At 67.4% G+C, this 56,760-nt stretch carries 52 protein-coding genes (2 of these 52 cut by a window edge); 25 read left to right on the top strand and 27 right to left on the bottom strand.

The annotated features are described in order from the left end of the window. From cpaB to B3349_RS14625, 7 genes are all read right to left on the bottom strand, one after another. Nucleotides 1–205, bottom strand: partial view of a Flp pilus assembly protein CpaB gene (cpaB, locus tag B3349_RS14595; RefSeq protein ID WP_291589769.1) — the 5' portion only. Its footprint begins 737 nt before the window's first position; the window shows 205 of its 942 coding nt (coding positions 1–205); it begins with the start codon at nt 203–205; its stop codon lies beyond the left edge, outside the window. An 11-nt stretch (nt 206–216) separates the two neighbouring features. Continuing rightward, nucleotides 217–696 carry a TadE/TadG family type IV pilus assembly protein gene (locus tag B3349_RS14600; protein ID WP_291589770.1) on the bottom strand — a complete coding sequence of 160 codons (480 nt, stop codon included), beginning with the start codon at nt 694–696 and terminating at the stop codon, nt 217–219. Between the two features lie 31 nt (nt 697–727). Beyond that, nucleotides 728–1,207 carry a prepilin peptidase gene (locus B3349_RS14605; RefSeq protein WP_291589771.1) on the bottom strand — a complete coding sequence of 160 codons (480 nt, stop codon included), beginning with the start codon at nt 1,205–1,207 and terminating at the stop codon, nt 728–730. 8 nt (nt 1,208–1,215) lie between these two features. After that, the gene (locus B3349_RS14610; protein WP_291589773.1) at nt 1,216–1,404 is read right to left on the bottom strand and encodes a Flp family type IVb pilin; all 189 of its coding nucleotides are present in this window, start codon (nt 1,402–1,404) and stop codon (nt 1,216–1,218) included. Between the two features lie 384 nt (nt 1,405–1,788). Beyond that, a complete protein-coding gene (locus tag B3349_RS14615) occupies nt 1,789–3,264 on the bottom strand; it encodes a SulP family inorganic anion transporter (RefSeq protein ID WP_291589775.1) in 1,476 nt (491 codons plus the stop codon). A gap of 119 nt (nt 3,265–3,383) precedes the next feature. Beyond that, on the bottom strand, nt 3,384–4,571 hold the full coding sequence (locus tag B3349_RS14620) for an NAD-dependent epimerase/dehydratase family protein (protein ID WP_291589776.1): 1,188 nt from the start codon (nt 4,569–4,571) through the stop codon (nt 3,384–3,386). Nucleotides 4,572–4,843: 272 nt separating this feature from the next. Next, complete coding sequence (locus tag B3349_RS14625) at nt 4,844–5,668, bottom strand: UPF0149 family protein (RefSeq protein WP_291589779.1); 825 nt, start codon at nt 5,666–5,668, stop codon at nt 4,844–4,846. 162 nt (nt 5,669–5,830) lie between these two features. On the opposite strand from B3349_RS14625, the gene B3349_RS14630 reads away from it, so the two are divergent. The 7 genes from B3349_RS14630 (at nt 5,831) to fahA (ending at nt 13,726) form a co-directional block, all read left to right on the top strand. Next, entirely contained in the window at nt 5,831–7,543 is a 1,713-nt protein-coding gene (locus tag B3349_RS14630; protein ID WP_291589780.1) for an FMN-binding glutamate synthase family protein, read from the top strand. Nucleotides 7,544–7,669: 126 nt separating this feature from the next. Next, complete coding sequence (locus B3349_RS14635; RefSeq protein WP_291589781.1) at nt 7,670–8,485, top strand: hypothetical protein; 816 nt, start codon at nt 7,670–7,672, stop codon at nt 8,483–8,485. A gap of 73 nt (nt 8,486–8,558) precedes the next feature. Next, nucleotides 8,559–9,317 (top strand): YoaK family protein, encoded by a 759-nt coding sequence (locus tag B3349_RS14640; protein WP_291589783.1) that lies wholly within the window; start codon nt 8,559–8,561, stop codon nt 9,315–9,317. Between the two features lie 198 nt (nt 9,318–9,515). Next, nucleotides 9,516–10,268: a GntR family transcriptional regulator gene (locus tag B3349_RS14645; RefSeq protein WP_291589785.1), complete on the top strand. Its 753-nt coding sequence runs from the start codon at nt 9,516–9,518 to the stop codon at nt 10,266–10,268. A 41-nt stretch (nt 10,269–10,309) separates the two neighbouring features. Then, complete coding sequence (locus tag B3349_RS14650; protein WP_291589786.1) at nt 10,310–11,290, top strand: tripartite tricarboxylate transporter substrate binding protein; 981 nt, start codon at nt 10,310–10,312, stop codon at nt 11,288–11,290. 23 nt (nt 11,291–11,313) lie between these two features. Further along, nucleotides 11,314–12,339 carry a 3-hydroxyacyl-CoA dehydrogenase family protein gene (locus B3349_RS14655; protein WP_291589787.1) on the top strand — a complete coding sequence of 342 codons (1,026 nt, stop codon included), beginning with the start codon at nt 11,314–11,316 and terminating at the stop codon, nt 12,337–12,339. Nucleotides 12,340–12,454: 115 nt separating this feature from the next. Beyond that, the gene (gene fahA / locus B3349_RS14660; protein ID WP_291589788.1) at nt 12,455–13,726 is read left to right on the top strand and encodes a fumarylacetoacetase; all 1,272 of its coding nucleotides are present in this window, start codon (nt 12,455–12,457) and stop codon (nt 13,724–13,726) included. Nucleotides 13,727–13,927: 201 nt separating this feature from the next. Here fahA and B3349_RS14665 read toward each other — a convergent pair whose 3' ends face one another. Then, nucleotides 13,928–15,253, bottom strand: a complete 1,326-nt coding sequence (locus B3349_RS14665) for a dicarboxylate/amino acid:cation symporter (RefSeq protein WP_291589789.1) — start codon at nt 15,251–15,253, stop codon at nt 13,928–13,930. A gap of 315 nt (nt 15,254–15,568) precedes the next feature. On the opposite strand from B3349_RS14665, the gene B3349_RS14670 reads away from it, so the two are divergent. Both B3349_RS14670 and B3349_RS14675 read left to right on the top strand, forming a co-directional pair. Then, on the top strand, nt 15,569–18,184 hold the full coding sequence (locus B3349_RS14670; RefSeq protein ID WP_291589875.1) for a hybrid sensor histidine kinase/response regulator: 2,616 nt from the start codon (nt 15,569–15,571) through the stop codon (nt 18,182–18,184). 150 nt (nt 18,185–18,334) lie between these two features. Next, complete coding sequence (locus B3349_RS14675) at nt 18,335–19,138, top strand: PhzF family protein (RefSeq protein ID WP_291589791.1); 804 nt, start codon at nt 18,335–18,337, stop codon at nt 19,136–19,138. 73 nt (nt 19,139–19,211) lie between these two features. Here B3349_RS14675 and B3349_RS14680 read toward each other — a convergent pair whose 3' ends face one another. The 3 genes from B3349_RS14680 to B3349_RS14690 form a co-directional block, all read right to left on the bottom strand. Beyond that, a complete protein-coding gene (locus tag B3349_RS14680) occupies nt 19,212–20,456 on the bottom strand; it encodes a GGDEF domain-containing protein (protein ID WP_291589792.1) in 1,245 nt (414 codons plus the stop codon). 296 nt (nt 20,457–20,752) lie between these two features. Continuing rightward, nucleotides 20,753–21,139 (bottom strand): hypothetical protein, encoded by a 387-nt coding sequence (locus B3349_RS14685; protein WP_291589793.1) that lies wholly within the window; start codon nt 21,137–21,139, stop codon nt 20,753–20,755. Nucleotides 21,140–21,314: 175 nt separating this feature from the next. Next, a complete protein-coding gene (locus tag B3349_RS14690) occupies nt 21,315–21,953 on the bottom strand; it encodes a response regulator (protein ID WP_291589795.1) in 639 nt (212 codons plus the stop codon). 629 nt (nt 21,954–22,582) lie between these two features. Here B3349_RS14690 and B3349_RS14695 point away from each other — a divergent pair. Then, on the top strand, nt 22,583–23,542 hold the full coding sequence (locus B3349_RS14695) for a carbon-nitrogen hydrolase family protein (protein WP_066541460.1): 960 nt from the start codon (nt 22,583–22,585) through the stop codon (nt 23,540–23,542). 145 nt (nt 23,543–23,687) lie between these two features. Continuing rightward, nucleotides 23,688–24,008: a heavy metal-binding domain-containing protein gene (locus B3349_RS14700; protein ID WP_066541461.1), complete on the top strand. Its 321-nt coding sequence runs from the start codon at nt 23,688–23,690 to the stop codon at nt 24,006–24,008. Nucleotides 24,009–24,106: 98 nt separating this feature from the next. On the opposite strand, the gene B3349_RS14705 is transcribed toward B3349_RS14700, so the two are convergent. Both B3349_RS14705 and B3349_RS14710 read right to left on the bottom strand, forming a co-directional pair. Next, nucleotides 24,107–24,652, bottom strand: coding sequence for a nucleoside deaminase (locus tag B3349_RS14705; protein WP_291589799.1), 546 nt, complete (start codon nt 24,650–24,652; stop codon nt 24,107–24,109). Then, nucleotides 24,649–25,680 (bottom strand): ABC transporter substrate-binding protein, encoded by a 1,032-nt coding sequence (locus tag B3349_RS14710; protein WP_291589801.1) that lies wholly within the window; start codon nt 25,678–25,680, stop codon nt 24,649–24,651. Before B3349_RS14710 ends, B3349_RS14705 begins: the two co-directional genes overlap by 4 nt. Nucleotides 25,681–26,236: 556 nt before the next feature. On the opposite strand from B3349_RS14710, the gene B3349_RS14715 reads away from it, so the two are divergent. Then, nucleotides 26,237–27,235 carry an isopenicillin N synthase family dioxygenase gene (locus B3349_RS14715; protein WP_291589802.1) on the top strand — a complete coding sequence of 333 codons (999 nt, stop codon included), beginning with the start codon at nt 26,237–26,239 and terminating at the stop codon, nt 27,233–27,235. Between the two features lie 240 nt (nt 27,236–27,475). Beyond that, entirely contained in the window at nt 27,476–27,730 is a 255-nt protein-coding gene (locus B3349_RS14720) for a hypothetical protein (RefSeq protein WP_291589804.1), read from the top strand. Between the two features lie 77 nt (nt 27,731–27,807). On the opposite strand, the gene B3349_RS14725 is transcribed toward B3349_RS14720, so the two are convergent. Then, nucleotides 27,808–28,953 (bottom strand): 3-deoxy-7-phosphoheptulonate synthase, encoded by a 1,146-nt coding sequence (locus tag B3349_RS14725; RefSeq protein WP_291589805.1) that lies wholly within the window; start codon nt 28,951–28,953, stop codon nt 27,808–27,810. A gap of 231 nt (nt 28,954–29,184) precedes the next feature. Further along, a complete protein-coding gene (locus tag B3349_RS14730) occupies nt 29,185–29,502 on the bottom strand; it encodes a DMT family transporter (RefSeq protein ID WP_291589807.1) in 318 nt (105 codons plus the stop codon). Between the two features lie 258 nt (nt 29,503–29,760). Here B3349_RS14730 and fos point away from each other — a divergent pair, with 258 nt between their 5' ends. Next, complete coding sequence (gene fos / locus B3349_RS14735) at nt 29,761–30,174, top strand: fosfomycin resistance glutathione transferase (RefSeq protein ID WP_291589809.1); 414 nt, start codon at nt 29,761–29,763, stop codon at nt 30,172–30,174. Here fos and B3349_RS14740 read toward each other — a convergent pair whose 3' ends face one another. Beyond that, on the bottom strand, nt 30,175–30,675 hold the full coding sequence (locus B3349_RS14740; RefSeq protein ID WP_291589810.1) for a PIN domain-containing protein: 501 nt from the start codon (nt 30,673–30,675) through the stop codon (nt 30,175–30,177). Further along, complete coding sequence (locus B3349_RS14745; protein WP_291589811.1) at nt 30,672–31,976, bottom strand: THUMP domain-containing class I SAM-dependent RNA methyltransferase; 1,305 nt, start codon at nt 31,974–31,976, stop codon at nt 30,672–30,674. Before B3349_RS14745 ends, B3349_RS14740 begins: the two co-directional genes overlap by 4 nt. Before the next feature lie 134 nt (nt 31,977–32,110). Between B3349_RS14745 and B3349_RS14750 the strand changes: the two genes are divergently transcribed. Further along, nucleotides 32,111–32,482: a hypothetical protein gene (locus tag B3349_RS14750; RefSeq protein WP_291589813.1), complete on the top strand. Its 372-nt coding sequence runs from the start codon at nt 32,111–32,113 to the stop codon at nt 32,480–32,482. A 54-nt stretch (nt 32,483–32,536) separates the two neighbouring features. Here B3349_RS14750 and B3349_RS14755 read toward each other — a convergent pair whose 3' ends face one another. From B3349_RS14755 to argS, 7 genes are all read right to left on the bottom strand, one after another. Beyond that, nucleotides 32,537–33,550, bottom strand: a complete 1,014-nt coding sequence (locus tag B3349_RS14755; protein WP_291589815.1) for a ribokinase — start codon at nt 33,548–33,550, stop codon at nt 32,537–32,539. 169 nt (nt 33,551–33,719) lie between these two features. Then, a complete protein-coding gene (locus B3349_RS14760) occupies nt 33,720–35,285 on the bottom strand; it encodes an RNA polymerase factor sigma-54 (RefSeq protein WP_291589818.1) in 1,566 nt (521 codons plus the stop codon). A gap of 56 nt (nt 35,286–35,341) precedes the next feature. Continuing rightward, on the bottom strand, nt 35,342–36,121 hold the full coding sequence (gene lptB, locus B3349_RS14765; protein WP_098065964.1) for an LPS export ABC transporter ATP-binding protein: 780 nt from the start codon (nt 36,119–36,121) through the stop codon (nt 35,342–35,344). Continuing rightward, the gene (gene lptA, locus B3349_RS14770) at nt 36,118–36,759 is read right to left on the bottom strand and encodes a lipopolysaccharide transport periplasmic protein LptA (RefSeq protein ID WP_218334069.1); all 642 of its coding nucleotides are present in this window, start codon (nt 36,757–36,759) and stop codon (nt 36,118–36,120) included. Before lptA ends, lptB begins: the two co-directional genes overlap by 4 nt. 143 nt (nt 36,760–36,902) lie before the next feature. After that, the gene (locus B3349_RS14775; protein WP_066541485.1) at nt 36,903–37,553 is read right to left on the bottom strand and encodes a thiol:disulfide interchange protein DsbA/DsbL; all 651 of its coding nucleotides are present in this window, start codon (nt 37,551–37,553) and stop codon (nt 36,903–36,905) included. Nucleotides 37,554–37,622: 69 nt separating this feature from the next. Next, entirely contained in the window at nt 37,623–38,312 is a 690-nt protein-coding gene (locus B3349_RS14780) for an SPOR domain-containing protein (RefSeq protein WP_291589821.1), read from the bottom strand. Between the two features lie 18 nt (nt 38,313–38,330). Further along, nucleotides 38,331–40,040 (bottom strand): arginine--tRNA ligase, encoded by a 1,710-nt coding sequence (gene argS, locus B3349_RS14785; protein WP_291589823.1) that lies wholly within the window; start codon nt 40,038–40,040, stop codon nt 38,331–38,333. A gap of 295 nt (nt 40,041–40,335) precedes the next feature. Here argS and B3349_RS14790 point away from each other — a divergent pair, with 295 nt between their 5' ends. The 6 genes from B3349_RS14790 to B3349_RS14815 all read left to right on the top strand — a co-directional run bounded on the left by B3349_RS14790 (nt 40,336) and on the right by B3349_RS14815 (nt 48,793). Beyond that, nucleotides 40,336–40,887, top strand: coding sequence for a sigma-70 family RNA polymerase sigma factor (locus B3349_RS14790; RefSeq protein WP_291589825.1), 552 nt, complete (start codon nt 40,336–40,338; stop codon nt 40,885–40,887). Then, nucleotides 40,880–41,854 (top strand): FecR domain-containing protein, encoded by a 975-nt coding sequence (locus B3349_RS14795; protein ID WP_291589827.1) that lies wholly within the window; start codon nt 40,880–40,882, stop codon nt 41,852–41,854. The genes B3349_RS14790 and B3349_RS14795 overlap by 8 nt, the downstream gene beginning before the upstream one ends. Nucleotides 41,855–42,052: 198 nt before the next feature. After that, complete coding sequence (locus tag B3349_RS14800) at nt 42,053–44,518, top strand: TonB-dependent siderophore receptor (RefSeq protein WP_291589829.1); 2,466 nt, start codon at nt 42,053–42,055, stop codon at nt 44,516–44,518. Between the two features lie 166 nt (nt 44,519–44,684). Continuing rightward, nucleotides 44,685–45,191, top strand: coding sequence for a sigma-70 family RNA polymerase sigma factor (locus B3349_RS14805; RefSeq protein ID WP_291589831.1), 507 nt, complete (start codon nt 44,685–44,687; stop codon nt 45,189–45,191). Continuing rightward, the gene (locus tag B3349_RS14810; RefSeq protein WP_291589833.1) at nt 45,188–46,189 is read left to right on the top strand and encodes a FecR family protein; all 1,002 of its coding nucleotides are present in this window, start codon (nt 45,188–45,190) and stop codon (nt 46,187–46,189) included. Before B3349_RS14805 ends, B3349_RS14810 begins: the two co-directional genes overlap by 4 nt. 129 nt (nt 46,190–46,318) lie before the next feature. Further along, nucleotides 46,319–48,793 (top strand): TonB-dependent siderophore receptor, encoded by a 2,475-nt coding sequence (locus tag B3349_RS14815; protein ID WP_291589834.1) that lies wholly within the window; start codon nt 46,319–46,321, stop codon nt 48,791–48,793. 88 nt (nt 48,794–48,881) lie between these two features. Here the strand turns inward: B3349_RS14815 and B3349_RS14820 are convergent, their stop codons facing one another. After that, entirely contained in the window at nt 48,882–49,328 is a 447-nt protein-coding gene (locus B3349_RS14820; protein WP_291589836.1) for a DUF2214 family protein, read from the bottom strand. Next, nucleotides 49,325–50,257: a LysR family transcriptional regulator gene (locus B3349_RS14825; protein WP_291589837.1), complete on the bottom strand. Its 933-nt coding sequence runs from the start codon at nt 50,255–50,257 to the stop codon at nt 49,325–49,327. Before B3349_RS14825 ends, B3349_RS14820 begins: the two co-directional genes overlap by 4 nt. 324 nt (nt 50,258–50,581) lie before the next feature. Here B3349_RS14825 and B3349_RS14830 point away from each other — a divergent pair, with 324 nt between their 5' ends. Beyond that, nucleotides 50,582–52,774, top strand: a complete 2,193-nt coding sequence (locus B3349_RS14830; RefSeq protein ID WP_291589838.1) for a malate synthase G — start codon at nt 50,582–50,584, stop codon at nt 52,772–52,774. A 212-nt stretch (nt 52,775–52,986) separates the two neighbouring features. Here the strand turns inward: B3349_RS14830 and B3349_RS14835 are convergent, their stop codons facing one another. After that, nucleotides 52,987–53,883 (bottom strand): LysR family transcriptional regulator, encoded by an 897-nt coding sequence (locus tag B3349_RS14835; protein WP_291589876.1) that lies wholly within the window; start codon nt 53,881–53,883, stop codon nt 52,987–52,989. A gap of 80 nt (nt 53,884–53,963) precedes the next feature. On the opposite strand from B3349_RS14835, the gene B3349_RS14840 reads away from it, so the two are divergent. The 3 genes in view from B3349_RS14840 to B3349_RS14850 are tightly spaced (at most 54 nt apart) and all read left to right on the top strand, a layout consistent with a single transcriptional unit that may run on beyond the window. Beyond that, complete coding sequence (locus B3349_RS14840) at nt 53,964–55,361, top strand: acyclic terpene utilization AtuA family protein (protein ID WP_291589840.1); 1,398 nt, start codon at nt 53,964–53,966, stop codon at nt 55,359–55,361. Then, the gene (locus B3349_RS14845) at nt 55,354–55,737 is read left to right on the top strand and encodes an AtuA-related protein (RefSeq protein WP_291589842.1); all 384 of its coding nucleotides are present in this window, start codon (nt 55,354–55,356) and stop codon (nt 55,735–55,737) included. Before B3349_RS14840 ends, B3349_RS14845 begins: the two co-directional genes overlap by 8 nt. Before the next feature lie 54 nt (nt 55,738–55,791). Continuing rightward, nucleotides 55,792–56,760, top strand: the 5' portion of a protein-coding gene (locus B3349_RS14850) for a Bug family tripartite tricarboxylate transporter substrate binding protein (protein ID WP_291589845.1). Its footprint extends 30 nt past the window's final position; the window shows 969 of its 999 coding nt (coding positions 1–969); it begins with the start codon at nt 55,792–55,794; its stop codon lies off the right edge, out of view.

Genomic DNA, 56,760 nt, shown 5'->3' on the forward strand with positions numbered 1-56,760 from the left:
GCTGCAGACGCACATCCTCGGCCTGCAGCAGATGGCCGGCAGGCAGGGCCTTGCTGGCCACCACCATGCTGACCCGGGGGGCGAGCGTGCCCGTCGGCAGTGCAGCCGGTGCCTTGGCCGGGCCCGACACCAGAAAGGCCATCCAGGCCAGCCCGCCTCCCAGGACCACCAGGGCCAGCGCGACGAATTTGAAGCCTTTGTGCATGCGCCTCCCGTTCAGTAGCTGAGCGCAATCTGCGTCACCGCCATCCCGGTGAGGCGCTGGGGTGTGGGCAGCAACGGCAGGCGCGGCAGGATGGGGGTGGCGGCGTAGTCGTAGCTCAGCGACACCGCCAGACAGCGCACCCGGCTGGCCAGCGCCACCGGGATCTGGCACTGGACGGCGGTCACCAGCTGCGTCTGGCAGGCAATGGCACGCCCGCTGACCTGTTCCAGCCAGCGCACGCCCTGCTTGGCCATGGTGCAGGCCGCGGTCGTGCGGGAGGCTTCGGCATCGTTCAGGCTGTCAAAGCGCAAGGCCGCGCGCGCACCTTCCGCCGCGGACTGGGCCAGTGAATGCTGCGCCGCAAAGATCAGCCCATAGGACAGCAGGCCATACATCATCAAAAACAGCACGGGAAACACCAATGCCAGTTCCAGCGCCGCCACCCCGCGTTGCCTGTTCGGGTTCCGGTGGGTGGCTGGCAACTGGGGCATCGGGTATCGGCTCCTTGTGCGGTTCGGCGGCTCAGCGGCGCAGCCACCAGACGGCCACTGCGGCCAGGCTCAGCGCCATGCCATAGGGCACTTGCCGCAGGGGCGGCATGTGCGGCCCGGCACGGGGCACGGCCAGCTGTGCCGTGCCGGGCCGCGCCCACCGCAGGCCCAGGCCCCAGGCCACCGCCAGCAGCACGCTGATCACCCAGGCTTCGCCGGCGTGGACAGCGCCCAGCCACATGCCCATGGCCGCGGCCAGCTTCACATCCCCGGCCCCCATCCAGCGCAGCAGATAGAACGGCAGCAGCGCCAGCAGCGCCAGTGCCATGCCCAGCAGGGCCTGCCCCAGACTCAGTCCGAAGGGCGACGCCTCCAGCACGGCTGCCACGGCGCCCAGCGCCGCCAGCAGCAGCACATCGCGGTTGGCGATGCGGCGCCAGCGCATGTCGCACCACGCCACATGCACCAGCACGGCGGCCGCCAGCCCCTGCAGCGCGATGGCGCCGAGCATGGTCTGCCTCAGGGAGTAGCAGGCGTGGAGGCGGTCGTAATGGCCGTGCTGATGCTTTCAAACACGCCTCTGATGTCGGTGCCCAGGGCCGTCAGGGCAGCGACGATGACCACCGCAATCAGGCCGGCGATCAGGCCATATTCAATGGCGGTGGCACCTTCTTCATCGCGCCAGAAGCGCAGCAGAGCTTTTTGCATGGCAACTCTCCTCTCAGCAGGCCGACGTGCCCGCCATGAGGAAAGTCTACTGACGCCATGCGTGGAGAATCCCCGTCCGTCCGACCCACTGTCGGATCGCGGCGAGCGGTGAACGGCGAAACAAATCCGCCAAACTTTTCACAATGATTTACATAAGCCAAGTTTGAACCAACTTCAAGGATAGACCGAAGCGAACGCCCCGGTACATCGACGGCCACCCCCACACTGACGCCATCTATCTCCTGCAGCGCACGCCCCAGTCAGAGCGGTCCTACAAGCATGGCCGCCCTGTGCAAAGGGGTACCTCATCTTTTCCACGCTCTGCTGCGCCTTGGCCACTTGGCCCGCGCAGCGGTGGCTCCAGCCCCGCGTCGGGGGCTGTGTTCAGCCCTGCAGCCGGTCCATCAGGCGCTGGCTGGCGGCATCCAGCCCCTGTACCTGCACCGTGCACCCGTGCTGGCGCAGGCGCTCGACCACCTTGTCCAGCGCCCCCACGGCGGTGATGTCCCAGAAATGCGCCCCGCTGACGTCGATGCGCACCGCCCGGCCGGCGGCGGCGCGCACATCGAACGCTTCCACCAGCGCATCGGCCGAGGCAAAGAACACCTGGCCGCGCACCGTCCATTCCAGCACGCCATCGGCCGCATCGTGCAGCGTCACCTGCATCATGTGCGAGACCTTGAACGCAAAGAACACGCCCGACAGCAGCACCCCGGCCAGCACGCCGGCCGCCAGGTTGTGGGTGGCCACGGTGATGGCCACGGTGGCCACCATCACGCCGCTGGACAGGCGCGGGTAGCGCAGCAGATTGCGCAGCGAACCCCAGTCGAACGTCGACGCCGACACCATGACCATGATGGCCACCAGGGCCACCACCGGCACGCGCGACACCCAGTCCTTGAGGGCCACCATCAGGATCAGCAGAAACACCCCGGCAAACAGCGTGGACAGCCGGCCCCGGCCGCCATACTTCACATTGCCCACGGCCTGGCCGATCATGCCGCAGCCGGCAATGCCGCCGAACACGCTGGACGCCATATTGGCCAGCCCCAGGCCGGTGCATTCGCGGTTCTTGTCGCTGGGGGTGCCAGTCAGCTCGTCGACCACGGCCGCCGTCAGCACCGACTCCAGCAGACCCACCATGGCGATCGCCAGCGCCGGCAGGGCGATGATGCGCAGCGTTTCCAGATCGAACGGAACGGCGGGCAGGCCGAACGCCGGCAAGGCCTGCGGCAGCTGGCCCAGATCGGCCACGGTGTGCAGCGGCAACCCCATGGCGCTGGCGATCACGGTGGACAGCACCACGCACACCAGCGGCGGCGGAATGGCCACCAGCAGCTTCAGTCCGGTGCGCTGCGCGATCCACGGCAGGCCGTAGATCAGGGCCAGGCCCAAGCCCAGCATGGCCCAGGTGGGCAGGTTGGCCCCCTTCAGATGGGGCAGCTGGGCCGCAAAGATCATGATCGCCAGCGCATTCACAAAGCCGGTGCGCACCGAACTGCTGACAAAGCGCATCAGCATGCCCATGCGGCACAGGCCGAAAGCGACCTGCATCAGCCCCGCCAGCAGGCCGGCGGCCAGCAGGTACTGCAGGCCGTGCGACGCCACCAGCGGCGCCACCACCAGCGCCACCGAACCCGCTGCCGCCGACACCATGGCCGGCCGCCCGCCAAAGAAGGCGATGACGATGCTGATGACAAAGGACGCAAACAGCCCCACCGACGGGTCCACCCCCGCTACAAAGGAGAAGGCAATCACCTCCGGAATCAGGGCGAACGTGGCGACGGCGCCGGCCAGCAGCTCACGGGGAATGCTGGGGGCCCATTCGGCACGCCAGCGCATCAAGGTGGAAGGATTCATGGAGAGCGCAAAACACCCGGCATCTGCGGGCTCTGGTGCGCGATGGTACGCAGCCTGGGGCAAGTCTGCAGCCGCCGGGCTGTGCACCGTGTGCGCCGCCAGGGCGCATGCGGACTTTTCTACTCCGCATCCACCCGCTGCTGCGGGCGCGCGGCGGGCAACTCCAGCGGTGCCGGCGCCAGCATGGGTGGCGTAACCGGCGTGGGAAACAGCAGCTCCACCGTCTGTGCCACGCTCTGCTGCCAGTCGGTGCGCGGCTCCTGACCGATCAGCGCCAGCAGGCGGCGGTTGTCCAGGCGGTGCGGGGTACGCCAGACATATTCCATCGCGCCCAGGGCGCGGATGCGCGGGGAAAAGCAGCCCAGCAGCTTCCACAGCGGCCACGGCACATGGCCGGAACGCAGATCCGCGGCATCGGCCACCCAGCCCCGCTGCAGAGCGATCTGCCCCAGGGCCTGCCACCAGTCCTGGCCTTGGCGCTGCTGGCCGGCGAAGTGCAGCCGGACCCAGCTGCCCAGCCGGTGGCGCTGGCTGGCCACCCGCTCCAGGGTCTGGGCCAGGTCGTGCACATAGACCCAGGGCGTGGCCACGTCATACGGCCCCAGCCAGGCCATGCGCCCGCGCGGCAGCTGACCGGCCACCGCATCACGGATCCAGCCATCGCCCGCATGGCCGTAATAGGCCCCGGCACGCAGGGTGCAGACCGACAGGCCGGTTTCCGCCGCCATGCGCAGCTGCAGCTCGGTCTGGGCACGCCCCTCGGCCAGCGAGGAGCCCAGCATCGCGGCATGCGGCAGGGCATCGTCCTCGCGCAGCACCTCGGGCAGCTGGCGGCCATAGGCCAGGATGGACAGCGGCACCAGCAGCAGGGCGTTGCAGCGCCGGGCGACGGCAATGCTGGAACGGGTGAGCTGCTCCAGCTCACGGGCCCAGGCCCAGGAGGAAAACCCCGTGGCCATGGCATGCACCACCACATGCACCCCGCCATGGCTGGCCAGCAACTGGTCCCAGCCAGCCGTATCGGTCAGCGGGGTGTCGACCCAGCGCACCTCGCCGGCCACCGGCGGCGCTTCGCACGGGTGCTGCACCAACCCGCTGCCGGGGCACACATGGGCCAGCACGCGCCAGCCCGCCTGGGCAAATGCCTGGACACAGGCATAGCCCAGACGCCCCTGGGCGCCCAGCACCAGCACGGTACACAGGGTGCGGGAGGCCAACGGGGTGGGGGCAGCGCCATGGGGCTGTTCGGAGGGCAGCAGCCCTTGCCAGGGCAAGGTCGGCGCGGGCACGGAAGTCGCAACGGTCATCTCGGCAGGTAGGCAGATGGACCCGGACGGCGCAGTGGCGCGCCCGCAGATCATGCAGGCCGTCTCGATGCACCCCGGTGCGGGCGGCAAAGCGCGCGGCCCTGGGGACCGGACAGGAATCTGGCAATTATCTGGTGTGCCAAACTACGTAATAACACGTACACCACAGCCACCCGCCCCCGCACGCTGCCCAGAAAAAAAGGAACCCGCGTCCTGCGGGTTCCTTGTCCTGGTGCCTACGGCCTTGCGGCCGCCGCAGTGTCCGTGTCAGCTCAGGCGCCGCAGCACTTCTTGAACTTCTTGCCGCTGCCGCAGCTGCAAGGGTCGTTGCGGCCGGGCTCGTCGCCCTTGACCACGGCGGTCACGCGCGGACCCATGCTGCGCCACAGCTGGCGCAGGTCGTACACGGCCCAGACGGCTTCGCCGAAGGCGTCGACACGTTCCTGGCTGGTCGATGCAGGGCCGGTTTCCTCGTACAGATTCAGTTCCGGTTCGTCACTGTCGTCTTCGGTCAGGTTGACGATGAATTCCATGGCCGCATCCAGCCACTGGGCGGCTTCCTTGTCACGGGGAGCAGCCCATTCCTCGGCCCAGTTTTCCACCACGAACATGAAGCCCAGGGCCCACACCTGGGCGAAGGACGGCACTTCCTCGTCTTCGATCTCGGCGCGTTCGGCTTCGGGCAGCACCAGGATGGCACCGCGCGTGTCCAGCACTTCGGGCTGGAAGGCTTCGTCATCGGCCAGGGACTTCACTTCGGTGTCCAGCTGTACACGGATTTCGTCGATGCGGCGCTGGGCCAGTTCCAGGAAGCGGGCCTGCTGCTCGGCGCTGGCAAACACCTCCAGCTGGGGCAGGGGCTGGCCGTCAGGCACTTCCAGGTCTTCACCGTCGCCCAGCAGCATGGGCAGCCATTCGCCCACAGTGATGGGGCGGCGCGTGCAGACCACGGCGGTCAGGAAACCGTCGCAGAACTCCCACTGCGGCACTTCTTCCGAACGCTCGCGCAGGCTGTCCAGCAGCTCGTCCAGTTCCTGCAGGTCTTCGTTGCTCAGAGCGGGTTGTGCCGTAGCTTCGGCGGGTGTGGTGTTTTCCATGGTGCGATCCTGCGCGTCAAAGGCTTCTATGATGGCCCGGCAGCCAGTTGCCGCAGGGGTGCGGGGCTGCGCCGGGCGGGGCCGTTGGCGCATGCCGCGCCAGCCAATGGGCGGCAGTGTAGCCCGCCCCCCATGTCCGTGCACCGTACACAGGAGTTGCCCATGGTTGCTGCCGCCACCCGCCCCGGCGGGCTGTTTCCCATCCGTTACACCGCGCTGGTGCTGTGCACCCTGGGCGGCGCGCTGTGCCTGGCGGCTGCGCTGCTGTGGCCGCGCTGGTGGTGGTGGCTGGCCGCCGCCCTGCTGCTGGCCCTGGCCCTGGTGGGCTGGTTCGACCTGCGCCAGACCCGCCACGCCATCCTGCGCAACTACCCCATCATCGGCCACCTGCGCTTTCTGTTCGAATCGATCCGGCCGGAAATGCGGCAGTACTTCATCGAGTCGGACAACGAGAACCTGCCCTTCTCCCGCGCCCAGCGCTCCCTGGTCTACCAGCGCAGCAAGGGCCAGCCCGACAGCCGCCCCTTTGGCACCCAGCTGGATGTCAGCGCCAACGGCTACGAATGGGTGAACCATTCGCTGCAGCCCAGCACGCTGGCCTCGCACGACTTCCGCACCTGGATCGGCGGCCACCCCGGCCAGCCGCACCAAGGCGTGGCGCCCTGCACCCAGCCCTACCAGGCCAGCGTGTTCAACATCTCGGCCATGAGCTTTGGCGCGTTGTCGGCCAACGCCATCCTGGCGCTGAACCAGGGTGCCCGCACCGGCGGCTTTGCGCACGACACCGGCGAAGGCTCCATCAGCCAGCACCACCGGGTGCATGGCGGCGATCTGATCTGGGAAATCGGCTCCGGCTACTTCGGCTGCCGCAACGCCGACGGCAGCTTCAGCGCGGAGCGCTTTACCGCCAATGCGCTGGACCCGCAGGTCAAGATGATCGAACTCAAGCTCAGCCAGGGCGCCAAGCCCGGCCATGGCGGCATGCTGCTGGGCGCCAAGGTCACGGCGGAAATTGCGGCAGCACGTGGCGTGCCGGAGGGAGAAGACTGCATTTCGCCGTCCAGCCACAGCGCCTTCACCACCCCCCTGGAGATGCTGCAGTTCATCGCCCGACTGCGCCAGCTCTCCGGCGGCAAGCCCGTGGGCTTTAAGTTCTGCGTGGGCCATCCCTGGGAATGGTTTGCCATCGTCAAGGCCATGCTGCAGACCGACATCACGCCCGATTTCATCGTGGTGGACGGTGCCGAAGGGGGCACCGGCGCGGCGCCGGTCGAATTCACCGACCATGTGGGTGTACCGCTGCAGGAAGGCCTGCTGCTGGTGCACAACACCCTGGTCGGCGTGAACCTGCGCCACCGCATCCGGCTGGGCGCCGCCGGCAAGGTGATCACCGCCTTCGACATTGCGCGCATGATGTCGCTGGGTGCCGACTGGTGCAACTGCGGGCGCGGCTTCATGATGGCCCTGGGCTGCATCCAGGCCCAGACCTGCCATACCGGCCGCTGCCCTACCGGCGTGACCACCCAGGACGCCCGACGCCAACAGGCCCTGGTGGTGCCCGACAAGGCCGCGCGCGTGGCCAACTACCACCGCCAGACCCTGCATGCGCTGATGGAGCTGGTGCAGGCCGCCGGCCTGCAGCATCCACGCGATTTCACACCCCACCACATCGTGCGCCGCACCGGCGACAGCCAGGTGCACCTGTTGTCCAATGTGGTGCTGCATGTACAGCCCGGTGCCCTGCTGGGGCCGCTGGATGGGCAGCACAATGTGTTCCAGATGTACTGGCCGCGCGCCTGCGCCCAGAGCTTTCACATTGCCCCGCCGCCGATGACGCCTTCGGCCGAGCGCCCGCAGAACGCGCCCCAGACCTGAGCGCCGCCACGGCACCGGCCGGCGAGGGTGCCGTGGCGGCGGCGCAAAAACGGCACAATCCGCTGTCCGCACACCGGCCTGAGCCCGGCGTGCACCCCGCCCCTGCTTCCCTTTCGATCGCCGCCCGTGCCCGCTACCGACCTGCCCGTCCCCGCCCTGGATTACGCCGCCTTTCTGCAGGAGCATGTGCACCGCCAGCCGCACAGCGTGGTGCGCTATGTGCAGCCCACGGAAACGCTGTGGCTCAAGCGCGTGGGCCGCAGCAATGCCGCCTGGCGCTACCGTTTTCTGGGTGCCGTGGCACGTGGCCTGCGCGTGCCGGTGCTCACCCCCGTGCCCAACCCGGGCGGGCGCGTGGCGATTGCCACCGAGGTGGCCCGCCTGCGCGACCTGGCGGGCCGCGGCCTGCGTGTGCCCGAGGTGCTGGCCGCCTGCGACGACGGCTTTCTGATGCGCCACCTGGGCGCCCCCGGCGAGAACACACCCAGCCTGGGCAACGAGATGGAACAGGCCGTGCCGCGTGGCAGCGCTACCGTGCTGGCACTGTGGAAGCAGGGCCTGCAGTCGCTCACCAAGGTCCACCGGACCGGCACCTGCCTGAGCCAGGCGTTTGCCCGCAACCTGGTGCGCTGCCCGGACGGCGTGATCGGCTACATCGACTTTGAAGACGACCCCGCTGCCGCCCTGCCGCTGCCCCTGTGCCATGCGCGGGATGCGCTGTGCTTTGCCCATTCAACGGCCTGGATCCTGCGCACCGCCGACGCCCTGCCCGCCGCCCGCACCCAGTGGCAGGCCTGGGTGCAGACGCTGACCCCCGCCGCCCAGCAGGCCCTGCGCGATAGCGTGGCCCGCATGGCATGGGCCGGCCGCTTCCCCGACAGCCGCCAATGGGGCCGCGACGCGCAGCGCATCCGCATGGCCTGGGAACTGCTGCGGCCCTGAAGTCCGCGTTGCGCCCACCGCACAGAGGGGTACCGGTGCGCACGGGCTGCGCGATACTGGTTGCCAGAGCACCATGCGCAACCTGATCCACCTCACCAACCGCCACCGCACTGCCGGCACCAACCTCACGCTCGGACTGGTGCTGGCGTTCACGGCCGGCGCCATCAATGCAGGCGGTTTTCTGGTGCTGCACATGTACACCTCGCACATGACGGGCTTTGCCTCGCAGCTGGCCGATGCCCTGGTGCTGGACAACCACCGCCTGCTGCTGAACGCCCTGGGCGCCATCCTGGCCTTCATGGCCGGAGCGGCCACCTGCGCCGTGCTGGTCAACTGGAGCCGCCAGCGCCATCTGCACAGCGTCTACGCCCTGCCGCTGATGCTGGAGGCCCTGCTGCTGTTCCCCTTCGGCCTGATGGGCGCCGCCACCTTGCGCTGGAACACCCCGTTCGCCGTGCCGCTGACGGTGCTGCTGCTGTCCTTCATGATGGGCCTGCAGAACGCCGTCGGCTCCAAGACCTCCGGCGGCAGCATGCGCACCACGCACATGACCGGCAACATCACCGATCTGGGCATGGAGCTGGGCAAGCTGCTGCTGTGGCAGCGCAGTGCCAGCGCCGCCGCACAGCCCGTAGCCCACCACTGGCAACGGATGAAAGCCTCCGCAGGGCTGCTGGCGATGTTTGTGCTGGGCGGCATGGCCGGCGCGCTGGGCTTCCAGCACCTGGGCTTTGTCTGTGTGGTGCCGCTGGCAGCCCTGCTGCTGGCCCTGGCCGTGCCTCCGCTGCTGCGCGATCTGCCGCGCTCCCTACGACGGCACGGTCCACGCTAGCCACACGCGCAGCGGCAGCCATCGCAGGCTGGCGGTGTGGCCGCAGCGCGCCAAACTGCGGACTCCTGGGTTCGCTGCGGGGATGGGGTCAGCCTCCCCCCGCACCCAGGGCCCAGGGCCCCGGCCAGACACAGGGGCGTCTACGTACAAGGGTTAACCCCAGCTTATTCGGTCTTCAATAGTTCTAACAATAGAACTATGGAACCAATAAAGCCCACACCAGAGTGGTCGATCGGCAAGCAGCCGCTGTACCTGCAGCTGGCCACCATCTTCCGCCGCCGCGTCGAAACCGGACTGTGGCCGCGCGGCGAACAGACACCAACGCTGGAAATGCTGATGCGCGAGTTCGGCGTGGGCCGCGTCACGGTGCGCAGCGCGCTGGCGGAGCTGGAGGGTGAAGGCCTGTTGGTGCGTTCCCGCGGCAAGGGCACGTTCATCCGGGACCTGCCTGCCGATGCCCCGCAGAAATTCGTCGTGGGCACCACCTGGGAGGAGCTGGTGGCACGCGGCAATCTGAATGAGCTGACGGTGTCACTCAACAGCACCGGGGAAGAAGCTTTGCCGTTGCCGGCCTGGTGCGGCACGCAGGCCGGCCAGGGCCACACCTATTATTTTTTGGAACGCGTCTATTCCCGGCAAGGTATTCGCGTGTGTTACAGCCGGGTTTTTCTGGAGGCCAGTATTTATCTGCGCCTCCAGGCAGAAATCAGCCAGCAGGCCGTCCTCACCGTGCTGGGCAACGACCGGCAGACGCATATCCAGGCTGGCAAACAGAGCATCACCATCATTTCCGCCGGTGATGACACGGCCGCCTATCTGCAAATTCCCGTAGGTTCGCCACTGGCAGAAATCACCCGCAGCATTTACGACTCTGAAAATAAACTGATTTATTGGGCTTGCGTGCATTACGACAGCCGATATATACGGCTGGATTTTGATTTGGTGAAGTAAATCAACCTCCAGCATTTAATAAATACATAAAAGGAGACCTTATGCCATTCACGTTCACCATCCGCCTCCCTGTCCGCCTGGCGGCTGCCGCCACCCTGGGACTGGGTCTGGCCGCCAGCGCCACGGCCCAGACCGCAGCGCCCTACCCCAGCAAGCCGATCTCGCTGATCGTGCCCTACGGCGCCGGCGGCAGCACCGATGCCCTGGCCCGCGCGCTGACCGAGCGCATGGGCAAGAAGCTGGGCCAGCCCTTTATTGTGGAAAGCAAGCCGGGGGCTGCCGGCACGCTGGGCGTGACGCAGATGGTCCGCACCCGGCCCGACGGCTACAGCCTCACGCTGGTGCCACTGTCGGTCTTCCGCCAGCCCTATCTGACCAAGGTGCAGTACGACCCGCTCAAGGACCTGTCGTACATCGCCACGGTGATGAACTACACCTATGCCATTGCCGTGCCCTACAGCGCCCCGTGGAAGAGCATCCAGGAGCTGGTGGCCGACGCCAGGAAGTCGCCCGACAAATACTCCTATGCCGGATCGGCCCAGTACAGCTCCAACCACCTGGCCATGACCGAGCTGGCGCGTGCCGCCCAGCTGCAATGGACCTTTGTGCCCTACAAGGGCGATGCCGAGGCCATCAACGCCCTGCTGGGCGGGCATGTGGACATCATCAGCGCCACCAGCACCATCCTGCCGTTCGTCGAATCCAAAAAAGCGCGCGTGCTGGCCGTGGCCGGGGCCGAGCGCTCGCCGGATTTCCCCGGCGTTCCCACGCTCAAGGAGGCCGGCTATCCCGTGGAAATGGCCTCGCCGCTGGGCATCGCCGGCCCGGCCGGCCTGCCCAAAGACATCGTCGACAAACTCGACAGCACGGTGCGCGAGGTCCTGCAGGATCCCGACTTCATCCAGCAGGCCCGCATGCTGGGCGTAGAGCTGAACTACCGCGGCAGCAAGGCCTACACGGCCTGGGCCGCCGACACCTATGCCAAAGAAAAAACCATCATCACCCGCCTGGCGGGCCAATAACCCTGTGATCTGCTGACAACGCCATGACATCTCTCCCCCCTGTCATTCCCGCATCCTCTCCCCTGCAACTGGGCAGCCAGCCCTTCACCCCCGACACCAGCCGCGTCACCGTGCTGGGCGCCGGCGTCATGGGCCCGGGCATTGCCCTGGTGTTTGCCGAACACGGCTACCAAGTGGACCTGTGCGAAATCCACGAATCCGGCCTTGCCAAAGGCATGCAATCGCTGCGCGACGGCCTGGCCCTGAAAGTCAGCGAACAGCTGCTGGCGCAGGACGCCGCCGATGCGGCCCTGACCCGGGTGCAAGGCCATGTGGGCAGTGACGTAGCCATCGCCCGCGCGGACCTGGTGATCGAAGCCGTGTCCGAGAACAAGGACGTCAAGCGCCAGGTCTTCGACACCATCGCCCGCATTGGCAAGCCCACGGTCATCACCTGGAGCAACACCTCGTCGCTGGATGTGTTCGCCCTCAGCGACGCCAGCATGCGCGGCCGCCTGGTGGTGGCGCACTGGTTTGCGCCGGCCCAGATCATTCCGCTGGTCGAAGTGGTGGGTTCGGCCCCACACACCGACACGCTGATGCAGCAGACCTGCGAAGTGCTCCGCGCCGTGGGCAAGACACCGGTGCGCCTGAACAAGATGGTCAACGGCTTTGTGATCAACCGCCTGCAACGCCTGCTGGGCCGCGAGATCTTCCACCTGCTGGAAAGCGGCGTCATCAGCCCGGAAGACATGGACATCGCCGTGCGTGCCAGCATTGCCCCGCGCATGCAGGTGCTGGGCGTGGTGCAGCGCTACGACTTCACCGGTCTGGGCCTGAGCGTGCGCAATTTCCGCGACCCGGACTTCCAGGACCCTCCGTTCGAGGAAGTGCCCAAGCATTTGCTGGACCGCGTCAACGATGGTCACCTGGGCGTGGCCACCGGCCAGGGCTTCTTCGACTACGGCACGCAGACCATGCTGGAGCTGCAGAACGAACGCGACCGCCACCTCTACCGCGTGATGGAGCGTTTGAGCCATTACGTCGACGGACCCCGCCCGGTGCGCTGAGCTCCCCAGCAGGTGCTGCACCGCCGCCGCAGCACCCCGCCTCCCACTTTTCGCGCCGGACTGCGCGGTGTCCACCGCGCCCGTCCATTCCGCCTCCTCTTCTTTTGCACCCCCCATGCACACCATCGACTTTGCTTTGCGCGCCTTTGTGCCTGGCGCCCAGGATTCGGAATTTCCGCTGCAAAACCTGCCCTACGGCATCTTCAACACCGCCCGGGCGCCCCGGCCCCGCGTGGGCGTGGCCATTGGCGACCAGATCCTGGACCTGGCCGCTGCCGCCCAGGCAGGTCTGCTGGTCAGCGTGTCGGCAGATGCCCTGCTGCAGCCCACACTGAACGCGCTGGCCGCCCTGGGCCGCGCGCGCTGGACCGCCCTGCGGGCCGAGCTGGCCGCGCTGCTGCAGGAAGGCTCGCCGCTGGCCACCAGCCCACAGGCCGCGCAGCTGCTGGTGCCCCAGGCCGAAGCCCGGATGCACCTGCCGTTCGCCATCGGCGGCTTCACCGACTTCTATGCCTCGGAAAACCACGCCTACAACTGCGGCTGCCTGTTCCGCGACCCGGCCAACGCGCTGCCACCCAACTGGAAGCACATCCCCATCGGCTACAACGGCCGCGCCAGCAGCGTCATGCTGGGCGGCGTGCCGGTGGTGCGCCCCAACGGCCAGTTGCCCGGCAAGGAAGGGCCCAGCTGGGGACCCACGCAGTCCCTGGACTTCGAGCTGGAGATCGGCGTCTTCATTGGCCGTGACACGGCGCTGGGCCAGCCTCTGCCCGTTACCCAGGCGCAGGACGCCATCTTTGGCATCGTGCTGCTCAACGACTGGAGCGCGCGCGAGGTGCAGCGCTGGGAATATGCCCCGCTGGGCCCGTTCCAGGCCAAGGCCTTCCACACCTCGATCTCGCCCTGGGTGGTCCCGCTGGACGCCCTGCAGCCCTTCCGCGTGGCACTGCCGCCGCAGCAGCCCACCGTGCTGCCCTATCTGCAGCAAGACCAGCGCCATTCCTACGATGTGCAGCTGTCCGTGAGCCTCCAGCCTGGCACCGCCGACCGCGCCTCCCCCATTAGCTGCAGCAATCTGCAGCACCTGTACTGGAGCTTCGAGCAGTTGATCGCCCACCACACCGGCAGCGGCTGCAATCTGCGCGTGGGCGATCTGCTGGGCACCGGCACCATCAGCGGCACCGACCACGATGCCCTGGGCAGCATGCTGGAGATGACGCGCAACGGCCAGGAACCGCTGCACCTGCTCACCGGCGAAGCACGCGGTTTTCTGGAAGACGGCGACACGCTGCGCTTCAGCGCCCAGGCCCGCCAGGGCGGCATACGCATCGGCTTCGGGGAGCTGTGCAGCACCGTGGCACCGGCGGTGGCCTACCCGCAGGGGTGAGGCCCGGGTAGCCCGGGCTGCGGCCACAGCGCCCGGCGACACACCCAGCCCACTGCAGGATGGCTGGCATGCACCCGCCAGAGCCCCACGGAGGCATTGGCCCATAAAAAAACCGCCCCGGCTTCCCAGCCCGGGCGGTTTTTATGGATGGCACTGCAGCGCAGTGGCCGAGCGCAGCAGCCCGCAGGCTACCGACCCTGCTCAGGCATGGGCTCGGTGCTCGGGTTCCTCGATCTCCACCGGCTTGCCCGACAGGGCGGCGTCCAGCTTGTCGTGGTCCAGGGCATTTTCCCACTTGGACACCACCACGGTGGCCACGGCATTGCCGATGAAGTTGGTCAGCGAACGGCATTCCGACATGAAACGGTCCACGCCAAGGATCAGCGCCATGCCGGCCACCGGCACTTCAGGCACCACGGCCAGGGTGGCGGCCAGGGTGATGAAGCCGGCACCGGTCACGCCGGCCGCACCCTTGGACGACAGCATGGCCACCAGCAGCAGCGCGATCTGGTGACCCAGCGTCAGGTGGGTGTCGGTGGCCTGGGCAATGAACAGCGCCGCCAGCGTCATGTAGATGTTGGTGCCGTCCAGGTTGAACGAGTACCCAGTGGGCACCACCAGACCGACGACGGACTTGCTGCAGCCAGCTTTTTCCATCTTGTGCATCAGCGAGGGCAGGGCCGACTCGGAAGACGAGGTACCCAGCACCAGCAGCAGCTCGTCCTTCAGGTACTTGATCAGCTTGACCACGGAGAAGCCGCAGAAGCGGGCCACGGCACCCAGGATCACCAGCACGAACAGGGCGGAGGTGATGTAGAACGTCAGCACCAGCTCGGCCAGGTTGACCAGCGAGCCCAGACCGAACTTGCCGATGGTGAAGGCCATGGCGCCGAAGGCACCGATGGGGGCGGCCTTCATCACGATGTTCACCAGCTTGAAGATGGGCTTGGTCAGCGATTCCAGGAAGTTCAGCACCGGCTTGCCGCCTTCGCCCGCCAGGGCCAGGGACACGCCGAACAGCACCGCCACCAACAGCACCTGCAGGATGTTGTCACCGACGAAGGGGCTGACCAGGGTCTTGGGGATGATGTCCATCACAAAGCCGGTCACGGTCATGTCGTGGGTCTTGGCCACATAGCCCTTGACGGCGGTCTGGTCCAGATCGGCCGCATTGATGTGCATGCCGCCACCGGGCTGCATGACGTTGGCCACGATCAGGCCCACCACCAGCGCCAGCGTGGAGAAGGTCAGGAAATAGGCCATGGCCTTGCCGAACACGCGGCCCACGGCGCTCAGGTGCGTCATGCTGGCGATGCCGGTGACGATGGTCAAAAAGATCACCGGCGCGATGATCATCTTGATCAGCTTGATGAAGGCATCGCCAAACGGCTTCATGGCCTCGCCGTAGGCTGGCTCGAAATAGCCCAGCAGCACGCCGACGATGATGGCGAACACCACCTGGAAGTACAGTTGGCGGTAGAACGGCTTGCGCAGCGTCTGGATGGTTTCGGTGGGAATGGCGTGCATGACGCAGGCTCCTGAAAACGCAAAAAGTGCACCCCCTCGGTGCACCACTGCCCGCATTGGACTGCGGCCCGTTTTCCGTGCCGATAACCTATTGGTATTAGACGCAGAGGCTTCCCTAGGCAAAATACAGAAAACCAAGGGTAAACACCTAACACCCCATGTCACTCCCGGGCCACGCCGGGCCAGGGTCCGGCCTGCCGATCCGCCCATTTCGCGCCCCTAGGCGCTGCTGCCCCGCACCACACCGTGAGCTCCTTCAATCTGTTCTCGCCCCGCCGCCACCCGGCCTGGACCCTGCTGATCCTGCTGGGCGGCATGTGCCTGTGCATGACCCTGGCCTACCAGCTGGCCTGGCAGCATGCGCTGCGCGGCGAAAGTGAAAACGTGCAGCGCCAGCTGGGCCTGTACACCCAGGCACTGGCCCAGCGCATCGACCGCTACCGCACCCTGCCCGAAGTGCTGTCGCTGGACCCCGAGCTGCGCAGCGCTTTGCACCAGGCGCTGGACCAGCCGCTCAGCCCGGCCCAGGTGGACCACCTGAACCGCAAGCTGGAGCAGGCCAACGGTGCCAGCCAGGCGTCCACGCTGACCCTGATCGATCTGCACGGCAAGGCCCTGGCCGCCAGCAACTGGCGCGATGCACGCAGCAATGTGGGCGAGGACTACAGCTTCCGGCCGTATGTGCAGCAGGCCCTGGCCCAGGGCAGCGGGCGCTTTTACGGCATCGGCATGACCACCGGCCTGGCCGGCTATTTCCTGTCGCGCGCGATCGAAGACGAGCACGGCCGCATCACCGGCCTGGTGGCCATCAAGATCCTGCTGCACGAGCTGGAAAGCGAATGGCTGCAGGTGCCCGACACGGTGCTGGCATCGGACGCGCACGGCGTGGTCTTCCTGGCCAGCGGCGATGACTGGCGCTACCGTCTGCTGCAGCCGCTGACGGCCGCCGACGAGGCCGAGCTGGCCGCCACCCGCCAGTACGCCAACCAGCCGCTGCGCCCGCTGCGCTACCTGGTGGAGGAAGAGCTGGACCATGGCGGCACCCTGGCGCGGCTGCAGGAACCTGCGCTGCCCGGCCGCACCCTGTGGCACACCCAGCCCCTGCCCGGCAGCCGCTGGCAATTGCACTTGCTGCACAACACCGACGCCAGCCGCACCACCAGCCGCTGGGCCGCTGCCGCCGCCGGCGGCGCCTGGCTGGCGCTGTGCCTGCTGTGGCTGTTTGTGCGCCAGCGCCAGCGCATCACCCGCCTGCGCCTGCGCAGCCGCCAGGAACTGGAAACCGTGCTGCACCAGCATGCCCAGGAACTGCGCACCGCCCAGGACGGCATTCTGCAAGCCGCCCAGCAGGCCGCCCGCACCACCGACACCGGCCTCTCCCCCAGCCTGGAGCATCTGCCCCAGGGCGTGGTCATCATCGACGCCGACCTGAACCTGGTGGCCTGGAACTCCCGCTATGTGGAACTGTTCCGCTACCCGGCCGAGCTGATGCGCGTGGGCCATCCCATCGAAGACCTGCTGCGCCACAACGCCCGGCGCGGCCTGCTAGGCAGCGGCCCGGTGGAAGGCGCCATCCAGCGCCGCCTGCAGCATCTGCGCAGCGGCAAGCCCCACCTGCACGAAAGCGCCAAGGGGGACGGCACGGTGCTGGAAATCCGCGGCAACCCGCTGCCCGGCGGCGGCTTTGTCACCAGCTACGCCGACATCACCAGCTACAAGAATGCGGCGCGCGAACTGCGCTCCCTGGCGGACGCACTGGAAAAGCGCATTGCCGAGCGTACCCGCGATCTGGATGCCGCCAAGCAGGAGGCCGAACGGGCCAACCGCTACAAGACCCGTTTTGTGAATGCGGCCGTGCACGATCTGCTGCAGCCGCTGAATGCCGCGCGCATGTACACCAGCCTGCTGCCCGGCCACCTGCACGACGCGGCCGGCCGCCAGGTGGCGCACAGCATCGACCAGGCCCTGGCCTCGCAGGACGCCATCCTCACCAGTCTGCTGGACATTGCGCGCATGGAGTCCGGCCAACTGGAAGTCCATGTGCGTGACTTCGCGCTGAACGCCCTGCTGGAAGTGGTACAGAACAACTTCGGCATGCAGGCCGAAAGCGAAGGCCTGACCTTGCGCTGCCTGCCCACGCACTATGTGGTGCACAGCGACGAGGCGCTGCTGCGCCGCATCCTGCAGAACTTTGTCTCCAACGCCATCCGCTACACGCGCAAGGGCCGCATCGTGGTCGGCTGCCGCCGCGTCGGCCAGCAGCTGCGCATCGAGGTGCACGACCAGGGGCCCGGCATTCCCGAGAGCCTGCAGCAGGAGGTGTTCGAGGAATTCCGCCGCCTGGACGAAGGCCACGCCGACGACCGCGGCACCGGTCTGGGCCTGGCCATCGTTGAACGCCTGGGCCGCCTGCTGGGCCACGAGATCGGCCTGCGCTCCCAGCTGGGCAAAGGCAGCGTGTTCTGGGTCACCGTGCCGCTGGGCGACGCCACCGCGCTGGCGCCGCAGCCCGTGCCCAGCCATGTGCAGCAACCGGACACCGGCCCGCTGCACGGTGCCTGCGCCTGGTATGTGGAAGACGACCCGTCCACCCGCGCCGCCACCTGCGCCCTGCTGCAGCGCTGGGGCTGCCAGCTGCCCTTTGCCGGCGGCGCCCCCGAAGCGCTGGCCGAGGCCGCCCCCGGCAATGCCCCCCAGCTGGTGCTGCTGGATGTGCACCTGGGCACGTTCTATGGCCCGGATGTCTACACCCAGCTGTGCGAACGCTGGGGCAGCGCGCCCCCCGTCATCCTGCTCACCGCCGAGCGTGACGCCACCTTGCGCCGCCAGGCCGCCGAGCGCGGTTGGGGCTTTCTGGCCAAGCCGGTCCGGCCGCCGGCGCTGCGGGCCTTGATGAGCCAGACCCTGGTCCGGGGACGGGAAGGCGGATAAGGCCGCGGAGCGGAACGCACCGCGCCATGGGTGCAAAAAAGCTGCAGCGAAGGCTGCATCCTAGAATGCCGGACTGGATATCCGTCGTGCACGCCCCCGCGGCCTCCCCGCCGCAGCGCATACAAAAACACCCCATCCGGTCCTGTGTCCATGCAACTTCCCATCCACATCGTCGACGCCTTCACCACCGAGCGCTTCAAGGGCAACCAGGCGGCCGTCGTGCCTCTGGAGGCCTGGCTGCCTGCCACCACACTGCAGGCCATCGCCACCGAAAACAATCTGTCGGAAACCGCCTTTCTGGTCTGGAGCGCCGAACGCGCCGCCTTCGAGATCCGGTGGTTCTCTCCGCTCAAGGAAATCGACTTCTGCGGCCATGCCACGCTGGCCAGCGCATTCGTGCTGTTCGCGGCCGATGCCGCCCTGCGCAGCATCACGTTCTGGGCAGCGGCCGTCGGCAATGTCACGGCCACGCAGGAAGCCGGCGGACGCATCCAGATGACCTTCCCCCGCCGGGATGCCCGGCCTGTGGAGGCTCCGCCGCCCGCCCTGCTCGACGGCCTTACCCCGCACCCGCTGGCCTACCTGGTCAACCAGCAGGCCTATGTAGCGGTGTACGCCTCGGAAACGGAGGTGCGCCAGGTCCAGCCGGATCTGGAAAAGCTCACCACGCTGGGGCCGCTGGATGTGGTGGTGACCGCCCCGGCACCGGCCGGCGCGCCCTATGACTTTGTCAGCCGCTATTTCTGGCCGGCCAACGGCGGGGTCGAAGATCCCGTCACCGGCTCCATCCACGCAGCACTGGCCCCCTACTGGGCCGGCCAACTGGGCAAGAACAGCCTGGTAGGCCACCAGGTTTCGCAGCGCACGGGCACGCTGTTCTGCGAGGTGAGCGATGCCACGGTCCAGGTGTCGGGCCACTGCGCGCGCTATCTGAGCGGCACGATCACGGTCTGACCCGGGTCCCTCGGCCGCATGCGGCCGAGGGCGGCCGAGGGCGGGCAACGCAGCCGGTAGGCTACCGGCGCCCTCACTCCATCTTCGCTGCAGAAGAGGCCGTCTGCGTCGCGCCCCCTTCTGGTATGCCTGCCGGCGGCAAGCCCGCTGGGGCCAGCGCCGGTGCATCCTCCAGCACCATGCGGTTGCGCCCGGCGGCTTTGCCCGCATACATCGCCGCGTCGGCGCGGGAGATGACGGCTTCCGTCGGTTCGCCGGGGCGGTAGGCGCTCAGGCCCACGGTGCAGTGCACCTGCAGATCGGCATGCACCAGCTGGGCCCAGGGCAGCTCGGCAATGTGCTGGCGCACGCGCTCCAGCAGCACCTGGGCCTGGCTGGGGGTGGTGCCGGGAAGCACCAGCAGAAACTCTTCACCACCGTAGCGGCCCACGCAGTCGATGGCCCGCACCTGTGCGGCCAGCAACTGGCCGAAGGCACGCAGCACGGTGTCACCACCGTCGTGGCCGTAACGGTCGTTGATCTGCTTGAAGTGGTCGATGTCCAGCAGCGCCACGCACAGCGGCGTGCCCTGCCGATCCGCGGCGTGCTGCGCCTGCTGCAGCCGCTCCATCACGCCACGGCGGTTGGCTACGCCAGTAAGCTCGTCGCTGCGGGCCAGGCTTTCGATCCGGGCCAGTGCACCGGCCAACTGGTCATGGGCACCGCGCAGCCGGTACTGCATGCCGCGAAAGTAGGTGACCAGCAGGCTGCAGCGGAACACGCCGCCCACCATCACCGCCACGGCCAGCACCTGGCCGGCAGGGGTGTCAGTGGTCATGCGCATCTGCGGGCCCAGCACATAGACGATGGCGGCCACCGCCACCAGAGTGCAGCCCCAGGTCATCCAGAAGCTGGTGCGCCGCCGCGCCAGAAAGCCGTCGGCACTGAAGGCCAGCAGCATGACCATGGCCTGGAAAGCCACCTGCGGCGCGGCCATCCACAGGCCCAGGGTGCCGCAGATGGCAATCAGCTGGTGCGCCAGAAACATGCCGGGATCGCGCCGTGTCTGGCTCCAGCCGCTGGCATAGGCCCAGGTGATGAAGCCCATGCCGGCCACGATCCACAGCGCATACCAGCCCAGTGCCTGCCAGGGTGCATAGCCTGCCCAGGCATGGCCGACGAACAGCAGCAGCGCATAGAGGTGGCTGAGCACGACCGAGCCATGCAACTGCCAGGTCCGCCGCCGCCACCGCGCGGCATAGTCGGTGTCGCCCGCAGCCTCCGGGCCCCACAGCAGGCGGCTGTCCGTCGTGTTCAGGGGCGAGTCTGGCTGGGTCATAGTCAAAGCACGGGCTGGCAATGGCGGGGATTGATGTTTCCTATTGTGACATTTTGGACTGACACCCCTGCTGACCGTGGGGCCGCAGACGATGTGGCAGGGGTGCACCGGTCCCGGCGACAGCCACCGCGCGCAGGGGAAAGCAGAACCGGCACACGCAGCGCGCGCTGCGTGTGCCGGTGGATCTTCTGCCCCTCTGCACGATCACGCACCGGGCCTGCCGAGGCAGCACCGGCACGGTGCACGCCCCCCGCGGTGACAGCGTGGCGCGCGGAACGCGCCGATGGCACTGGCGCTTATTCCAGACCGCTGATCTTCCAGGCCCCGTCGGCCTGCAGGCAGAACCAGACGTTCCAGCTCTCTGTCTGCTGGCGCTGGCTGACGTTGGCCGACAGCAGGCGGCACTGGCCGGCCGACTGCGTGGCGACGGTGACACCCGGTGTCAGCTGCACCTTCACGGGCTGCTTGCTGCTGCGGGCGCTGCTGTTCCATTCCTGGGCCACACCGGCCTGGCCTTCGTTCAGGGCCTTGCCGATGAAGGCCCGGAAATCCGGCACGTCCCGGGCGGGGATGTGCAGCAGCACGGACTGGTTCAGCGGACCCAGCGACAGCGCCTGTGCGCCCAGAGGCAGGAACAAAGCGACCGCAGCGCAGGCCGCACCCAGGGAGATGGCTTTTTTCATTTGCAACATCACCACACGATAACGCCGAATGGCGGCCATGGCGCGTTTTGCCCGCACAGGGGCGTCCGGACTGTCGCGGATCCCGCACGGCGTAGCGCCGGCGCCCGCCGTAGGCGGACGCGGTAACCGGACCGGCAGGCCGTGGGCGGCCTGCCGACCTGCCGCCGCAGCGGCCTCACATCTCCGGGTCGTTTTCCAGGCTCTTCACCAGCACCGCCGCCTGGGTGCGTGAATAGCATTCCAGTTTTTTCAGAATGGCCGTCACATGCACTTTGACGGTGTTCTCGGCCAGACCCAGTTCATGGGCGATCTGCTTGTTCAGCAAGCCGTCGGCCAGGCACAGCAGCACACGGAACTGCTGGGGTGTGAGCTGCGCCAGGCGGGCGGCCAGTGCGGCATCGGCTTCGGAGCGTTCGGCCACCATGGGCGGAAACCAGTTGTCGCCGGCCAGCACCGCATCCAGTGCCGCACCCATGGTGTCGGCCGGTGTGGATTTGGGGATGAAGCCCGCCGCACCGAATTGCTGGGCACGGCGGATGACGCGGGGATGGTCGTTGGAAGAGATGATGACCACCGGGATCTCCGGGTACTCGCCGCGCACATGCAGCAGCACCGAAAAGCCGCGCGCACCGGGCATGGCCAGGTCCAGCAGCACCAGTTCCACCTCGGGGTGGGCCTGCAGCGCCGCACCCAGGGTGGCAGCGCTGGCGGCTTCCACAATGGCGTACTGCGGCAGGCGCTCGCGCAGCACGTGCATGACGGCGGCGCGGAACAGCGGGTGGTCGTCGGCGACCAGAAGCGTGGGAGCGGACATGGACGGCAAGTCTGCCATGCCCGGCGGCGGCGACGACGACGCAGCGCAAAAAACCACCCCGGGCAGCGCACGCAGCACGACCCGCCGCCACCCCTGCGTTCAGGGCTCTGGGCCCAGGGGCAGACCGCATGCTGGTGCCCCCTTCGGCCTGTGGCCGCATGGCCGCAGGCAACAAAAATGCCCTGCAGCCAGTGCTGAAGGGCATATTGCTGGGGTGCCGCCAGGGCACCCTATCCGCCGGGGAAGTGACCGCGCGACGGGCGCGGCAAGCCGCTGGGGCTTACTGGCTGGCGACTTCCAGGTGGGCTTCGCGGGCTTCGTGGATGAAGTTGATCAGAGAGTTGATAGCTTGGCGCATGACAGACCTTCTTTCGTAATGCTACGGAGAGATGCACTTCCACTGAGGGTGGGAATGGCTGCATCTCGACGGCCATTCCTAGGGTCAAACCCGATAAGTGTTAACCCGTAGACCTAAGTATAAACCACAATCTGAATTTGTGCATAGCAACATCACGCAACGGCCTGCATGCCGCCGCTCCCCGGGGAGAACCCGCGCAACGCCGCCCAGGTGACTGTGTTGCAGCGCCGCAGCTGTCCACACTGGCAGGCATCTGTTCAGGAGGACCGCAATGACCCGCAATGTGACCGTCGCCGTGGCACAGACCGCCACCGTGTTGTTCGATACCGCCGCCACCGTGGCCCAGGCCCAGCGCCTGATGCACGAGGCCGCCCGCCAGGGTGCCCGGGTGCTGGTGTTTCCCGAGGCCTATATCGGCGGCTACCCCAAGGGGGCGGATTTCCACATCTTCATCGGCGCGCGCACGCCCGAGGGCCGGGCCGACTACCAGAAGTACTACGAAGCCGCCGTCACGCTGGACGGGCCCGAACTGGCGGCCCTGGCCCAGACCGCGGGCGAACTGGACCTGACCGTGTGCGTGGGCATCATCGAGCGCGACGGCGGCACGCTGTACTGCACCGCCGCCTACCTGGGCCGCGGTGCGGACGGCCATGGCACGGTGCTGGGCCACCACCGCAAGCTGATGCCCACGGCGCTGGAACGCCTGGTCTGGGGCTATGGCGACGGCTCCACGCTGCAGGCCATCGACACCCCCCACGGCAAGCTGGGCGCGGTGATCTGCTGGGAAAACTACATGCCCGCGCTGCGCATGGCCATGTACCAGCAGCGTGTGGCTCTGTACTGCGCGCCCACCGCGGACGACCGCGACACCTGGGTCAGCAGCATGCAGCACGTCGCCATGGAAGGGCGCTGCTTTGTGCTGTCGGCCTGCCAGCACCTGCGCCGCAGCCAGTTTCCCATGGACGCCATGCACAACCGCCTGCCGGCCGCCGACGACACGGTGCTGATGCGCGGCGGCAGTGTGATCATCAGCCCGGCCGGGCGCATCCTGGCCGGACCGGTGTATGGCGAGGACGCCCTGCTGACCGCCGAGATCGATCTGGACGAGATTCCGCGCATGCAGATGGACTTCGACCCGGTGGGCCACTATGCGCGGCCCGATGTTTTCCAGCTGCGCGTGCACACCGCTGCGCAGCGCGCGGTGGATCTGCAGCCTGGCCACGGGCAATAAAGCCGCAGTGGCGTGCAGGGCGCAGGTGCACCGGAACAGCGCACGGCCGCACCCGGTGGCACGGCTGGCAGGTCCTGGCTGCTAAGCTGCTGGCATCCGGGGCCTGCTGCCCCGGCCTTGTCCACCTTTGCCAGGAGCTGCCGCCATGATCGTGACCACCACACCCAGCATCGAAGGCCAATCCATCACCCGGTATTGCGGGGTGGTGGCCGGCGAAGCCATCCTGGGCGCCAATATGTTCAAGGACATGTTTGCCGGCATCCGCGACCTGGTGGGCGGACGCAGCGCCACCTATGAGCGCGAGCTGCAGAAGGCACGCGAGATTGCGCTGCGGGAGCTGCAGGAACGCGCAGCCGCCCTGGGTGCGAACGCCGTGGTGGGTGTGGACCTGGACTACGAGGTGCTGGGCCAGGGCAACGGCATGCTGATGGTCAGCGCCAGCGGCACGGCCGTGGTGGTGCAATGACGCGCAGGTCCAGGTCGGCGCGCCCGGCCGGCTGAAAAGTTTTTTTTCAGCCGCCGCGACACACCCCCTCAAGCAGCCACCCACCTCGCGCTCACCGCTTACGCTTTCCACGCCCCTACATGAGGGGCGGTGGCCTCGTCGATCAGTGCCGGGCCGGTGCATTCCATGGCAAAGGGCGCTGCACGGAACACATCCCGGCAGGACAGCTCCACATCGCGCTGGTCCAGGCGCTCGCCGCGGAACACGCGCAGGCGGCGGTCGTCGATGCCATAGACCACACGGCGGATGTTGGCCCAGAAGATGGCGCCAGCACACATCACACAAGGCTCGCCGGACGCATAGATGGTGGCGGTCTCCAGCGTGGCGCGGTCGTGGCGCTGGCAGGCGTCGCGGATGGCCTGCACTTCGGCATGGGCCGTGCAGTCCCCGGTTTCGCCATTGCTGTTCCAGCCCTGGCCCAGCACCGTGCCGTCGGCAGCGATGATGACCGAACCGAAAGGCCGGTTGCCCCGCTCGCGCGCGGTGCGCGACAGCGCGATGGCCTGGCGCAGATAGCGGCCATCCCGTTCATCCACGGCCTCCTCTGCGGCCAGCACCGCCTGCCCGGCTGGCGGGCTTGCAAAAATGTTTTCAACCGCGTTCATGCGGCGCTCCCTTGCTTGACCGCGGCCGGCAGGAAGGCGGTGTTCCACAGCTTCTCGGGTGCCGGCAGCTGGCCCAGCGCAAAGGTCTCACCCACCTCGGCGATCTGCTGTTTCAGCACCGCAGGCACGATGCGGCCCAGTCCGGCAGCTTGCGTTTCGGCGGTGGCCAGGTAGCCGCGGGTGATGGCCCAGCGCGCGGCTTCCAGATCGGCGCGCAGCAGCGGGTCGCGCTGGCGCACGGCATCCAGGCCGGCCTGGGGGTTGGCCAGCATTTCCACCAGGGCACGCTGTGTGGCACGCAAAAAGCCTTTCAGCGCTTCAGGGCGTTCCTGCATCAGCTTGGTGGAAGCCAGCACCGCATTGCCATACAGGTGCACGCCGGCATCGGCATACGACAGCACGCTCAGCTGGGCCGGCGGCATGCGCTGGAACAGCGAGACCGCGGAATCGTGGAAATAGGTGGCGGCATCCACATCACCGCGCACCACCACGTTGTCGCGTGCGGAGAAATCGGTGGTCACCCACTGGAACAGGTCGGCCCCCAGCTTCTGCTGCTTGGCCACCATGGGCCAGCTGCGGCGGGTGGACTCCACCGCCGCCGCCGCCACCTTCTTGCCCTGCAGGCTGGCAAAGCTGGTGCCCACGCCCCGGTCCTTGCGACCGATGATGACAAACGGCGCACGGTTGTAGTACTGATAGACCGCCTGCACCGGCAACGCGGTCTCGGCCTTGGCATGGGCCTCGATCAGCGCACTGATGTCGCCCAGGCCCAGGTCGTAGGCACCGGAGGCCACACGGGTGATGGAGGCCACCGAGCCGGAGCCGGAATCGATCTGCACCTCCAGGCCTTCGGCCGCGTAATAGCCTTTGGCGGCAGCCAGCACAAAGGGCGCGGTCTGGCTGCTGAACTTGAAGTCCAGCGTGAGTTTGAGCGGTTGCAGGGTCTTGGTTTGGGCGTGCACGGCCAGCGGCAGAGCGGAAGCAGCGGTCAGCGCACAGGCGCTGGAGAGGAAGTGACGGCGTTGCATGGCAAATCTCCTGGGATCGTGGGTGCCACGCCGCCGCCGGAAAGCAGAAAGCAACCGGGCCCGCGCCCATGCCACAACCCGCTCCCTTGCAACGGTGGTGGCAAGGCAGGTTGAGCAATTTCCGGGCGTTGGCGGCTGGATGCAGCCGCCTTGCGCTGAACGCTTCTACTCGTTCGGCGCTGCAAGCATTTGCCGTGCCAGATGTTTGATGCAGCGCAAAAACTTCCGCAACTTTGCGCCGGACCAGCGCCACGGCGCGTGGCCGCCATGCCACCGGTGCACGGTACGCCCCGGCATCCGGTCCGGCACGCTGGCACAGCTTGTGCATGCATGTGCAGCGCACGAGTAGAAGCGTTCAGCACCGCCCCCTGCACCACAGGGAGCGGGCAGGAAATTGCTCAGGCCGCACAGCGGCGGGAAGCCCCGCACCGTGCGCCGCGCCTGAGGGCTGGACGCCACCTGCAAGACCGCTGCACCAGCAGCGTGCACGGCCACCCAGCCTGGGGCATTCACCACACCGGAGCACTCCCCTGCTCCCTGTTTTGGAAAGCCAGCCATGCTGAACCCTGTCACCACCACCCCCTCCGACTTTGCGCTGGAAGAACTGCGCAAGGAATCCACCATGGGCACCGAAGGCACGACCGTGGCGCGCGAAGTGCGCGTGATCGATCTGAGCGACTTCGAGGCCCGCCGTGCCGAGATCACCGAGCAGCTGTGGAGCGCTGCGGTGGAGATCGGCTTCTTCCAGGTCAGCCACCACGGCATCGCCCAGTCCGACATCGACGCGGCATTCGCCCGCTCCGCCGCCTTCTTTGCGCAGGCCGAGGCCACCAAGGCCCAGTGGCCGCTGGCGCGCAACGCCGGCTGGGAAAGCCGTGCGCAGATCCGCCCGTCCACCGGCAAGGCCGACCTGAAGGAAAGCTACCAGGTCACCCGCCCGCGCATGGCCGGCCTGTGGCCGACCGAGGCCGAGCTGCCCGGCTTCCAGGCCGACACCCTGGGCTTCGAGGCGCAATGCTGGGCCGTGGGCATGCGCGTGCTCTCCTGCTTTGCCGACAAGCTGGGCATGGAACGCGACTTCTTCACCCGCGCCCACAACCCGGCCAGCCCGCACTACCAGAGCACGCTGCGCATGCTGCGCTACTTTGCGCCCCAGCCCGGCCAGGAACCCGGCGCCTGGCGCGCCGGTGCGCACACCGACTTCGACTGCCTGACCCTGCTGTTCCAGCGCCCCGGCCAAGGGGGGCTGCAGGTGCTGCCCGGCAAGGAAATGGAAGGCCGGGCCTGGACCCCGGTGGAGCCCGTGGAAGGCGTGATCACCTGCAATATCGGCGACATGCTGATGCGCTGGAGCGATGACCAGTTGCCCTCCAACTTCCACCGCGTGAAGAACCCCGCCGCGCACGAATACCAGGGCGACCGCTACAGCCTGGCCTTCTTCTGCCAGGCAGACGAGGATGTGCTCATCCACAGCAAGAGCGGCAAATACCCGGACATCACCGCCGCCGAGTACCTGAAGCAGCGCATCAGCGCCAATTTCTCCAACAAGTACTGAGACAACCCGGCAGCGCAGGCGCACGCCCCCGCAGGAAAGCGCGGGGCTGTCTGCGCCCCTGCAGCGCCCGTATCCGTCCCCGGATGCGGCGCTGCCAGCGCGGCTGGCGCTCGGTAGAGCGGTGCGCTGGCAGGCGCGGCACGGGCACATGCTTTTCCTACACCGCAGCCTCACGGGCTCCCACGCCACAGCAGGGGATAAACGGCGCATAACGGCAGCACGTCGCTACGGAGCCCTGCCATGCGCCACACCCTCCACGCCCACCGGGCGCATGACCGCCTGCACTTCCGGCTCCATGCGCGCTCCCACCCGCAGGCCTCGGTGCCCCCTTTGCACCTGCGCTACCGCAGCCAGTTGCTGATGGCGGCCGCCGCCATCGCGACCCTGGCACTGCTCAGCGGCATCTGGCTGCAGCCCGCACCGCCCGACCCTGCCCAGAGCACCGCGACCACGTCCGCCGTGGAAGCCGATCAGGATCGGGCTCCCGCGGAGTGAGCGGAACCAGCGAATGAACGGCATGCAGGCGCCCACGCTACGGCCATGGCCGCAGCACTGCCGCACCCTCCACCCGCTCAGGCCTGGTGTGCCCGGCGTGCGCGCACCGCGGCCGCCAGCTGCTGCAGCACGGGCACGGTCTGCTCCATGCTGATGCAGGCATCCGTCAGCGACACGCCATAGGCCAGCTCGGCGCCATCCACGATGTCCTGGCGGCCTTCGTGGATATGGCTTTCGATCATCACGCCGGTGATGCGGGCATCGCCACCCGCCACCTGCTCCGCCACATTGGCAGCCACGTCGATCTGGCGGCGGTGCTGCTTGCTGCTGTTGGCGTGCGACAGATCGACCATCACCTGCGGGCGCAGGCCGCTTTTTTCCAGCAGCTCGCACGCGGCCTGCACATGGGCCGCGTCGTAATTGGGCGCCTTGCCGCCGCGCAAAATGATGTGGCAATCCTGGTTGCCACGCGTTTCAAAGATGGCGCTCTGGCCCATCTTGGTGATGCCCATGAAGGCATGGCTGGACGCTGCGGCCAGCATGGCATCGCTGGCCACCTTGACACCGCCATCCGTGCCGTTCTTGAAACCGACGGGGCAGGACAGACCGCTGGCCAGCTGGCGGTGGCTCTGGCTTTCGGTCGTGCGGGCACCGATGGCGCCCCAGCTGACCAGATCGCTGATGAACTGGGGGGACAGCAGGTCCAGAAACTCCGTGCCCGCCGGCAAGCCCAGCTCCAGCACATCCAGCAGCAGGCGGCGCGCCATCTCCAGCCCTTCGTTCACGGCAAAGCTGCCATCGCGGTGCGGGTCGTTGATGTAGCCCTTCCAGCCCACCGTGGTGCGCGGCTTTTCAAAGTACACGCGCATCACGATCAGCAGATCGTCCTGCAGGGCATCGGCCTGCACCTTGAGCTGGCGGGCATAGTCCATGGCCTGATCGTGGTCGTGGATGGAGCACGGCCCCACCACCACCACCAGACGGTCATCCTGCCCATGCAGCACGCGCGAGATGGCGGCACGGCTGGACTCCACCAGTGCGTAGGCCTGCTCGGTGATCGGCAGCCACTCTTCCAGCAGCGCCGGCGTCAGCAGCGGACGCACGATCTTGATGCGCGTGTCGTCCACACGGGTCTTGTCCAGCGTGGTCAGCTTGGGAGAGGCGGGCACGGCCTTGCGGACCGTTGCAGCAGAGGGAGGCAGGGGCGTCGTGGAGGAAGTCATCCCGCTATTGTCGCGCCATGCGCTTTCCCCTGGGCGATGACCTTGCGTGCAGACACCGGCAGTCTGGCAGACCCCCACCCGACTGCTACGGCCTGGCCACGGCCACGCTGGCGGTCCGAGGCCGGGCCTCCGACCGGCACCGACACAGCGATGCCATGGCCCCGTCCTCTGCCAGCAGCAGCTGGCGCCGTGGCTGCAGCGCTGCCCAGGCCACCGCCACCGCCCGGGCCTTCACTCGGAAGACAGCTTCATCAGCACCAGACCGCTGACGATCAGCACGGCGGCCAGCATGCGCAGGGCGCTGATCTGCTCCCCCAGCACGGTGATGCCCACCACAAAGGCGCCCACGGCGCCGATGCCGGTCCAGATGGTATAGGCCGTGCCCAGCGGCAGCGTGCGCATGGCCACCGACAGCAGACCAAAGCTGGCGACCATCGCCACCAGGGTGATGGCACTGTATTTGAAGTTGGTGAACCCGTGGGACTGCTTCATGGTGAAGGCCCACACCACTTCCAGAACGCCTGCGATCAACAGATACACCCATGCCATAAACCACTCCTGAAACGGTTGCATGGCCGGGTCGTCCCAGCAAGCGGCGGCTGCCCCGCAGGGACCAGCGGTGCAGGGCCGTCCCTGCACACCGAAAACAGGGCCATCCTAGCCGCAGCGGCGGCCGTGGGCACCGTCCGCCCGCATGGCCCGGCCGCGCATGGGTGGTTGGCACGCCACAGTCATCCCCAAAAAGGTGAGCAACCGGCGCGCACTGCCCTAGCATGCAAAGGTGTTTGCACACCCCCACGCCACCCCATGCTGACCGCCCTGAACCACCTGACACTGGCCGTGACCGATCTGCCGTGCAGCCTGGACTTCTACACCCAGGTGCTGGGCTGCCGCCTGCATGCACGCTGGGATGGGGGCGCGTACCTGACGCTGGGCGGTCTGTGGATCTGCCTGTCGCCAGATGCGCAACGCGTCCCCGTCGCCGCCCCAGCGGACTACACCCACTATGCCTTCAGCCTGTCGCAGGCCGACTTTGCGCCTTTTGTGGCGCACGCCCGTGCCCAGGGCGTGCGCGAATGGAAGACCAACCGCAGCGAAGGCGATTCCTTCTATTTTCTGGACCCCGACGGCCATGCGCTGGAAGCCCATGTGGGCACACTGGAAAGCCGGCTGGCGCAGTGCCGGCGGCAGCCCTATGCGGGCATGCAGTTCTTTGATTGACTACGCCGCTGCGGCGGCCGGCTCGGCTGCGTCCAGCACCACCACATTGCCCACCGTCGCACCGTAGTGCGTGGCCACGCGCTTGCGCTGCTTGAGCACGGCCCGGTCCTTGCTGACCAGCACGGCCTGGTGCAGGCTGGCCAGATCCAGGAAATGCTGGTCGTCCGGGTCGGTACAGGTGAAGCGGATCTTGGGCGCCTCGGCCACGTATTCGACGGCCGCGTCAAAGTCCGCCATCACGCCTTGCGGCGTCTTGCCGTAGTGGCTGACGCGCGGAGCGATCTGGCTGTAGTGGAGCACGCGCTCCAGCTCGGTGCGCTGGGCCTGGTCGGCAATCCAGCGCACTTCGCCCCGTGCGACCAGTTCCCGGATGGAGGGAATGTGCGGATCGTCAAAGATCAGCATGTCCAGCACCACATTGGTGTCCAGCACCATGGGACGCGGCAGCGGACCGGCATAGCCGTCGTTGCAGGACGGCCAGCGCAACGGAGCGATCTTCATGCCCCCTGCCCTTCGGCCCCTGGGCCTTCCGGTGCGCCGGAGGCGCCCTCCTGCTTGCGGGGCTTGGTCGAGCCCTTGACCATGTCGAAGCAGAACAGACGGCACTCGATCGGGCCGTTCCACATCGGCGTGCGGCGCGATTCCTTGAGGCGCATCTTGCCCGGCAGCTTGAGATCGGGGGTCAGCATCCACGCGCTCCAGCCACTGTAGTTTTTCTTCCAGTGGCTGGCCAGCTGGCTGAAGAACTCACCGCCGTCTTCAGTCTGCGCGGTTTCGCGGCCTGCGCGCTCGACCTGCCCCATGCGCTCTGCGGCATTGCGGCCTGCCGAGCCGGCCGCGGCAATCCGCTCGCCATACGGCGGGTTCAGAATCAGCATGCCGGGCTCTTCGCTGGGGGGCATGCGCTGCAGCGCATCGCCGCCGCGCAGCTGGATGGTGTCGGCCACCCCCGCGCGCTCGGCATTGCGCTGGGCAAAGTCCACCATCCGGAAGGCAATGTCGGAGCCGTAAATGCCCACGGGCGATTCCGGCAGGATGGCGCTTTCCGCTTCATCCAGCATGGCTTCCCAGACATGGCGCTGGAACGGCACCAGCTTCTCGAACGCAAAGCGGCGCAGGATGCCGGCAGGGATCTTTCGTGCAATCTGCGCGGCCTCGATCACCAAAGTGCCGCTGCCGCAGCAGGGGTCGTACAGCGGCTGGGGGTGTTCGCCATGCGGGTTCCAGCCACTGGCGGCCAGCATCGCGGCGGCCAGGGTTTCCTTCAGCGGGGCGTCGCCTTTGTCTTCGCGCCAGCCGCGCTTGAACAGCGCCTCGCCCGAGGTGTCGATGTAGATGGTGGCGCCGTCGGTGGTCAGGTGCAGGTGCACGCGCACATCGGGGTGGTGCGTCTCCACGCTGGGGCGCACGCCGTGGCGCTTCGCGCGGAAGCGGTCGGCAATGGCGTCCTTCACGCGCAAGGCGGCAAAGTTCAGGCTGGTCAGCGGGCTGTGCTGGGACGTGACTTCGATCTTGAACGTCTCTTTGGGCGAGAACCAGATCTCCCAGGCCACCTCGCTGGCCGCGCGGTACAGATCGTTCTCGTTGCGGTACATGCTGTGCGACAGCTCGATCAGCACGCGCTGCGCCAGCCGGCTGTGCAGGTTGAGCAGCATGGCGTCACGCCACATGCCGCGCAGCATCACGCCGCCCCGGCCCACCAGCAGGTCTTGCCCGCTGGCGCCAGTGATGGAATGGACCTCGTCGGCCAAAAGGCCCTCGACGCCGGCGGCGCAGGGCAAAAACAGGTGCAATTGGTTCATAGCAAGCCGCCAAGGATACGCGAGACACCCCAGCCACGGCGCGCAGTGGAGTTCTGCCCCCTCTGCGGAGGCCCACGCTCCCCTGCTGGCCTCTCGGACACTCCGTTCCGCCTGGATTTGCGTACGATGCGGGCATGTCTACGCATTTCCTGACCTCTGTCCCGGCGCTGGCCCGTGTCCGCCTGCTGCTGGCAGCTTCGGCCCTGGCCCTGCTCAGCGCCTGCCAGTCCGCGCCCAGCCGGCCTGCAGCCCCTGCCACCGCCGACCAGGCCGTGCCCGCTGCGGCACCGGCGCCCGTCATGGCCGAACCTCAGCCAGTGGACGAAGTCCCGGCGGAACCCATTCTGGGCAAGCGCACCGACAGCCATGGCTGCAAGCCGTCCACCGGCCACGCCTGGTGCGAGCGCACCAAGAGCTGCGAGCGCCCCTGGGAGCTGGCCCTGCAACGCGGCTTTGAAAACACCCCGGCAGGCTGGCACGCCTACTGCGACGGCAGCACCCGCTGAGCACTGCGCGCACGCAGCTCCGCACGGGGTCTGGCGCGCCCGTCCCTGCGTCGCCTACTGCACATGCAACGGGCTGGCCGCGCCACCGGCCAGGGCTTCGACCTGGGTGCGCTGCGGTATGGACGGCTGTGCGCCCACCTGGCCCATGCACAGGCTGGCAGCACGTATGCCCCATTGCACGGCATCGGCCAGGGCATGGCCTTCGGCCAGGCGGGTGACCAGCGCCCCCAGAAAGCTGTCGCCCGCACCCGTGGTGTCCAGCACCGGCAGCGCCAGCGCGGGATGGGTGCTGACACGCCCTCCGCACACGGCCACCGCGCCCTGGGCTCCCAGCGTGACCACCACCTGGGACACGCCCCGCGCCAGCAGGCGCTGTGCGGCATCGGCCGCCGCGGCCGGGCTGTCCACCGCCTGATCGCTGTAGGCACCGGCCTCGACCTCATTAACCACCAGGGTGTGGACCAGGGGCCACCAGGCCTCGGGCACCTCGCGCACCGGCGAGGGATTGAAGACCACGCGACAGCCAGCGCTGCGTGCCGCCTCCAGCACCTGCTCCAGCACGCTGTCGGCGGTTTCACGCTGCAGCAGCACGAAATCGGCCTGGGCCAGCACATTCAGCAGCACCTCGTCCGGCAGCTCCAGTAGCACATTGGCACCGGGCACCACGCAGACCCGGTTCTGGCCATTGCCCTCCACCAGCACCATGGCCGCACCGGTGGACACGCCATCCAGCACCTGCACATGGTCCATCTCCACGCCGGCGTCGTGCAGCGCCAGCCGCAGGCTGTTGCCATGGTGGTCACGCCCCACGCAGCCGAACAGCGTGACCTGGGCGCCGTGGCGTGCGCAGGCCACTGCCTGGTTGCCGCCTTTGCCGCCGGGCAGGTAGCGCAGGCTGTGGGCCATCACGGTTTCCCCGGCGTGGGGCACGCGTTCCAGGTGCAGCACCGCATCCATGTGCAGGCTGCCCACGACGGCGATGCGGGCCACGCTGTGCGGGTGATCGGGTTCGGGCTGCGCCGACAGCAGCTTGCGGGGCAGCGCGGAGGAAGAAAGCGGGGCAACCATGGGAGTCTCCTTTGCTGCCAACGGCCGTGGCATGTGCGGAATGAACCAAGGATGGCTGCACGATACCTCCAACTGCCGGCGCTGCCCAGCCGGTTTGCACGCATCCGGGGGCTTGCGGCAGCGCAGCATGCCCGCAGGCGCCCCGCCTCCGCACGGGCCCAGTCCGGGCTTACAGCGTCTTGCGCAGATTGGCCGGCGCGATCTTCAGCGCCTCACGGTATTTGGCCACGGTACGGCGGGCGCACTCGATGCCCTGCTCCTTGAGCATCTCAGCGATCTGGCTGTCCGACAGCGGCTTCTTGGCGTTCTCGGCCGAGACAAACTGCTTGATCAGCGCCCGCACCGCCGTGCTGGAGGCATTGCCGCCGGTTTCCGTGCCCAGCCCGGAGCCGAAGAAATACTTGAGCTCGAAGGTGCCGTGCGGCGTGGCCATGTACTTGGCGGTGGTCACCCGGCTGATGGTGGATTCGTGCAGACCCAGCTCGTCGGCGATGTCGCGCAGCACCAGCGGGCGCATGGCCAGCTCGCCGTGCACGAAGAAGTTCTTCTGCCGCTCCACGATGGCACGCGACACCCGCAAGATGGTGTCGAAGCGCTGCTGCACGTTCTTGATGAACCAGCGCGCTTCCTGCAGGCGCTGCTGCAGACCGGCATGGCCTTCGCTGCCCTTGTGGCCGCGCAGCGCACCGGCATACACATCGTGCACGCGCAGACGCGGCAGCACGTCGGGGTTGAGCTGCACGTTGAACTGGGGCGTGCCTTCGCTGGCGCGGCGGCCGGCGCGGGTGACGATCACGTCCGGCACGATGATGTTGCGCTCCACATTGACAAAGCGCCGGCCGGGCCGAGGCTCCAGCCGGGCGATCAGTGCCATGGCCGTGCGCGTGCGCTCTTCGCTGCTGCCGGTGGCCTGCATCAGGCGGCGCACATCGCGCCGTGCCAGCAGGTCCAGCGGCTGGGCACAGATGGCCAGCGCCGTCTCCACCACACTGGCCTCGGCCTCACCGCGCTGCAGCAAATGGTTCAGCTGCAGCTGCAGGCATTCCGCCAAGCCCTGGGCGCCCACGCCCACCGGCTCCAGGCTGTGCAGCAGCCGCAGTGCCACGGTGAAGCGGTGCACCAATTCGTCGAGCTGCTCCGGGTCGTCCGTGCCGGCCAAGCCCTCGGCCAGGGACTGCAGCGACTCTTCGAGGTAACCGTCGTCGTTCAGGTTCTCGATCAGGAAACGCAGCACATAACGGTCCAGCTCGGACAGGTGCAGCGACAGCGACTGGCGCAGCAGGTGGTCGGTCAGCGATTCATGTGCGCGGGCCAGGTCCAGGGCGCTGACTTCGTCACCATCGCCGCCCTGGGCGTTGCGCGCCGGGGCATCGCCGCCCCATTCGCTGTCATCGGGACGCAGTTCGCTGGTGCCGTCGCCCTCCCAGTCGGGGGCATCGTATTCCGCGCTGCCGGGGCCTTCCGCACTGTCGGCGGGCGCCTCCGCAGCCCCTGCCGTCAGCGCACCATCGGCGGCATAGTCATCGCCCTGCGCCGGCGTGTCCGACTGGGACAGGCCGAAGTCTTCACGGGGGGCATCGTCGCTGTCGACTTCCAGAAACGGGTTGTCGTCGAGCATCTGCTCGACTTCCTGCGCCAGCTCCAGCGTGGACAGCTGCAGCAAGCGGATCGACTGCTGCAATTGCGGCGTCAGCGCCAAATGCTGCGACACCCGCAGTGACAAACCAGGCTTCAACGCGACGCTCCCTCTCTGTGATCTTGTGTGTGTGTCGTGGCGGCGGAAGTGGCGGGCTACATCCTGAAATGTTCGCCCAGGTAGACCCGCCGGACGTCGGCGTTCTCCACAATCTCTTCCGGTGTGCCCTGCGCCAGCACATGGCCGTCGCTGATGATGAAGGCGTGGTCGCAGATGCCCAGCGTCTCGCGCACGTTGTGGTCGGTGATCAGCACCCCGATACCGCGCTCCTTGAGGAAGCCGATGATGCGCTGGATCTCGATCACCGCGATGGGGTCGATACCCGCAAACGGCTCGTCCAGCAGGATGAAGCGCGGCTGCGTGGCCAGGGCCCGGGCGATTTCCACGCGGCGGCGCTCGCCACCCGACAGCGCAATCGCCGGCGAGGAGCGCAGGTGGTCCACGCGCAGCTCCTTGAGCAGATCGGTCAGGCGCCGCTCCACCTCGGCCTTGGTCAGGGGCTTGCCCTGTTCGTCCTGCTGCAGCTCCAGCACGGCGCGCACATTGTCTTCCACGCTGAGCTTGCGGAAGATCGAGGCTTCCTGCGGCAGATAGGACAGGCCCAGGCGCGAACGCTGGTGGATGGGCATGTTCGCCACCGAATGGCCGTCGATGTAGATGTCGCCGGCATCGCTGCGCACCAGGCCCACAATCATGTAGAACGAGGTGGTCTTGCCCGCGCCATTGGGGCCGAGCAGGCCCACCACTTCGCCTTTCTGCACGGCCAGGGACACGTCCTTGACCACCTTGCGGCTGCCATAGGACTTGGCCAGATGGTGCACTTCCAGGCGGCTGCTGGCGCCTGGGGCGGTCGGGGTGTCGGAAGAGCGGGTCACGGGTTGCGCAATTTCATGGTGTCCGAAGGCTTGAGCGGCTGCGCACTCGGCGCCACCGGGGCCTGCGGGGGCTGGGTCTTGGGCGCCAGCACGGCGCGCACGCGGCCGCCGGAGCCGGCGGCAGCTTCCTCGCTGCCCGGCGTGGCGCGGCGGTTGCCGTCCACGGTGAACACATCGGTCAGGTTGTTGTAGGTGATGATGTTGCCGGTGATGTCGTCACTCAGCGTGGCGCCGGTGTAGCGGCGCAGCTGGCCCCGCTGGATCAAGCGCACATCGTCCTTCTTGCCGTCGTATTCGATGATTTCGCCTTCGCCTTCCACGTACTCTTCGGGTGCGCCGGGCTGGGTGTCGCGCTTCTGGCGGAAGAACGCGCGCTTGCCGGGGGCCGCCCAGACCTTGCCGAACTGGTAACCCTCGGCGTCCTGGCGCACTTCCAGCTTGGCGCCGCGCAGCACGATGGTGCCCTTGGTCAGCACCACATTGCCCGTGAACGTGCTGACCTGCTGCAGCTCGTCATGGTGCAGCGCATCGGCTTCGATGTTCATGGGCTTGTTGCGATCGGCCTTTTCGGCCTGTGCCGTGCCCATGGCAGCTGCCAGGACCGTCAGCGCGAGTATCGGGAGGAGTTTGCGTGTCATGTGAGAAGGCATGAATCTTGCAGCCATTGTAGGGCACTGGTTTTCCCCAGGGCTGCCCTGTGGGCGACTCGCAGGGAAATCGACACAAAAAAGCCCGCTGTCCAGCGGGCTGTGTGCAGGGCGCTCAGGCCCTGCGGGGCCGCTCAGGCCTTGCGGCTCTGGTTGGCCAGATAGTCCACCACATTCAGCACGTTCTGCATGCTGCCGGCGCGGGGGCCGTCGGTGTAGAACTTGCCGGCCACGCCCATGGAAGGCACGCCCTCCACATCGTATTCCTGCTGCAGCGCCGAAGCCTTGCGCACCTGGTTGGCCACGGTGAAGGAGTTGTAGATCTCCTTGAACTTGGCCACGTTCGCGCCCTGCTTGCCCACCCATTCGAAGATGGCGTCATCGGTGGCCAGCTTGTTGCGCTCCACGTGGATGGCGTGGAACACCTTGACGTGCATGGCGTCAAAGTTGTCCATGGCCTGCAGCGTGAAATACAGCTTTTGCTGGGGCACGAAGCTGGCATTGAAGGCCACGGGCACACGGCGCACCACCACATGGGCGGGGGCCTTCTGCTTCCAGGCGGCGAATGCGGGCTCGAAAGCGTTGCAATGCGGGCAGCTGTACCAGAAGAACTCGACCACTTCCACCTTGCCGGCAGGTGCCTCGGTGGTGGCGGGCTTGGACAGTTTCACATAGTCCTTGCCTTCCTTGGGGGCGGCGGCCTGGGCATGGGCGGTCGCAGTGGCGCCCAGGGCCATGGCAGATGCGACCGAGGTGACGGCCAAGGAAAACTCGCGGCGTTTCATCAAAGCTACTCCTGTTAGGGGATATTCACTGCCCAGTCAGAGCCGGGCCGTGGCAAAAAGTTCTGCCTGTCAGCGCTGCACGCGCACCAGGGCCGAATCCACCCCGGCGCCGTCGAGCTTGCCCTTGAGCTGCTCGGCGTCGTCACGCTTGCCGAACGGACCCACCCGCACCCGGAACACGGTGCGGCCGTTCTGCTCGCGCTCGCTCACGCGGGCTTCCCAGCCCAGCATGGCCAGCTTGGCACGCTGGGCATCGGCGTCGGCCTGGGTGCGGAAGGCACCCGCCTGCACAAAGTAGTCGAAACCGTCCGAGCCCGAGGCGGCCGCCGCCTTGGCCTCCGACTGCTTGAGCTTCTGGTTGGCCAGGTCCCCCAGCGGGTCCGCCGAGGAGGCCTTGCCGTCAGGTTTCTTGGCATCCTGCACCGGCGGGGTGGCCGGCGGGGTGCTGACACCCGTGGCCGGACCGCTGGTCGGTGGCGTGGTGGGCGTGGCCACCGGCGGCGCAGTGGGCGCCACGGGCTGCTGGGTCACCGGCTGCGTCGGCGTCTGGTTGGCCGGGTTCTTGCCATACAGCGGCGAATTCGGGTCCCAGTTCTTGTTGCGTTCGGCTTCCTTGGCCTCGGTGTCCTTGGGGGTCTTGGTCAGGAAGGGCACCGGCACCTTGGTCACATAGACCGCCACTGCCAGAGCGGCCCCCAGGCCGATGATGATGCCCAGGATCAGCCCGATCAGGGTTCCGCCACGTTGCTTGGTCTTCATAGTTTTGCGAGTCAATGCTTACATACGATCGGGCGCGGACACGCCCAATACCGCCAGACCATTGTGCAGCACTTGTGCCGTCGCGGCGACCAGGGCCAGACGCGCCAGCTTGACCGCTTCATCGTCCACCAGGATGCGCTCGGCGTCGTAGTAGCTGTGGTAGCTGGATGCCAGATCGCGCAGGTAGAAGGTCACGTCGTGCGGGGCATTGCCTGCTGCGGCAGCGCTCAGCATTTCGGGGTACTTGGCCAGCAGCAGCATCAGCGCCTGGGCCTGGGGGCCTTCCAGCGCGGACAGGTCCACCTTTTCGAGCGCAGACACGCCCGCGCCGCCGGCTTCCTGCCAGGCGCGCAGCACGGACTGGATGCGGGCATGGGCGTACTGCACGTAGTACACCGGGTTGTCGTTGTTCTGGGCCACGGCCAGATCGACGTCGAAGGTGTATTCGGTGTCGGGCTTGCGCGAGAGCAGGAAGAAGCGCACCGCGTCCTTGCTGGTCCACTCGATCAGATCGCGCAGCGTCACATACGAGCCGGCACGCTTGCTGATCTTCACTTCCTCGCCATTGCGCACCACGCGCACCATGGTGTGCAGCACATAGTCGGGGTAGCCCTGGGGGATGCCGACATTCGCCGCCTGCAGACCGGCGCGCACGCGGGCGATCGTGCCATGGTGGTCGGTCCCCTGGATGTTGACGACCTTGCCGTAACCGCGCTTGAACTTCTGGATGTGATAGGCCACATCCGGCAGGAAGTAGGTGTAGGTGCCGTCGGTCTTGCGCATCACGCGGTCTTTGTCGTCACCGTAGTCGGTGGACTTGAGCCACAGCGCCCCGTCCTGCTCGTAGGTGTGACCGCTTTCGATCAGGCGCTTGACCGTGTCTTCCACATGGCCGTTCTGGTACAGGCTCGATTCGAGGTAGTACTCGTCGAACTTGAGGTTGAAGGCCTGCAGATCCTTGTCCTGCTCGTTGCGCAGATAGGCCACGGCAAAGTTGCGGATGTTGTCGTAGTCCTCGACATCGCCGTTGGCGGTGAACTCGCGGTCATCGGCCTTGACGGTTTCCTGGTTCAGGAACGCCTGGGCAATGTCGGCAATGTAGTCACCGTTGTAGAAATTCTTGGCCAGCGGGTTCTCGCTGTCGGTCGGCCAGCACGCGTCACCGGGCTTGAAGCCCTTGGCGCGCAGTTGCGTGGACTTGGTCAGGGTGTCGATCTGCACGCCCGCGTCGTTGTAATAGAACTCGCGGTGCACCTTCCAGCCCTGGGTGGAATACAGATTGCTGATGGCATCGCCAATCGCCGCCTGGCGGCCATGGCCCACGTGCAGCGGGCCGGTGGGGTTGGCAGAGACGAACTCGACCAGGACGTTCTCGCCGCGGTCGGCCTGGAAGCCGAAGCGGGCCCCCTGCGCCAGCACTTCGCGCACGATTTCCTGCTTGGCAGCGGGCTTGAGGCGGATGTTCAGAAAGCCAGGACCGGCGATCTCGATCGCATCCACCCACTGCTGGAACGCGGGCGTGGCTTCCAGCGCGGCCTTGAGCTGTTCGCCCAGTGCGCGGGGATTGGCCTTCAGAGGCTTGGCCAGCTGCATGGCCGCCGTGCAGGCGAAGTCGCCATGGGCTGCCACCTTGGGGTTTTCAAATGCGGCGCGGGCGCCGGCGCCGGGCGAAAGTGTTTCGAGCTCGGCAGCCAGGGCTGCGAGCAAATCCTGTTTGACGGAAAGCATCGGGGGATTTTACGTGGCTGTCCATATCTTGCCGGCGGCCCATGGCCACACCCTTGGGGCCGTGCTGGCAGCCCACCCCCCTGCCAATGGCGGCAGCGCCTGCATGGTCACCCTCCAAACCGCCCTCAGCCCTTGCGCCATATACACAAACAGCTCCTCTTTTTACATTTCCATAAAACTTCGCAGGCTTCCAAGGGGCGCAGCCACGGCGCCTTGCCCCCGCACACCGTGGCGATGCCACGACACCGCCTCAAACAAATAACAATCATTCTCATTCAAGAATAGAATCGCCGGCATGTCCCCGCCGCATCCGCCGTTCGACCCCATGCAGCAGGCCCAGCAACTGTTCGCGGGGCACCATCCCTGGCTGCTGTCCCGGCTGAAGGCCCGCCTGCGCAACACGGCCGAAGCGCAGGACGTGGCATCCGAAACCTTTCTGCGGGTGGTCGCTGCGCCGCAGCCGATGCGGATTGACGAGCCGCGCGCGTTTCTGACCACCATCGCCCAGCGCCTGCTGTTCACCCTGTGGCGGCGGCGCGAGCTGGAGCGCGCCTACCTGGAAGCCCTGGCCCAGCGCCAGGACGAACTGGCCCCTTCGCCCGAAGAGCGTGCGCTGCTGCTGGAAACCCTGGAAACCATTGCCCAGGCGCTGGAGGGCTTGCCACTCAAGGCCCGGCAGACTTTCCTGCTCAGCCAGCTCGACGGACTGACCTACCATGCCATTGCCGAGCAGCTGGGCATTTCGCACAGCACGGTGCGCCGCCACATGACCGAAGCCTTTCGCCGCATTGCCATTGCCCAGCTGCAGCAGCAGGCGGGTGTCCTGCGGGCGGCCCGCCATGGCTAGCCGCGCCAGTACCCCGCTGGACAGCGCCACCGAGGCCGCGATCGGCTGGCTGGTGCAGCTGCATTCCGGAGACATGGGCACACCAGAGCGCGACCGCCTTGCGCAGTGGCTGGACGCCGACCCGCAGCACCGCACCGCCTGGGAGCAGCTGCAGGCGCCGCTGCAACGGCTGCGCGTACCGCAGCCCGCGGCCGGCCGCCTGCTGAGCGACACCCTGGCCCGTGCCGAGTCCCGTACCCGCAAACGCCGCCAGGTGCTGCGCGGTGCCCTGGGCCTGGGCGGCGTGGCCGTGGGCGCAGCCTGGCTGGCCGACCGCCACCAGCCCGTCGCGCAATGGAGCGCCGACCTGCGCACCGGCACCGGTGAGCGGCGCGAATTTCTGCTCCCCGATGGCAGCCGCCTCACGCTGGATGCGCGCTCGGCGGTGGACCTGGATTTCCGCCCCGGCCACCGCCGCGTCCGGCTGCGCCAGGGCGCCCTGCTGGCCGAGGCCACACCCCAGGCCGATCTCGGCCCCGCCTTCACCGTGCACACCGTGCATGGCCAGGTCCAGGCCCTGGGCACCCGCTTTACCGTGCGCCTGCAGGACACCTCCAGCCTGGTGGGCATGCTGGAGCACAGCGTGGAAATCACCACCACCAGCGGCCAGCAGCGCCAGCTGCACGAAGGGCATAGCGCCCGCTTCACTGCCACGGACATCGAGGATGCCGACACGCTCAGCCCGGAAGGCTCGGCCGCCTGGCGGCACGGCATGCTGCAGGTGCACGACCAGCCGCTGGCCGACGTGGTGCAGGCGCTGCGTGCCTACCGCCCGGGCGTGCTGCGCATCGCGCCGCGTGCGGCCGCCTTGCAGGTCTATGGCACCTATGCGCTGGACGACACCGACCGCGCCCTCACCGCGCTGGCCGAGACCCTGCCCATCACCGTGCACCGCGCGCTCGGCGGCTGGCTGGTGACGATCGAGTAAGCCCACACGGGAAGCAAACCAGGCATCCCGCGGGCCCGGGATGGGCTCCCCCGTCCGCCGCAACCGCACTGCCATGCCCCCCAACCGGCTTCCCGCACCCTGCCCGTGCAAAAAAATGAACACTTTGCGCGGGCTGTTCGACAAGCCATGGACACCTTCGGGTTCTGTCCTTTGTCCACCTTTGTCGAAAGCCTTTGCATGCTGCACCCCTGCCCCCTGCCGTTGCGCGCCCTGGCCGCTGCGGCCCTGGCCTGCGCCTTGAGCGCCCACGCCCAGACCGCCACCACCGCGGGCCCCGCCGCCTCCACCTCCACCACCATCCGCAGCTATGACCTGCCGGCCCAACCCCTGGGCAGCGCCCTGGCCCGCATCGCCGCCGACAGCGGCCAGCAGATCAGCCTGGACGCCGAGCTGGTGCGCGGCCGCAGCGCACCGGCCGTGCGCGGCAGCTACACCGCCGAACAGGCGGTGCGCGCCGCCCTGGCGGGCAGCGGACTGGAGCTGGTGCGCACGGGCGCCGGCAACTGGTCGCTGCGCACGCAGTCCACGCCAGCCCCGCGGGCTGCCGGTGAAGCCCCCAGCCTGGGCGAAGTGCGCGTGAGCGCCGAGGCCACACGCAGCGCCACCACCGACCACACCGGCAGCTACACCGCCCGCGCCGTCACCATCGGCAAGGGCGAACAGCCCCTGAAGGACATTCCACAATCCGTCAGCGTGGTGACGCGCCAGCTGATGGACGAGCAGAACGCCACCTCGGTCTACGACGCCCTGGCCAGCACCACGGGCATCACCCTGCTGCAAAGCCCGCAGGGCGGCAAATACATCTATTCGCGCGGCTTCGACATTGCCACCCTGCAGTACGACGGGGTCAATGTGCAGCGCCTGTACGGGCGCTCCAGCAACTACGGCGGCAGCACCGCCATCTACGACCGCGCCGAGATTCTGCGCGGTTCGGCCGGCCTGCTGCAGGGCGGCGGCGACCCCAGCGGCGCCGTCAACCTGGCGCGCAAGCGCCCGCTGAAGGAAGGCGGCGTCAGCGTCACGGCCAAGGCCGGCTCCTGGGACCGCTACGCCACCCAGATCGATGGCAGCAGTGCACTGAATGCGGAAGGCACGCTGCGCGGCCGGGCCGTGCTGGATGTGGAGGACGAGCATTCCTTAATCGACTTCGCCAACCGCCGCAACACCACCCTGTACGGCACGCTGGAGTACGACCTCTCGGCACAGACCCAGGTCAGCATCGGCGCCAGCTACGAAACTTTCAAGGGCAGGCCCTTCATCTCGGGCCTGCCGCGCTACAGCGACGGCAGCGACATCCGCCTGCCGCGTTCCACCTACCTGGGCGCCAGCTGGAACCGCCAGGACAACAGCACCCAGACCATTTACGCCGACCTGTCGCACCAGTTCAACGACCAGTGGCGCGCCAAGGTCTCGGCCATCCATGTGCAGGAAGATGTCTACCTCAAGTACGCCTCCTCCCAGCGCACCGTCAACCCCGCCACCGGCCTGGGCGGCACCGTGGCCAACATCACGGACGCCAGCCAGAAGGCCTGGGGCATCGACGCCAACCTGACCGGCGAGTTCACGGCTTTCGGGCGCCAGCACGAGCTGGTGCTGGGCACCAGCTACAACCACACCCGGGTGGACACGGACTACAGCTCCAAGACCCCGTTCACTCCCATCGATGTGTTTGCGCCCAATCCCTACCGGCCGGAACCCACGGATGCCGAGATCCGCTACGCCAACACCGAAAACCGCCTGGCCACGACCCGCCAGCTGGGCGCCTACGGTGCGCTGCGCCTGCAGCTGAGCGACCCGCTCAAGCTGGTGGTGGGCGGTCGTGCAGCCTCCTACAGGACGATCTGGGACACGACCGTCACCACACTGGGCGTCGCCACACCCTCATCCACCCTGCAGGACAACAACCGCTTCATGCCGTTTGCGGGCCTGATCTACGCAGTCAACCCCAGCTGGTCGGCCTACGCCAGCTATGCCGACATCTTCAACCCCCAGTGGTCACTGGATGCGGCAGGCCAGAACCTCAAGCCCATCCAGGGTGCCACGTATGAAATTGGGCTGAAAGGCGAGCTCTTCGGCGGCCGAGCCAACACGTCCTTCGCCCTGTACCGCGTGGACCAGAAAAACCGTGCCACCGAAGACCTGGCCTCGGGAGCGAACTGCCGCGACGGCTATTACTGCTACACCGACGGTGGCCGGGTGCGCAGCCAGGGTTTTGACGCCGAGATCAGCGGCGAGCTGGCGCGCGGCTGGAACCTGTTTGCCGGCTACACCTTCAACCGCAACACCTACGAGCGCGACATCAACAACCAGGGACAGGACTTCAACACCTATACACCCAAGCACATGCTGCGTGCCTGGACCACCTACCAGTTGCCGGGTGCATGGAGTGCCTTCACCCTCGGCGGCGGTGTGAATGCGCAAAGCGCCTCCTACCGCAAGGTGGGCACCGTGACCATCCATGCCCCGGGTCGCGCGGTATGGAGCAGCTACGTGCGCTACCAGATCAACAAGCAGTGGCAGGCTTCGCTGAACTTCAACAACATGTTCGACAAGCACTACTACACGTCGATCGGCAATCTGGTCAACAGCAGCCACTACGGCGATCCCCGCAACGTCATGCTGACCCTGCGCGGCAACTTCTGACGGGCCTGCCCGCCCCCTGCGGGCTCTGCCACACCCCCAGCCGCCTCCGGGCGGCTTTTTCACGTGCAACCTTCTCGCAACAGCGGCGGACGATCACCTGTATCAGGTGTGCAAAATCTATAATAAGAGTCATTCTCATTGTTGGCTGTGTTGCTCCGCCTCGTCCATGTCTGCGCTCTCTCCTGTTGACCGCCTGCGTGCCCAGGCGCTGTTCTCCGACCACCACCCCTGGCTGCTGGGCCGCCTGCACGACCGCCTGCGCAACCGTGCGCAGGCCGAGGACATGGCCTCCGAAACCTTCGTCCAGGTCATCGGCAGCGAGCGCCTGGCCTCCATCGAGCAGCCGCGCGCCTTCCTGACCACTGTGGCCAAGCGGGTGCTGTACGAGTTCTGGCGCCGGCGCGACCTGGAGCGGGCCTATTGCGCGGCCCTGGAGCAATTGCCCGAAATCCACGTGCCCTCCGCCGAAGACCGGGCCCTGCTGCTGGAATCGCTGGAGCGGATTGCCCAGGCCCTGGACGGCCTGAGCGACAAGGCGCGGCACGCCTTTTTGCTGAGCCAGCTCGACGGACTGACCTACCAGGAGATTGCCGACCACATCGGCGTCTCGCACGGCATGGTGCGCAAATACATGGCCCAGGGCTGGCGCGCCTGCACGCTGGCCACGCTATGAGGGCCAAGCCAGCGGCACGTACGCTCGATCCCGTCACCGAGGCCGCCATCGAATGGCTGGTGGTGCTGCGTTCCGGCGCCACCACGGGGGCCGAGCAGCAGGCCTTCGAGCACTGGCTGCGGGACAGCTCGGCCCACCGCCAGGCCTGGGAGCAGTTGACCGGACCGGTCCAAGGCCTGTTCACCCAGGTACACGCGCTGAACCAGCGCCACCCCGGCCAGGCCGAGGTCATCACCGGCACGCTGCACGACAGTAGCCGGCGTCTGGTCCAACGCCGCCGCCTGCTGCGCGGCGCGCTGGCCGTGGGCGGCCTGTCGGCCGGCGCCGCGCTGCTGGCCGACCGCTGCTGGCCCCTGCAGGACATGCTGGCCGAGCTGTGCACCGGCACAGGCCAGCGGCGTGAATTTGCCCTGGCGGACGGCAGCACACTGCTGCTCAATGCCCGCTCGGCCGCCAATCCCTTGCACATCCAGGGCTTGCGCGGCGTGGCGCTGCAGGCAGGTGAGGCCATTGCCCAGGTCACGGCGGGAAGCACCCCTTTTGCCCTGCGCGGCCCGCACGGCCAGCTCCAGGTGGAGCCCGGCGTGCAGGCGCGCATGCTGATGCGCCTGGACACCACACGCAGCCTGGCCGTGGCGCTGGAGCAACCGCTGCAGCTGAGCACGCCCCAGGGCGCGCAACAGCCACTGGCACCGGGCCAGGCGGCCTGGTTCGGTCCGAGCGGCATCGAGGCCGTCCCCCACATCGCATCCACCGCCGCCACCTGGCAGCGCGGCCAGCTGGAGGTGCACGACCGCCCGCTGGGCGAGGTCGTCGCGGCCCTGCGTGCCTACCGGCGCGGTTTCATCCGCATCACCGATGCGGCCGCCGCCCTGCAGGTCTACGGCAGCTACCCGCTGGATGACACCGACCATGCCCTGGCCGCCATTGCGCAGACGCTGCCCGTGGTGGTGCACCACCAGGCGGGAGGGTGGCTGGTGCGCATTGCCCTGGCCTGAGGTTCGGCGGACGGCCACGCACCATCCGGCATGGCGTGCACTTTTTTTCCGCAGGCGGTAGCACTTTGGGCGACTCGTTGCACATCCGGTGAAAGCCTTTTTGTTTGTGACCCTTCACCGGAACCCGCCATGCGACGCGCCACACCGTTCACCCCGCTGCCACCCCGCGCCCTGCGCCCCACTGTGCTCGCCACCGCCTTGCTGCTGGCCTGCGCCGCCCCCGCCTTGCAGGCGCAGGCCTCCGCATCCACTGCCGAGGACAGGGCCGAGGTCCGCAGCTTCGATATCCCCGCCCAGCCCCTGGGGGTCACGCTGGCGCGCATTGCCACCGAGGGCGGACAGACCGTCTCCATCGATGCTGCCCTGGTCCGCGGCCGCTCCGCACCTTCCGTTCAGGGCCGCTACACGCTGCAACAGGCGGCCCAGGCTGCGCTGGCCGGCAGCGGGCTGGAGCTGGTACGCACGGGCAACGACAGCTGGGGGCTGCACGCAGCGCCAGCCGGCAAACCCGCCTCCGGTGCCGGCGCGGCAGCGGGCAGCGATGTCTCCCTGGGAGAGGTGCGCGTGACGGCCCAGGGTGAGCGCAGCCTGGCGACCGAGCACACCGGCAGCTACACCACGCACGCCCTCTCCATTGGCAAGATGCCGCAGTCGATCCGCGAGACGCCGCAATCGGTCACCGTGGTGACGCGCCAGCAGATGGAAGACCAGAATCTGGTGGCGGTGGAGGATGTGATCGCGCAGACCACGGGCACGTCCAAGTCGCAGCGCAACTACGGCGCCCATGTCTACACCATGCGCGGCTATGAGATTCCCGACAGCAACTACCTGCTCGACGGTGTGGGCGGCGCCAGCTACAGCCCCACGGGCTGGGTGCCCATGGATACGGCCATCCTGGACCGCGTGGAAGTGCTGCGCGGCGCCGGCGCCCTGGTGGTCGGCGCTGGCGACCCCAGCGGCGTGGTCAACATGGTGCGCAAGCGCCCGCGTGCCGAAAAACACCTGGAAGTGGCCCAAAGCATCGGCTCGTGGAGCAATTACCGCAGCGAGGTGGATGCCGGCGGCCCGCTCAACGAAGCCGGCACCGTGCGCGGCCGGGTGGTGGCCGCCTATACCGACCGCAAGTATTTCTACGATCTGGCCCACAGCAAGGCACCCATGCTCTACGGCGTGATCGATGCGGACCTGGGCGACAGCACCAGGCTCACACTGGGCTACCGCCACGAGCAGGTGGGCATTGATGGCTACGCCATCTTCGGGCTGCCCAGCTACGCCACCGGTGCTTCGCTGGGCCTGCCGCGCTCCACCTCGCTGGGCCAGCGCTGGAACCGGCACGATGCCAAGGTCGACGAGGTGTTTGCCGAACTGGAAAAGCACTTTGCCGGTGACTGGGTGGGCAAGATCACGCTCAATCGCAACAAGACCACGGTCACCCAGAAACTGGGCATGGCGCGTGGCGCGGTCGACCCAGCCACCCACCTGGGCGCGTACTTTCTGGGCACGGAATTCACCGACCGCGATATCGACGCCAGCGGCCTGGATGCCCATGTGAGCGGCAGCTTCCAGGCACTGGGCGGGGTGCACAAGATGATGTTCGGCGCCAGCTGGAAGCAGCAGGACGTCTTCACCCAGTCCTTCACGGCCAGCCAGCGCATTCCGGTCGACCTGTTCCACTTCAACCACGACCTGATTCCCGAGCCTGCCACGCCGGTGTATGACTTTGGGCTCAAGGAGCGCTCCAGCCTGCTGGGCATCTACGCCAGTGCCCGCCTGCAACTGGCCGATCCCTTGCACCTGCACCTGGGCGGGCGCTTCAACTGGTTCAAGTTCCGCTCCAACGACCACTTCACGGGCGCGCTGACCAATGACTACCGGCAAAGCGGCCAGTTCACACCCTATGCCGGTCTGGTGTACGACCTCGGGCCGCAGTGGTCGGTGTATGCCAGCTATACCAGCACCTTCCAGCCGCAATCGCAGTACGCCAACGTCGAGGGGCATCAGCTCAAGCCCGCCATCGGCGCCAACTACGAAGCCGGCATCAAGGGTGAACTCATGGACAGCCGCCTGAACGTGGCGTTGTCGGTGTTCAACATCAAAAAGCGCAATGTCGCCGTGTACGACCGCGACCATGAAGGCCTGTGCCCCGGCATCACCACCAACGACTGCTACCGCAACGCCAGCCTGTTGCGCAGCAAGGGCTTTGATGCCGAAATCGGTGGCCGCATCGCCAGAGGCTGGGACGTTGCCGCAGGCTACACCTACCTGAGCACGCGCGATGCGGAAGGCCAGTCTCTGGCGTCCGATGCGCCACGCCATCTGCTGCGCCTGTCCACCAGCTACACCTTGCCGGATGCATGGTCGGACTGGAAGATTGGTGCCAACCTGGCCGCACAAAGCAATGCCTATGTGGACACGGTGCAAAACCCCGGCCATGCCGTGCTGGATCTGCGCGCCGCCTACCGCATCAACCGCCAGTGGACGGCGTCCCTCAACATCGCCAACGTGACAGACCGCGTGTACTGGGCTGCCATTGGTGGCGCCCGCAACGGCAGCTACTACGGCGCCCCGCGCAATGCGACGCTGACCTTGCGCGGCACGTTCTGACCCGGCGCCAGCACCCATGGCCGGCCCCTCCATCCCCGCCAATGAAAAGGCCGCTTCACAGCGGCCTTTTCAGCATCATCGCGCAGCGTTACCAGCCGCGCGCCCAGAACACGGCGATGACGGCGATCACCGGAATCAGGTGCGACTGCCACATGATCCAACGGCGCGTGCGGCGCACGGCATCTGCCGGCGGCAGGCTGCCCTCGGCCTGCAAGGCCTTGGCCCAGCGGCGAAAGTCGATGGAGGGCTTGATGGACATCAGCGCCGCCAGCACAAACAGCGTCATCTTCAGGTGGAACAGCGGCTGGCTGACATACCAGCCCATGCCTTTGGCGCCCCACAGCACGCGCGCCACGCCGGACAGCAGCAGCACCACAGCCGCAATGCCGTAGATCAGATCCAGCCGCACCAGGCGCCGCACCACGGCGGCATTCATCCACTCGGCACGGCACAGGGCGGCCTCGCTGCTCAAGAACACCACCAGGGTCAGGATGGCCACCATGTGGATGGCGGCCAGTACAGCTTCCAGGGTCATGGATTCACTCCCTCGCGCCAGAACTCCGGGCGCTCATAGTGCATTTTGAGGTAATCGATCCACAGGCGGACGCGCAAAGGCATGTGCTTGCGTTGAGGAAAGACAACGTAAATGCCATTCGGGGGGGCGGCAAACTCTTCCAGCACCGCCACCAGCCGGCCAGCGGCGATCTCGGTCTCCACCTCCCAGGTGCTGCGCCAGGCCATGCCCCAGCCGCCCAGGCACCAGTCGTGCAGGACCTGGCCATCGGAACAATCCAGCGGCCCCCCGGGTTTGATGTGCACCACTTCGCTGCCGCCGCTGTCCTGCGGCATGCGAAAAGCCCAGCCCCGCGTCTGCGAGGCATCGCTGGACAGCGTCAGGCAGCGGTGCTGCGCCAGCTCGCCCGGGTGGCGCGGCGTGCCGTAGCGCGCCAGATAGGCCGGCGTGGCCACGCACAGGCGCCGGTTGTCGGCCATGCGCACGCTGACCAGGGAAGAATCGGGCAGATCGCCCACCCGCACCGCGCAGTCGTAGCCTTCACCGGCCAGGTCCACCACGCGGTCGCTGAGGTTCAGCGAAATCGTCACCTCGGGGTGCAGATCGTGAAAACGCGGCACCAGCGGCGCCACATGGCGGCGGCCAAAGCCGGCCGGTGCCGTGACGCGCAAATGCCCGGTGGCCCTGACGCCGCCGGCCGACACGCTGGCCTCGGCGTTGGCCACATCGGACAGCAGGCGCTGGCAGTCCTCCAGAAAAGCGCTGCCCTCGTGTGTGAGGCTGATACGCCGCGTGGTGCGCACCAGCAGCTTCACGCCCAGGTGCTCTTCCAGCGCGTCCAGGCGCCGCCCCATGATGGCGGGCGCCACCCCTTCCGCCTTGGCCGCAGCCGTCAGACTGCCCTTGGTGGCAACGGAAACGAAGGATTCGAAGGCTTTGAGTTTGTCCATACACCCCGGTGCAGTCACGGTGCCTGGTGCAAGCCCACAGCGTGGCGGCCACTCCACTCCTTGCCCAGGAGTCGGCCGCTTGCGCTTGCGGTCCTTGCACGCACAGCGATCAAAACAGATATTTCTACAGCGCCGCCACCGTGGCAGGAAGGCCCGCAGCCCCACGCTGGTGCGCAGCATGCGTCACTTTTGCAAAAAAGTCATTGGTTTTGACATATTCGGTCGGTTTATTAACCGAATTATTTCTAATACAGTGTACCCAGCACCTATCCTGGTGGGCTGTTTCCGGCCCGCTTTGTTTTGTTTTCTGCCCACGAGGTTTCCATGACCCAACGCACCAATGCCCACGGCCTGCAAGTGGCCAACGAGCTGTACAACTTTGTGAACACACAAGTGCTGCCCGGCACCGGTGTGGAACAGGATGCCTTCTGGAAGGGCTTCAGCACCCTGGTGGGTGACCTGGCCCCCAAGAACGCCGCCCTGCTGGCCGAGCGTGACCGCCTGCAGATCGAGCTGGACACCTGGCACAAGGCCAACCCCGGCCCCATCGCCGACATGGCGGCCTACAAGCAGTTCCTGACGCAGATCGGCTACCTGGTCGAGTCCCCCAAGGACGCCAAGGCCACCACCGAAAACGTGGACGCCGAACTGGCCCAGATCGCCGGCCCCCAGCTGGTGGTGCCCATTCTGAACGCCCGCTACGCACTGAACGCCGCCAACGCCCGCTGGGGCAGCCTGTATGACGCGCTGTACGGCACTGACGCCATCAGCGAAGAAGGCGGCGCGGAAAAGGGCAAGGGCTACAACCCCGTGCGCGGCGCCAAGGTCATCGCCTTTGCCCGCAACTTCCTGGACCAGTCCGTGCCGCTGGCCGCTGGCTCGCATGCCGACTCCACGGCCTATGCCGTCGAAGGCGGCAAGCTGGTCGTCACTCTCAAGGACGGCAGCAAGACCGGCCTGAAGGACGCGGACAAGTTCATCGGCTTCCAGGGTGATGCCGCAGCCCCCTCCTCGGTGCTGCTGAAGAACCACGGCCTGCACATCGACATCATCGTCAACAAGTCCACCCCCATCGGCAGCTCCGACGCCGCCGGCGTGTCCGACGTGGTGGTGGAAGCCGCCGTGTCCACCATCCTGGATCTGGAAGACTCCGTGGCAGCCGTGGACGCCGAAGACAAGGTGCTGGGCTACAGCAACTGGCTGGGCATTCTGAAGGGCACGCTGACCGAATCGTTCGAAAAGGGCGGCAAGACGCTGACCCGCGGCCTGAACGGCGACCGCACTTACACCGGCGCCAACGGCCAGCCGGTCACACTGCATGGCCGCTCGCTGATGTTCCTGCGCAATGTGGGCCACCTGATGACCAACCCGGCCATCCTGTGGGGCGCCGAAGGCAAGGAAATCCCCGAAGGCATCCTGGACGCCGTGGTGACCACCGCCATCGCCATGCACGACCTGCAGGGCCACGGTGCCAACGGCATCCGCAACAGCCGCACCGGCAGTGTCTACATCGTCAAGCCCAAGATGCACGGCCCCGTGGAAGTGGGCTTTGCCAACGAACTGTTCGGCCGCGTCGAACAGCTGCTGGGCCTGAAGGCCAACACCGTGAAGCTGGGCATCATGGACGAGGAGCGCCGCACCTCCGTCAACCTGAAGGCGTCCATCGCCGCCGCCCCTGCCCGCGTGGCCTTCATCAACACCGGCTTCCTGGACCGCACCGGCGACGAGATGCACACCGCCATGCAGGCCGGCCCCATGGTGCGCAAGGGCGACATGAAGTCCTCCGCCTGGCTGGCCGCCTATGAGCGCAACAACGTGCTGGTGGGCCTGACCATGGGCCTGCGCGGCCGCGCCCAGATCGGCAAAGGCATGTGGGCCATGCCCGATCTGATGAAGGCCATGCTGGAGCAGAAGATCGGTCACCCCAAGGCCGGCGCCAACACCGCCTGGGTGCCTTCGCCCACCGGTGCCACGCTGCACGCCCTGCACTACCACCAGGTGAGCGTGGCCGACGTGCAGAAGGAACTGGAAAAGACCAGCGCCGACACCGAGCGCGACAACATCCTGGCCGATCTGCTGCAAATTCCCGTGGCCAAGGACCCCAAGTGGACCGACGCCGAAAAGCAGCAGGAGCTGGACAACAACGTGCAAGGCATCCTGGGCTATGTGGTGCGCTGGGTCGACGCCGGCGTGGGCTGCTCCAAGGTGCCCGACATCCACAACGTGGGCCTGATGGAAGACCGCGCCACGCTGCGCATCTCCAGCCAGCACATCGCCAACTGGCTGCTGCACGGCGTGGTGACCGAGCAGCAGGTGCGCGACACCTTTGCCCGCATGGCCAAGGTGGTGGACGGCCAGAACGCCGGCGACGCCAGCTACCAGAGCCTGGCCGCCAACCCCGGTGGCGCCGCCTTCCAGGCCGCTCTGGACCTGGTGTTCAAGGGCGTGCAACAGCCTTCCGGCTACACCGAGCCCCTGCTGCACGCCTGGCGTCTGAAGGTCAAGGCAGGCGCCTGATTCTCCGGAAAAAATAGCAGCACTGGCCTGCGGAGATGGCGTTGAAATTCATTTCAACGGCAATCACATAGCCCGCAATCCAGAGCTGCGATCTATACAAAAAAGCACCTTCCTCAGGTGCTTTTTTATTTCCGCCACCGCGTGCCTGCGCACTCCCGGCCGTTCCATACCGTTGTGGCCAACACGGGCCTTGTGCACGCGGAGCACAGGCCCTAGGTCGGCCCCTGCACCGGCCGCATGGCCAGCATCAGGCGGTACAGTGCCTGGGCAGCCACCGACAGACTGCGCTCGCGCCGGCGCACCAGGTAGATCTGGCGTTCCATCCCGGGCAGCGGCAAGGGCCGGGTACACAGGCCCGGCTTGTCAAAGTGAAACAGCGACAGCGCCGGCACCACGCTGATGCCCAGGCCCGCCTGCACCAGCCCCATCACCGTGGCCAGTTGCTCCACCTCCACCAGGGTGCGCAGGGTTTGCGGAAACAGCGCGGCATCCAGGTACTGGCGCACGCTGCTGTGCCGGGCCAGGTGCACAAACGGCCAGGGCTGCAGATCGCCCAGCCGGATCTGCGCTTGGGCGGCCAGCGGGTGGTCGGTGCGGCACACCAGGTGAAAGTCGTCGCGGCAAAACGGCTCGGCCTGCAGCTCGGGCGTATCGGCGCGGATGGCGGCCAGCGCAAAGTCGGCATCGCCCTGGGCCACGGCGGCAATGCAAGGCTCGGACAGCACATCGTGCACCGCCAGCTCCACCCCCGGGTGTTGGGCCATGAACTGCGCCAGCACCTGCGGCAGCCATCCCGCTGCCAGCGACGGCAGCAGCGCCACTGCCACATGGCCGCGCGCCAGCTGGGCGGTGTCGCGCATGGCGCGGGCGCAGTCGTCCAGCTCGGCCGCAATGCGCTGGGCCGACAGCAAAAAGCGCTCGCCCTCCTGCGTCAGCAGCACGTGGCGCGTGCTGCGGTCGAACAGGCGCAGACCCACGCTGTCTTCCAGCGCCTTGATGAGGGCGCTGAACGCGGGCTGGGACAGGTGGCAGCGCGCGGCGGCGCGGGTGAAGTTCTTCACCTCGGCCAGCGCCAGAAAGGCCTGGATGTCCCGCGCCGAAAGATTCATCTGCATTCCAAATCAATTCATCTCAACTATCTATTTCACAGCTTAGATGCGGCTTCCTATAGTGGTCTACAGGAGATTCCATGACACCCGCTACGCCCCCTCCCGCCCCTCTGCTGATTGGCTGTGCCGCCGGCTTCTCGGGCGACCGCATCGATGCCGCCGGCCCCGTGGTGCAAGAGCTGATCCGCCAGCAGCAACCGGCGGTGCTGATTTTCGAGACCCTGGCCGAACGCACGCTGGCGCTGGCCCAGCTGGCCCGGCGCAGCAACCCGGAAGCCGGCTTCGAGCCGCTGATGCCCGAATTCCTGCGCCCCGTGCTGGCTGATTGCATGCAGCACGGCATCCGCATCGTCAGCAACTTTGGCGCGGCCAACCCGCCTGCGGCGGCCCGCGCCATCCAGCGCCTGGCACTGGAGCTGGGGATCCGCGCACCGCGCATTGCGGTGGTACACGGCGATGACCTGAGCGCACCCGCACACCGCCCGCTGCTGACCGCTGCCCTGGCCGAGCGCATGCCCGCACACGAGCTGGTCAGCGCCAATGCCTACATCGGCGCCCAGCCCATTGCAGCGGCGCTGCAGGCCGGTGCCGAGATCGTGGTGTGCGGGCGGGTGTCCGACCCCTCCCTGGTGGTGGGCCCCGTCATGGCCCACTACGGTTGGGCCTGGAACGACTGGGACCGCCTGGGCCGCGCCACCATGGTGGGCCACCTGCTGGAATGCGGCACGCAAGTGACCGGCGGCTACTTTGCCGACCCTGGCTACAAGGAGGTGCCGGGCATGGACCGTCTGGGCTACCCGATTGCCGAGGTGGATGCCGAGGGACACTGCACGCTGTTCAAGCCACAGGGCACCGGCGGCTGCATCACCACCGCCACCGTCAAGGAACAGCTGCTGTACGAAATCCACGACCCGGCGCAGTACCTGACCCCCGATGTGGTGGCCGACATCAGCACCGCAGAAGTCATCGCCGTCGGCCCGGACCGGGTGCGCCTGCAGGGGGTGCAAGGCCACGCCCGCCCCGACACGCTCAAGGTCAATGTCTGCTACGCCACAGGCTGGTTTGCCGAGGCCGAAATTTCCTACGCCGGGCCCCGCGCCGCGGAGCGTGCGCGCCTGGCAGGACAGACCATCCAGCAGCGCCTGGGCCATATCGCACCCCTGCGCACCGACCTGATTGGCGTGACCAGCGTGTGGGGCGACGACAGCAGCCGATGGCTGGAAGGCGCCGACCTGCAGCATGCCAGCCAGGATGTGCGCCTGCGCATGGCCTGGCAGCACGCAGACCACGCGGCCGCCCTGCGCCTGCCGCGCGAAGTGAATGCCCTGTACTGCTGCGGCCCGGCCGGCGGCGGTGGCGTACGCACCCATATGCGCCAGCGGCTGGGGCTGACCTCGTGCTACATCGCCCAGCAGCACATTGCCACCGGCTTCACCTGGGCCGCCCCTTTGACCACCACGGAGGTGTCGCATGCCTGAAGCCACCATCACCCTGCCGCTGTACCGGCTGGCCCATGGCCGCACGGGCGACAAAGGCAACCGCTCCAACATCAGCGTGATCGCCTACCACCCCGCGCTGTGGGAGCTGGTCCACACCCAGGTCACGGCAGACGCCGTGCGCGCCCTGTTTGCCGACCGCCAGCCGGGCCAGGTCACCCGCCATGTGCTGCCTCAGTTGCAGGCCATGAACCTGGTGCTGGACGATGTGCTGGACGGGGGCGTGAACGATGCCCTCAACCTCGACAGCCACGGCAAGACCCTGTGCTTTCGCGTGCTGCAGATGCCCATCACCGTTCCGGCCGTGCTGCTGCCCCAGCTGCAGCCGCATCTGGCAGGCCCCCCGACAGACGCCTAGGCGGCAACAGACCGCCAGCGTATTGCTTTCATAACCATACCAAGGAGACACACCATGACAACACTGCCCCATCCCGCCCATCTGGCCCGCCTTGCTCGCCGCACCCTACTGGCCAGCGGTATCGCACTGGCGCTGGCCCCCAGCGCCTTCGCCCAGGCTGCCTACCCCAACAAGCCCATCACCTTGCTGGTGCCGTTTGCCGCCGGCAGTGCCACCGACCAGCTGGCCCGCGCCCTGGGGCAGTCCATCACCGACCAGACCAAGCAGCCCGTGGTGGTGGAAAACAAAGGGGGGGCCAGTGGCATGATTGCCGCGCAGGCCGCTGCCAAGGCCGCCCCGGACGGCTACACCGTGCTGATCACCACCAACACCACGCATGCGGCCAATGAACACCTGTACAAAAAGCTGTCCTATGACCCCGTCAAGGACTTTGCGCCGCTGAGTGGCCTGGGCAAGGGCGGCCAGGTGCTGGTGGTGCCCGCCAATGCGCCCTACAAGAGCGTGGGCGAGCTGGTGGCCTTTGCCAAGGCCAACCCCGGCAAGCTGAGCTTTGGCAGCGGCAGCTCGTCCAGCCGCATTGCAGGCGAAATGCTCAAGCAACTGGCAGGCGTGGACATCCTGCATGTGCCCTACAAGAGCAACCCGCTGGCCATCACCGACCTGCTGGGCGGCCAGATCAACCTCATGATCACCGACGTCTCCACCGGCGTGCCGCAGATTAAGGCCGGCAAGCTGCGCGCCCTGGGTTATTCCACCCCCAAGCGCAGCACCCAGCTGCCCGATGTGCCCACCATTGCCGAAGCCGGCGTCAAGGGCTACGACATGGGCTACTGGTTTGCCGCCTATGCCCCCGCCCACACGCCTGCACCCGTGGTGGCCAAGCTCAACCAATTGCTGACCACCGCCGTGGCCAGTGCGGCCGCCAAATCGTTCTTCGAGATGTCGGGGTCCGAGCCCTGGACCACCACCCCACAGGAGCTGGCCCAGTTCCAGGCGGCCGAAACCCAGAAGTGGGGCCAGGTG

This window comes from Comamonas sp. UBA7528 (assembly GCF_002479375.1).
Lineage (GTDB): Bacteria > Pseudomonadota > Gammaproteobacteria > Burkholderiales > Burkholderiaceae_C > Comamonas.

Bases quoted from the DNA above. Each gene is read 5' to 3' on its own strand.
- B3349_RS14600 (WP_291589770.1), bottom strand. From the start codon at position 696: ATGCCCCAGTTGCCAGCCACCCACCGGAACCCGAACAGGCAACGCGGG.
- B3349_RS14605 (WP_291589771.1), bottom strand. From the start codon at position 1,207: ATGCTCGGCGCCATCGCGCTGCAGGGGCTGGCGGCCGCCGTGCTGGTG.
- B3349_RS14610 (WP_291589773.1), bottom strand. From the start codon at position 1,404: ATGCAAAAAGCTCTGCTGCGCTTCTGGCGCGATGAAGAAGGTGCCACC.
- B3349_RS14615 (WP_291589775.1), bottom strand. From the start codon at position 3,264: ATGAATCCTTCCACCTTGATGCGCTGGCGTGCCGAATGGGCCCCCAGC.
- B3349_RS14620 (WP_291589776.1), bottom strand. From the start codon at position 4,571: ATGACCGTTGCGACTTCCGTGCCCGCGCCGACCTTGCCCTGGCAAGGG.
- B3349_RS14625 (WP_291589779.1), bottom strand. From the start codon at position 5,668: ATGGAAAACACCACACCCGCCGAAGCTACGGCACAACCCGCTCTGAGC.
- B3349_RS14630 (WP_291589780.1), top strand. From the start codon at position 5,831: ATGGTTGCTGCCGCCACCCGCCCCGGCGGGCTGTTTCCCATCCGTTAC.
- B3349_RS14640 (WP_291589783.1), top strand. From the start codon at position 8,559: ATGCGCAACCTGATCCACCTCACCAACCGCCACCGCACTGCCGGCACC.
- B3349_RS14645 (WP_291589785.1), top strand. From the start codon at position 9,516: ATGGAACCAATAAAGCCCACACCAGAGTGGTCGATCGGCAAGCAGCCG.
- B3349_RS14650 (WP_291589786.1), top strand. From the start codon at position 10,310: ATGCCATTCACGTTCACCATCCGCCTCCCTGTCCGCCTGGCGGCTGCC.
- B3349_RS14655 (WP_291589787.1), top strand. From the start codon at position 11,314: ATGACATCTCTCCCCCCTGTCATTCCCGCATCCTCTCCCCTGCAACTG.
- fahA (WP_291589788.1), top strand. From the start codon at position 12,455: ATGCACACCATCGACTTTGCTTTGCGCGCCTTTGTGCCTGGCGCCCAG.
- B3349_RS14665 (WP_291589789.1), bottom strand. From the start codon at position 15,253: ATGCACGCCATTCCCACCGAAACCATCCAGACGCTGCGCAAGCCGTTC.
- B3349_RS14670 (WP_291589875.1), top strand. From the start codon at position 15,569: ATGTGCCTGTGCATGACCCTGGCCTACCAGCTGGCCTGGCAGCATGCG.
- B3349_RS14675 (WP_291589791.1), top strand. From the start codon at position 18,335: ATGCAACTTCCCATCCACATCGTCGACGCCTTCACCACCGAGCGCTTC.
- B3349_RS14680 (WP_291589792.1), bottom strand. From the start codon at position 20,456: ATGACCCAGCCAGACTCGCCCCTGAACACGACGGACAGCCGCCTGCTG.
- B3349_RS14685 (WP_291589793.1), bottom strand. From the start codon at position 21,139: ATGAAAAAAGCCATCTCCCTGGGTGCGGCCTGCGCTGCGGTCGCTTTG.
- B3349_RS14690 (WP_291589795.1), bottom strand. From the start codon at position 21,953: ATGTCCGCTCCCACGCTTCTGGTCGCCGACGACCACCCGCTGTTCCGC.
- B3349_RS14695 (WP_066541460.1), top strand. From the start codon at position 22,583: ATGACCCGCAATGTGACCGTCGCCGTGGCACAGACCGCCACCGTGTTG.
- B3349_RS14700 (WP_066541461.1), top strand. From the start codon at position 23,688: ATGATCGTGACCACCACACCCAGCATCGAAGGCCAATCCATCACCCGG.
- B3349_RS14705 (WP_291589799.1), bottom strand. From the start codon at position 24,652: ATGAACGCGGTTGAAAACATTTTTGCAAGCCCGCCAGCCGGGCAGGCG.
- B3349_RS14710 (WP_291589801.1), bottom strand. From the start codon at position 25,680: ATGCAACGCCGTCACTTCCTCTCCAGCGCCTGTGCGCTGACCGCTGCT.
- B3349_RS14715 (WP_291589802.1), top strand. From the start codon at position 26,237: ATGCTGAACCCTGTCACCACCACCCCCTCCGACTTTGCGCTGGAAGAA.
- B3349_RS14720 (WP_291589804.1), top strand. From the start codon at position 27,476: ATGCGCCACACCCTCCACGCCCACCGGGCGCATGACCGCCTGCACTTC.
- B3349_RS14725 (WP_291589805.1), bottom strand. From the start codon at position 28,953: ATGACTTCCTCCACGACGCCCCTGCCTCCCTCTGCTGCAACGGTCCGC.
- B3349_RS14730 (WP_291589807.1), bottom strand. From the start codon at position 29,502: ATGGCATGGGTGTATCTGTTGATCGCAGGCGTTCTGGAAGTGGTGTGG.
- fos (WP_291589809.1), top strand. From the start codon at position 29,761: ATGCTGACCGCCCTGAACCACCTGACACTGGCCGTGACCGATCTGCCG.
- B3349_RS14740 (WP_291589810.1), bottom strand. From the start codon at position 30,675: ATGAAGATCGCTCCGTTGCGCTGGCCGTCCTGCAACGACGGCTATGCC.
- B3349_RS14745 (WP_291589811.1), bottom strand. From the start codon at position 31,976: ATGAACCAATTGCACCTGTTTTTGCCCTGCGCCGCCGGCGTCGAGGGC.
- B3349_RS14750 (WP_291589813.1), top strand. From the start codon at position 32,111: ATGTCTACGCATTTCCTGACCTCTGTCCCGGCGCTGGCCCGTGTCCGC.
- B3349_RS14755 (WP_291589815.1), bottom strand. From the start codon at position 33,550: ATGGTTGCCCCGCTTTCTTCCTCCGCGCTGCCCCGCAAGCTGCTGTCG.
- lptA (WP_218334069.1), bottom strand. From the start codon at position 36,759: ATGACACGCAAACTCCTCCCGATACTCGCGCTGACGGTCCTGGCAGCT.
- B3349_RS14775 (WP_066541485.1), bottom strand. From the start codon at position 37,553: ATGAAACGCCGCGAGTTTTCCTTGGCCGTCACCTCGGTCGCATCTGCC.
- B3349_RS14780 (WP_291589821.1), bottom strand. From the start codon at position 38,312: ATGAAGACCAAGCAACGTGGCGGAACCCTGATCGGGCTGATCCTGGGC.
- argS (WP_291589823.1), bottom strand. From the start codon at position 40,040: ATGCTTTCCGTCAAACAGGATTTGCTCGCAGCCCTGGCTGCCGAGCTC.
- B3349_RS14790 (WP_291589825.1), top strand. From the start codon at position 40,336: ATGTCCCCGCCGCATCCGCCGTTCGACCCCATGCAGCAGGCCCAGCAA.
- B3349_RS14795 (WP_291589827.1), top strand. From the start codon at position 40,880: ATGGCTAGCCGCGCCAGTACCCCGCTGGACAGCGCCACCGAGGCCGCG.
- B3349_RS14800 (WP_291589829.1), top strand. From the start codon at position 42,053: ATGCTGCACCCCTGCCCCCTGCCGTTGCGCGCCCTGGCCGCTGCGGCC.
- B3349_RS14805 (WP_291589831.1), top strand. From the start codon at position 44,685: ATGTCTGCGCTCTCTCCTGTTGACCGCCTGCGTGCCCAGGCGCTGTTC.
- B3349_RS14810 (WP_291589833.1), top strand. From the start codon at position 45,188: ATGAGGGCCAAGCCAGCGGCACGTACGCTCGATCCCGTCACCGAGGCC.
- B3349_RS14815 (WP_291589834.1), top strand. From the start codon at position 46,319: ATGCGACGCGCCACACCGTTCACCCCGCTGCCACCCCGCGCCCTGCGC.
- B3349_RS14820 (WP_291589836.1), bottom strand. From the start codon at position 49,328: ATGACCCTGGAAGCTGTACTGGCCGCCATCCACATGGTGGCCATCCTG.
- B3349_RS14825 (WP_291589837.1), bottom strand. From the start codon at position 50,257: ATGGACAAACTCAAAGCCTTCGAATCCTTCGTTTCCGTTGCCACCAAG.
- B3349_RS14830 (WP_291589838.1), top strand. From the start codon at position 50,582: ATGACCCAACGCACCAATGCCCACGGCCTGCAAGTGGCCAACGAGCTG.
- B3349_RS14835 (WP_291589876.1), bottom strand. From the start codon at position 53,883: ATGAATCTTTCGGCGCGGGACATCCAGGCCTTTCTGGCGCTGGCCGAG.
- B3349_RS14840 (WP_291589840.1), top strand. From the start codon at position 53,964: ATGACACCCGCTACGCCCCCTCCCGCCCCTCTGCTGATTGGCTGTGCC.
- B3349_RS14845 (WP_291589842.1), top strand. From the start codon at position 55,354: ATGCCTGAAGCCACCATCACCCTGCCGCTGTACCGGCTGGCCCATGGC.